The following is a 57,671-nucleotide window of genomic DNA, read 5'->3' on the forward strand; positions in this document are numbered from 1 at the left end:
GGGTGTGCGGACCACCCGGGGATCGTCGTTGTTCGCCGATCATGTGCCGGAGGCCGACGCCACCGCCGTGGCACGGCTGCGGGCCGCGGGCGGCATCCCGTTGGCGAAGACCAACTTGCCGGAGATGTCGTACTGGACCGAGACCGACAACCTCCTCGTCGGCCGGTCACTCAACCCCTACGACCCCGAGCGCACCCCCGGCGGCTCCAGCGGTGGCGAGTCCGCGGCCATCGCGGCGGGTCTGTCACCGCTCGGCCTGGGCAGCGACGTCGCGATCTCCGTGCGCGGACCGGCCCACGACACCGGCATCGCCTCGATCAAACCCACCCACGGCCGGGTGCCGTGCACCGGTCATTTCCCGCACGTACTACGGCGGTGGTGGCACACCGGCCCGATGGCGCGCAGCGTGCGCGACCTGCGCCTGGCGCTGTCGGTGCTGGAAGGCCCCGACAGGCTGGACCCCTACGCGGTCGCCCTGCCCGGCGCCCGGCCCGGCGGGCCCGTCCGGATCGGCTGGACCACCGACGCGTTCGGCCCGATCGACCCCGAGGTGGCCGGCACGGTGACCGCGGCGGCCACGGCGTTGTCGGGCCTCGGTTTCCCGGTCGAGCAGGTCGGCATCCCGTGGCTCGCCGAGCACGACTGCACGCGGATTTCCGCGACGCTGTTCACCGCCGAGATGCTGCCCTACCTGCGCGGCATCACAGCCGGCCGGGAGGCGGAGTTGCACCCGGTGATCGCGCGGACGCTCCAGGCCCCCGACGTCACGATCGCCGACTACCTCGCCGCCGAGCGCGAGGTGGAACAGCTGAGGTCGGTGTTCACGGGCTGGTTCCAGGACTACGACGTGCTCGTCTGCCCGGTCGTGACGATCCCGGCGCCGCCGCATGCGCAATCCAGCTACGTTGTCGGCGGGCAGAAAGTACCGGCCCGCAACGTCATGCGGGCGACGGTGCCCTTCAACCTCACCGGCCTGCCCGCCGTCTCGCTGCCCTTCGGGACGACCGCGAGCGGCCTGCCCATCGGCGTCCAGCTCGTCGGCACCTGGTGGGCCGACCACGACCTCCTCGCACTGGCCGAACGACTCGAATCGGTCAGCCCGGTCCGCGACCGTCGCCCGCCACTCCAGCCCTGATGTGCCAGTCCCGGCTGGCCAGCCCGCCCAACCCAGACCGCTGTCTCCCAGCCGTGTCTTGACCACAAGGGGAACGAGAAGCGCGCCACAGACGCGAAATCCGGCAACCGCGAAGAACGATCTCGGCGTTGAATGGACATCCGCATTCGGCATGAGCAGAAGTCGAGTTGGATCTGTTGACGCGCTCGCTCAGCGGCATGAGAGTGCGCTTGCCGGTCAGATGCCGATGGTGAGAGTTCCCGCGGCCGTGAGCTGGGGGACTCCTGTCGTCGTACACGCGACAGGATTGGGCTGGGCACCCAGCCCCACCGATTTCGCCGGATCCGGGGTGAACGTTCCGGAAATGATCGAACCCTCGGCCACGACCACGATATTGCCGCCGATTCGGCTGACGGTCCTGTTGTAGGAGAACGCGCTCGGCGCGATCGCCGTGTTGGTCCAATGGAAGATCCGGGTTCCGCTACCTGCGCTCAGGACACTGGTACATGTCGCGTTCGACGCCGTGCCTGTTTCCGAGTAGCTGCCCGTCGAGGCCGAGCCGCTGGTGCAGTTGAAGAGTTGACCATTGACGGTGAACGTGACGGTCTGTGGCGTATTGGTCAATGGCGGACTGTAGACGATAACCTCGTTGAGGACGCAAACTTGATCAACCGCCGCATGCGCGGCCGGAACCACACTGGTCAACAACATCACCGTGGCCGCGAGCAATACCTCAAGTGTTCTCCTGATCGTCCTCATGAGACCTCTCTTCTGCTTTGTCGGGCGGATGTCGAATCGGCCGTGCTTTACCAGGTGTTACAGCAACGTCGTAACGGGCCCGGTGTCGACAGCGAAGTCAGTGATTGATCCGCTTTTGTCCGCGCTGCTTGCGGCCGGGGATGACGAAACCTGAAAGGGTGTCGCGATGAACGGAATCAAAACCACGTTCGCAATGGCCGGTGTGTGCTTGGCGGTCGCCGCGGGGGCACTACTGGGGGCGACGCCGGCCGCGCGGGCCGCGGTTGACCAGACCTGTCTCGTCAACGAAGTAGCTACCTTCAGCCAGCCGGTGACCGATACTCCGCAGACTGTGACAGTCACGGTCAACGGCCAGCTCTTCAACTGCACCAACGGGTCGGCCTCCGCCGGGAGCTACACCGAGACGGCCACACTGCCGAACTACACGTGCACGGCCCTGTTCTACCAAGGCAGCGGAACCCGGATCTTCACGTGGACGAACTCCGCCGTGGCGCCAAGTACGCTCTCCTACAACAGGACTTCCAGCAGGGTCGGAGGCAACATCGAAATAGTGTTGCTTGGATCGATTGTTTCCGGCACTTTCACCCCCGAACCGGCCAAAGTGCAGCTCCTGGCGGTACAGCCCAACCCGATCGCCTGCGCGACCACAGGAGTTTCACAACTAACACTCGTGGGCGCCCTCGTCATCGGCATCTGACCACGGCAACCTCGAAATGAAATGTCCACTCGATCCGCGGGTGGCGACTGGAAGAACGCCGTAGGTCCCCACAGCAGCACTCCGCTCATCGGCATGACAGGAGGTCGTCGCGGCCCCGGCCTGGTCCTTGAGCGTGCACGCTGACAGCTGGAACAGTTCCGCGAGCTGTTCGGCGGTGAACAGCTCGTCGGGGTCGGCGGGAAGCCTGCTGGCGATCTCCTTCGGGACAGTGGACAGGATCTGGAGGTGGTCGATGAGCACGATCGACCACTGTGGAAGGTTTGCGGGCGTGTCGGTCATCGTGACCTCCACATCCCACAGACAGTGAAAACGGTTGGTAGAGCGGGCGTTCGCCAGCGATCACCGTCGCAGGCGTCCACGTCGCGCTCTACGTCGACCCGGCTCGATCGACCTCGACGACACCGAGCCGTGGCTTGTCCGCAACGACACGCACAACACCGCGCCCCTCCGGATCTGCGTCCAAAGCGACGTCGTATTCGACGGCTGACAGCCAGCCCTTGCTCTGGCGCTCAAGCAAAGGAAACCGCCAACACGACGGCCGTCGAATCGAATCACCAGAACGGTCCACTTCGGACATAAGTTTTCTTGTTTCTCGTTGATGAAGAGGTGACTCATGCACGCGTCAACACCCAATCGGAGGCGTCACGGGTCCACTTGACCTTGACCCGAGGTCAAGGTGGATGCTGATCGCATGACTGGTTCGGCCACCTCACCATGGACCGGCATGGTGCCCGTCGACGACACGGCCCTGTCGGTCACCGACACCCGCGGCTCCGGTCGTCCCGTTGTCTATCTCAACGCAGTTCTTGTCGTGCGCTGTGGCGCCGAGTAGGAACGCCGTACCTGCATCGTTCGCGCATACGTTGGGCGAGTACAGGTACGCGTTGTGACCGCCTTGCTCGACGGTAACGAGCCGTGCGCGATCGCCGAAGGCTGCACGCAACTCCTGTGCGTTGGCCAGCGGAGTCGACGGGTCGCGGACGTTGTTGATGATCAGGATGTTCTGTGGGCCACGCGGATTGGCCCGGACCCGCTCATCCACCGGGTAAGGCCAGAACGCACAAGGCCACACGTTCGAACCGGCGCCCGCGAACAGCGGGTACCGGACAGCGTCCGCGTGGACCTCCCGCTGATAGACGCTCATCGACCGAGGCCAGTCCCCATCAGAACAGGAAACGCCGAGCATCGCGGCGGCACGGTCAGTGGGACGCCACGCCCCCAATTGCAACGCCATGTCACCAGCAGTCGCCGCGTCACCTGCGGCCACCGCATGTGCCAACGATGCGAGCATCGGAAGCTGGCCGTCGTTGTACATCGCGGCGTAGATCGCCGCACGCAGCACGTTGCCGTCGAGTACGCCCCTGGGCGTCTGTAGCGGGGCACGGTCGAGTTGCTTGGTCAGCGTCACAAGCCTCGGGTACACCTCATCAACTGGCTGACCGACGTGACGGGCGAAATCCGGGAACCGCAGAGCGAACCCTTCGCCGAGCGATCGCTGCCAGTGCCCCCGCCACATCCGGTCCGGCGACGACACGCTGACCAGCAGTACCCGGTCGGTGTGCTCCGGGAACAGGGACGCGTAGGCCGTACCGAGATAGCTCCCGTACGACATCCCAAGGTAGCTGATCTTGCTCTCCCCCAACGCTTTGCGTAGCACCTCCATGTCCCGTGCCACGTAAGCGGTGCCCATGTGCGCGATCACCGGCCCGCCCTGCTCGACGCAGTTCCGCGCGATCTGCTTGGCAACCGATACGTCCTCGGCGAATCCACCCGGCTGGGGCCACGGGATGAGCGTGTCCCGGCTGGCCGGCACCTGGCATCGGACCGGCGCGCTGCGACCAAACCCGCGCTGGTCGAAGCTGATGATGTCGTAGGCGTCGGTCAAGCTACGAGGGAAGATCTCGAAAGTGTCGTTCGCGTGCGGCGCAGGACCGCCTTGGTTGACGATCAGAACCCCACGCCTGGCTGGCGGATTGGTGCTCCGCGTGCGCGAAACCACCATGTCGATGGAGCCGGCATCCGTGTTTTCGTAGTCCAGCGGTACTTTCACCGTCGTACATTCCGCTTTGGACGGAAACGGGCATGCTCCCCAGTCGAGCGTGCTCCCGGCCGCGGCTTGCGGCACAACACAAAGACCGGCTACGGTCGCCGCCATCAGGATCCATTTCTGCACAAGGCCGACCGTATTGGCGGATCGCACCAGAGGGGTAGCGGGAATTACCCTGACGTTGTCCCCCTAGACCTCATCGGGAACAGGTCGGGGGAACCAGTAAGGAACGTTGCTCGTTGAGCTGGATGCCTGGGTTCCCGTGGAACTTGGGCGTTTCCCTTGTGAGGGCTCGTGTTGAGTCCTTCCGCCTAGCCAGACGCAGCGCAGGCCGTGTCGACAAGGGAAGGTGTCCATGGCCCCACCGCGCTCGGACGAGAGATGGCGGACTGTCCGGTCTGCCCTGGAAAGCTGGTCCCGGACGGGCGTCACACACCCCAGGAGGTTGGTTGTCAAGCTACGAGGTTTGTTGGTAGCGGATGACCAGGCAGTTACCGGGGCATAGAGAGTGCCGGTTTGGAGGCAGCTGTGCAGGATGCCGACTAGTGGTACGTCGTTAGCGCGCGCCGACTTGCGCGAACACGGGCGGGTCGAGCTTCGTGCGAGACCAGATGGTCCGGCTTGCACACAGGTCAAGACCGTGGCGCCGAGCGGTGGTCCGCGATCAAGCCCGACTGGGCCGCCGACTCGACAAAGTACTGCTACTAGGCGGTTGTTCACCTGCCGCAGCGGCCTGCATATGCAGCGCGTCAACCAGATGATCGTTGTCGACGAACCGTGCATGCACTGTCTTGGCCTTGCCGGACTGGCGGGTGCTCGGCACTGTGCCAGCGTAGTTCTTGCGGCACTTGGCATCGGCGTAATGGCCTTACGCGTCACCGAATTCTGTGAGCGCCCAGGCATCGGTGGAGGGATTCCTTGGGGCGTCGGATAGTCAGGGTTCGAGCCGCTGCCTGTGCAGCGGTTCCAGTACTTCCAACCGGACGCGCCGCTCGGCACGGACTCGTCCGCCCTGTGGCCGCGTACTGCGTCAAACTCGGCCAGTTTGTGTCACCCGCTACGACGACCGGTCACGGTGGCTGACCGATTATGGTGGCACCATGGGTGTTTCTGCTGCCGAGGTGTTCGACGCACTGGGCAACGACTATGAGAAGGCATACGCGGGACACACGGTCCAGCGCGAGGAGGTCGACTGGCTGCTCACACAATTGCCGGACGCGGCGAGAGTGCTCGACGTCGGGTGCGGTACCGGACGGCCGACGGCCGAACTGCTGGTGGCTGCCGGCCACGACGTCACTGGCTGCGACGTCTCGCCGGCGATGATCGAGATCGCCCGAGCGCAAGTACCCGGTGCCCGGTTCGAGGTCGCGGATCTGCGGACGCTGTCGTATCCGGCTGAAAGTTGGAATGCGGTGGTGGTGTTCTTTTCGTTGCTCCAGTTGACCCGTGCCGAGATCGACGCCACGCTGACGAAGTTCGTCGAGTGGCTGGCGCCGGGCGGATGTTTGCTGTTGGCCACCGTGCCCGCCGATGTCGAAGGCCTCGACGCGTACTTCTTGGGGAGGGCGGTCACGGTCAGCAGCTACCCACCGGAGGAGTTCCAGCGGCGGCTGACCGACGCGGGACTGGAGGTCGTGCGTGAGCGGGTTGTCGAGTTCCTGGCTGATCATCCGGAGGCTCAACCGGAACACGACCTGTTCGTCGCCGCGCGCAAGCCGTAAGGCGCTGATCGCGAGGTTGCGTAGCGACGCCATGACACGAGGGCGCGGACACGGGAGGCATCCTCGCCGTGGCGACATCACGGACCCAATCCAGCTTGTTCTCGATGCGCCAATGGGTTGCGCACAAGAGCACCGATCTGGACAGGAGCGGTGTACTGGGCGGTGAGGCTGGCGACTCCCAGGACAGCGATGGCGCTGGTGTGCCAACTGGCATGGTTGGTGACGTAGCGTTCGATCAGTAACGCTTGGCGCGCATAGGGAAACACGACGTCGGCCAGGGCGCTCAGGACCTGGGTGGTGCGCCTCGATCAGGCCGTGACCGATCTTGCTTGTGGTGTGTCGCGCGGCGGTGTCCCAGACGAGTACGTCCAGCTTGGGCTGGTTATCCGTCACGACCAGCGCTAGGTCGTGTTTCAAATGCCCGATCGCGATAGCCGGGCCGGATGCGGCCCCTGACGCCACCGCGGGACCGCCCAAAGACAACCAGTATTCGCGGCGATCCCGCGGCGACGCCAGGAACCGCCCCACCGAGCCGATTCCGGCCTCCGGCCGGGGCAGACTCTCATCGACCGGGACATTCGAAACACGACCTAGTCGGCACCTTTCCGCTCGACCGGCCAGCGGGCTTAGGCAAGCCCCTACATGACTCTGCCGAGGCCTTGCCTCCATGCGGCATAGCCCTTTGGGCAGTAACAACCGTACATGCTGTCAGGTTTTTCGAATATTTCACGAGATCGCTGAAGTCACGAGTAAGGCTCACTTGAGTGACATATTGGGCAAAAGAATAAGGGGTGCAAATTGGTGCAGTTTGACGCTTTAGGGCAGGCTTACGAGCGTTCTGCGGTTGAATTGCCGTTCCGAGAGCACCTTGAGCACCACTCGTTTCGTCACTCCGTCGGAAACATCGCCAGGCTCCGCGTGCTCGACCTTGGTTGTGGCTCCGGCCTCTACACTCGTCGCCTCGCCGCTTGGCGTGCGGCCAAAGTAACCGGTATAGACGTGTCGGAGGGTATGCTTGACACTGCGCGAGCCCACGCTGGGACTCCGGAGCACGTGGAGTATCTGCGCCGGGATGCGACTCGGCCAGCTCCTGGTGGTGATCCCGATATAGACGGCCGGTTCGATCTGGTCGCCTCGGTCTATGTGCTCTGCTACGCGGCCACGATTGAACAGCTGACCGGGTTCTTCACCACCGCTCGCCGCGCGCTGACTCCCGAAGGCGGCCGATTGGTCGCAATGACTCTCAATCCCGACTACGGGCGTGGTCGCGACTACTATGCCGGTTACGGCTTTACTCTCACTCAGGACGAGGACCGGGAAGGAGCCCCGGTCACCCTCCACTCCGCCCTGCCTGGACAGAGCTTTAGCGTCACCGCCCACTGGTGGTCTCGCGGCACCTATGAACATGCCGCCACTTCGGCCGGGTTCACCAGTCTGTCCTGGACCCTGCCCACCGTTTCCGAAAATGGCGTCGCGAGGTATGGCGACGACTATTGGGCTGCCTACCTGGCAGCACCTCAGGCCGTGATTTTCCAGGCCCATGTTTAATGCCCGATTGGCCAATTGGCCGCATACGAGGTTTTTCTGTCCTGAGGTAGAGCTGAACACTTCACGGCCGGTGTTGATCACGTAATCGGTGGCGAATCTTTGCTGCACATCAACCTTTCTTCGCTATTGTCGCCGGATTCTTGCGGCGCTCTAAATGAACACGTCAGAAAGGTGGCACATCGTGAGCACATTACCGATGCCTGAAACCTCCCCTGAACTGCCATTGCGCTACCCGTTCCCAGCCGGTCGGATGGGCACCCCACCACCGCTGGTGCACTGGGCTCGCGAGCATCAACCTGTCTGCCCAGTCGTGCTGCCTTCGGGGGACTCAGCGTGGATGATCACCAACAAGGACGACATCGCCACCGTGTTCACCGACCGGCGCTTCTCCCGCGAACTCGCCTTCCATGGTGCGCCCCGCATCGTTGGTGACGACACCACTGCGGTCCAGGGTTCAATCTTCAACCTCGACCCGCCCGATCATACTCGGGTACGCCGCGTCGTCGCGCCCTACTACTCTCGTTCGGCCACCGAACGGCACCGCGAGATGGTCACCAAACTGATCCACACCACCCTGGACGAAATAGCCGACGGACCTAATCCGACCGACCTCGTCAAATCGTTCGCCGCTTCGCTTCCCCCCGCCATCGCCTGCGCACTGCTCAAGGTCCGTCCGGACATGGCGGGCGCATTCGTGAACAGCTTCTCTGTCCAGACTGCCTTTCGAAACACCCCTGCCTCCCTGGCCGCCGCATCCACCACTATCGCCAAGTTCAGCCGTCGGATCATCGACTCCCGCCGCCACGACGACGTCGCCGATCGCGACGACCCCATCGGAGCCCTGCTCACCGCCTACGAAAACGGCACCCTCAGCGAAGCCGAACTGCACGGCACCGCCTCCTACCTCGTCGTTGTCGGTGTGGGATCCCTCGTCTCCCCGCTGGCCACCGGCCCGCTCACCCTGTTGCTGCATGGCGACCAACTCCGCCAGTGCCGAGACAATCCGAAACTGTGGGCTCGCGCGGCGGAAGAGGTCCTGCGCTACCACCACAACGGCGTCCTCGGACTGCCGCGTATCGCGGCCGAAGACGTCGATCTGCACGGTGTCACCATTCGGCGCGGCGACGCGGTCTGCGCCACCATGCTCGGCGCCACCTGGGATCCCGCCTACTATCGTGACCCTGCCAAGTTCGACATCCACCGCATGGAAAACGCCGATCCCACCTTCGGTGCCGGACCTCATTTCTGCCTGGGTGTGCATCAGGCCCGAATGATTCTCGCCATTGCTTATCAGGCGCTTTTCGAGCGGTTCGCCGATCTCGAACTCGCGGTCCCCGAACACGAGATCTCTTTCGACCAGGACTCCATGTTCATCCTCCCCAGCTCGCTTCTCGTCACCTGGAACACCTGACAGAGAAGGTGCAGCTCGATCGGAGATAATTGTGACTTCGAACAAGGTGCATGTGCGCAGTGACCTCTCGTGGAGAGGTCAAGAAGATCTCACTGTCAATGAACTGGGTCGGCTCGACGACACGCTTCTAGCCGTACACCAAGGGGGCGAGTCAAATGTACTCCCCGCGCTACGTCGCCACTTTCTTACCGACGATGCCATTGAGCATCCCGTCTCCGGAATCCAGGGCGTGCAGTACATCTCGCTGCAGAACGACAAATCGCCCACTGAAGGGCGCAACGTTCGCCGTCCGGTTTCCCGCGCAGCCAGACGCGTGGCAGGCGTCGCCACTTTCTTCGGCACAGACCTTCTGACCAGGGGTGACCGGGCCCTGTCGGTGCAGACGAGCAGTTACCTCACGGAAGACGTTTTCGTCGAGGCGCGATTCCCGCGTGGCGTACACTACGTGCACCTACGCGGTGCCAAGAACTTGCCCCGCTCATTGGCCGGAGTGGAGGCTGTGTCCATTCACTCTGGCATCTGTTTGTTCAGCGACAAGACGCTGAAGTTCTGGGACGAGAACGGTAATAGCCCACCCCTGCTTCAGCATCTGACCCAACGGCCGCCAACCTGCCGCCTCACTCACATCACTATGGACGACGACTTCTCGCTGTACGAGTACCTCACGGCCGCGCATCTGTCCCGCACGATTGCCGATGTGGCGGCCACATTGCCGATGACGTTGCCGCTGACCATCGTCGTCGAGGTTCCGCGCGTGCAGTACTACGGCTACCTGCTTGACGCTTTCCAGCGGGACCTTGTTGACGGAGAGCTGGCGCTGAAATGGTTTGACCTGGTCGATGCTCGCCACAACCGCGTCAGCCAGCTGTTCCAGCAGCGCCTGTGGGCCGAACTCGCCGCCGTCGGTTGTGAGGATCGCGCTAGGGTGCTGTGCCCGTCACCGGGACTGGATCTGCTTGCTGAGCACATCCGGATGTCCGTGTCCAACAGAAGATCCACACGGCACGAAGACCTCCTTGACATGCTCTCCCGTAGTGGAGATCCCGCGTGGAACCTGCTGTTGCAAGTCGAGTCGCCGTCTACCTCCACGCAACTCAACGATGCGAGTTACATCGTGGAAGTCCTGCGTGGCGCGCGCGTTCGACAGCAGACGGGAAGTGGTCTGTCCATTGTGGTCGACAGCTACGAGGAGTTCCCTCGGCGGGAACACGCCCAACGCGTCTTGGACAAGCTGGGCAACGGACCGCCGCCGGCGCTGGGGATCTACTCGGCCGAACGCCTGCTGACCGTGGACACGCAGGGACGACTGGCCACGCCGTACCTTAACGACCCCGGCCGTTATGCGGTCGATGAGGCAGGCAACATGATCGACTTGTTCACTCTCGTCGATCACCTTTACGGACATTCTCATCACGCATACCAATCGAGCCTGTTGTAGGACCACGTCCGTTTCAAGATTTTTAGGTGGTGATATAACCGGTTCGATCCGGCGTGTCGGCCGCTGAGGAAGCAGCGAAGTTCCGGTAGCAGGAGGAGTCCGTCCGAGGACTTCTCACCACGGGAGCTTCGCTGCGTGGTCAGTTTGCCGTGGCGTGTGCGGGATGCTTCCGCCACCTGACTGTTGCGGGTCCCGGCCTTCCTGTCGGGCGCAACTACCGACGGCTTGTCAAGGTCGTTCGCGAGGAATAGTGCCGCCCGGAGGCCATCGCATGCCACCGGGCGGCTGTCGGTTCACTCGAATGTGCAGGGTGCGCTGTTGAACCCACGCGGCCGGGTGTCGCTGACGACCACGTTCGCATTGCGGGCGCGGATCGTGTGGCACAGCGCGGAAGGCGGTTCGATCGGTGAGGTCGCCGCGGAGGGGGCGTTTCGCGGCATACCGTGCCGAATTTCGCGACTATCCCCGGCGGCGCCATCGCGGGATGCTCAATGCCATTACACGGAGCAGGTCAGGTATTGGGATGCTCCCCGATCATGTGTCCGTTCCGGCTCCCGTCAGCGCTTGGACGCCGATGACCTCCAGCAGCCGCAGCCGGTCGGCGGTCTCACTGCCCTCCGGCGCGGTGAAGGCCATGATCCGCAGGTCGGTTCCGAGTGCCGCGAGGATGTCGCAGTCGAGGGTGATCTCACCGACGCTGGCGTGTCGGACCGTCTTGGTCAGGGGCTCGTGCACGCCCACCACGCCGGAGTCCCACAGCGCCGCGAAGTCACCGCTGCGGGTTCGGAGCTCGTGGATCAGTGCGGCCAGGCCGGCGTCCTTCGGATAGCGAGCCGACGCCGCTCGCAGGTCGGACACGAAGGCCGTGCGGTGTCCCGTCTCCCGGCTCACTGCCTGGGGGTATCCGACGAGGGGTTCGACGAAGGACCACCACACCGCGTTCCTCCTGAAGTCGTGTGGTGTGGGCGGGTCGCCGAACAGCGCGGCCCACAGCGGGTTCCACGTGATGAGGTTCCATGCGGCGTCGTACACGCTCAGTGGGGTGCTCGTCAGCCGGTCCAGCAGGCGCTGGACGCCTGCGGGCACGTGGTCGGAGACCTGCCCGGGGCCGGGCACTGTCTGACCGGCGAGCACGAACAGGTGCTCACGCTCCGCCGTCGTCAGCCGCAACGCCCGAGCCAGCGTGGACAGTACTTGGGGGGACGGATTGGTCGACCTGCCCTGTTCGAGCCGCACGATGTAGTCGACGGACAGGCCGGCGAGCAGGGCGAGCTCCTCACGCCGCAGGCCTGGCGCGCGCCGGTGTCCGTCGCCTGGCAGGCCGACCTCTGCGGGTTTCGTGCGATCCCGCCAAGCATGCAAGGCCCTGCCAAGATCCGTGGTTCCGGTCATCTCCCCAGTATCGGCGGTCGGCCGCGGCCCGTCGTGGTACTCGGGATCCACCGGCTGCGGCGGGTACTGGTCGATTCCCGGGGGCTCGCGGAAGGTGGATCTACCGGCCGGCGGGAGCCACCTGCCGGTCTGCACCGAAGGAGCACGTTGATGAAGTACCGCAAGCTCGGGCGGACCGGGATCGAGGTCAGCCCCTACGCACTCGGCACGTTGATGTTCGCCAGCCAGATGGGCAACGCACCGGACGAGTCGGTCCGGATCATCCACAAGGCGATCGACGCCGGGATCAACCTCATTGACACCGCCGACCGTTACGCCGACTCCGAGGATATCGTCGGAAGGGCACTGAAGGGCCGCCGCGACGAGGTGGTCCTGGCCACCAAGGTCGGCATGCCCATGGGCGCGGGGCCCAACCAGCAGGGCGGCTCCCGCCGCTGGATCACCACCGCCGTCGAGAACTCCCTGCGCAGGCTCGGCACCGACTACATCGACATCTACCAGCTCCAGCGGCCCGACCCGGACACCGACCTGGAGGAGACCCTCTCTGTCCTGACCGACCTCGTCAGGGCGGGCAAGGTGCGCGTGGTCGGTTCCTCGACGACGCCCGCCTCGATGATCGTCCAGGCCCAGTGGGTCGCAGAACGCGCCGGGCTGCAGCGGTTGCGCACCGAGCAACCGCCGTACTCGATCCTGAATCGCGGCATCGAACGGGAGGTCCTGCCGATCGCGCAGGAGTACGGCATGGGCGTCATGGTGTGGGGTCCGTTCGCCCAAGGCATGCTGACCGGCCGGGTGCGCAAAGGCGGTGGCAACGACCTCAAACGCGTCCAGTACTCCCGCCACCTCTCCGACGAACGCCGCATCGACGTCGTCGAACAACTCGTCCCGCTCGCGCAGGAGGCCGGCCTGCCCATGACTCACCTGGCGATGGCGTTCGCCGTCGCCCACCCGGGCGTCACCGCCGCACTCCTCGGCCCGCGCACCATGGCACACCTCGACGACCTTCTGGCCGGGGCTGCCGTCGAACTGTCCGACGAGGTCATGGACCGGATCGACGAGATCGTCCCGCCGGGCACCGACGTCACCGCGCTCGACCAGGAGTACCGACCCCCGGCATTGCTCGAGACCGCTCTCCGGCGTCGCCCCGCTGGGCTCCGGTCGGCGGCCTGAGCCGGGGCCCGCGGATCACCCGCGCTGGTTCGCCAGGTCAGAGCCGCCGCGGGGTCCGTCCGGTGGACCGCATCCCGGTGTGCTCGCCTTCGACTTGGCCGGCGATCTGGCGGCCGATGTCACGCAACTCGGTCACCTGGTCGGGCCTGAGCGCGTCGAACACGTACCGCCGGACCGCGGCCACGTGGCCGGGTGCGGCCTTCTTGACCACCGCCATGCCCGCCTCGGTGAGGGTCGCCTCGATGTAGCGGCCGTTCTCCGCGCTGGGCGCCCGTCGCATCCAGCCGCGCTGCTCAAGGCGTTTGGCCACGTTGGACAGCCGGGTCACCGAACCGTTCACGTGCTGGGCGAGGTCACTCATTCGCAGGCACCGGTCGGGAGACATGGACAGCGAGGCGAGCACGAGGTACTCGAAGAACGAGATGCCGCTGTCACGCTGCAACTGAGCGTCGATCTCACTGGGCAGCTTGATCATCAGCCAGGACAGGGAGATCCAGGCGTCGAGCTCGTCCGGCGACAGCCACTGGGGTTCACTCTGGCCCTTCACGCCGGCGATCCTACTCAAAAGGCCAGGTCGACCACTCGCGCTCGCCAGGCGGGTACCAGGACATTGATTTGGTGGACGCGGCCAGCCGCATCGGTCGTTCCCAGGTCCACAACGAGTCGTAGCCGAGCCGTGGCGCCAAGTCCAGCATCGATTCATGGTTGAAATCAACCTTGAAATGATTGGTGCGGAGGACGACAATCACCCCATGACAACCGTCGGACTCATCGGCAGCACAGTCGCACGACCAGCCATCGCCGCGGGCCACAACGTGGTCCTCGGCAACTCCCTCGGCCCCGAGACGCTCCAGAACCTGGTCGCCGAACTGGGGCCGAACGCTTGCGCCGCCCCCGCCTCCCACCGCCTGCCCCGGATCAAGTGAGAAGAAACGGAAGCGCCGTATCCAGCTCAGGGGCTCCGTCGCGTCCTGAAACCGCTACGCAAGGCCGAATGGGCAGCAGCGCCCAGTAGCAGCAACGGAAGGGTGTCACGATCATTCATGCGGGCTGTTCAGTACGAGCGCGTCGGCGGTCCAGAAGTACTACGTGTCAACAATGTGCCCACTCCTGAACCTGGATCGGGAGAGGTCCTTGTCGAAGTCCGCGCGGCCAGCGTGGATGCTTCGGAGGCGGTCATCCGCGCGGGCAAACTGCGCGGTTTCGTCCGAGGCCGGTTCCCCCGTCGCCTGGGGAGCGACTTCGCCGGCCACGTCGTGGCCCTGGGCCCCGGAGTCCACGCGTGGAGCGTCGGCGACGACGTCTGGGGACTGATGCCGCACTACGCGTTCGGCGCCTTGGCCGACTACGTCGTCGTCCCCGGGCAGCGGCTCGCCAGGGCGCCGGAGAACCTGAGCCTGCTGGATGCCGCGGCACTGCCGGTGTCAGGCACAACCGCCCTCACCGCGCTGACGGACAAGGCCGGCCTGAAAAGTGGGGAACGACTGCTGGTTCGCGGCGCGAGTGGGGCCGTCGGAAGCCTTGTGGTGCAACTGGGTAAGGCGTTCGGCGCCCATGTCACCGGGCTGGCCGGTGCTGCCAACCTTGACCTGGTCACCGAACTCGGCGCCGACGTGGCCCTGGACTACCGAACGACCCGCCCGGAGGAACTCGGCTCCTTCGACGTGATCGTCGACCTCGTGGGCACACACATCAGCGCCTACCTGGCCCGACTTACCCGCGGCGGCCGGATGGTCGCTCTCGCCTTCGACCAGGACCGCATCCTGACCTCCATGGCCACCCTGATACTGCGCTTCGCGGTGGATCGGCGGATCAAGGTCTTCAGCAACAACCCGTCGCCGGAGCGGATCGCCGGGCTGACCACGGCGGTCGAGGCCGGAAGCATCCGCCCCGTGATCGACACCGTCTTCCCGCTGACCGGCATCGCCGAGGTTCACCGACGCCTCGAAGCGGGCGGCGTCCGGGGCAAGCACGTGATCGACATGCGGCTCGACAGAGCATGAGGAGCCGGGCCCACCACTCGTTTCAACCTTGATTTCACGATTGAAACGAGTCTATCCTCGGGGTACCGCACATCCGTCGTACCGCAGGAGAGTGTCTGTGAAGCTCGGCATCATGTTGCCCGTGTCCGGAGTCCACGCGTCGCCGGCGACCATCAGGACCATCGCGCAGGCCGCGGAGAGACTCGGCTACGACTCGTTGTGGACCTACGAACGGCTGCTGCGCCCGATGGCACCGCTGCTGCCCGGCCCGGACGGCAATCTGGAACGCATCCCCGACATCTACCACACCGCCTTCGAGCCACTGGAGACGTTGAGTTACGTTGCCGCGCTCACCAGCCGCATCGCGCTGGGCACCAACATCGTCAACCCGCTGTTCCACGCGCCGGTCGTGCTGGCCCGCAGGTACGCCACGCTCGACCAGTTCAGCGGTGGCCGCGCCATCGCCGGGTTCGGGCAGGGCTGGATGCCCCAGGAGTTCGCGACCGCAGGCGTGTCCATGAAGCGGCGCGGCGCGGGATTCGACGATGTCATCGCGGCGATCCGGGCCTGCTGGGGACCTGACCCTGTCGAGTACGCGGGCCGCTTCTACTCGATCGAGGCCTCCGAGATCAACCCGAAGCCCGTCCGTGGCGACATCCCGGTCATCATCGGCGCCAACACCGACGGCGGCATCGACCGGGCCGCCAGGATCGCCGACGGCATCACGCCGCTGACCTGGGAACTGGACGCGGTGACCGCGCAGGCCCAGCGCTTCCGGACGACCGCGGAACGCCTCGGGCGAAACCCGGCCGCGCTCACCGTGACGGCACAGACCAACCACGTCATGCAGCCCAAGCCGATCAGTGGTGATCGTCCGTTCCTCGCCGGCTCACCGCAGCAACTCGCCGACGACATCGAGCAGTTGCGGCACCGTGGGTTCGACGGGGTGCTGTTCGCGTTCCCGCCCAGCGACGAGATCCCCACGCAGATCGAGATGCTCGACGAACTCCGTTCCCTGGTCCCAGCCGCGTGAGCACGAGTGGACGCGGTCCATGCAGACGCCGGCCCGAGCGCAACCGGTTCCAGGCCGGAGTCATCGAGTCTGCAGGTCATGAATGACACCGACGTTCGCCGCACAGGGCGGGCGCGGCCACGATCGCGAACGATCGCAGCACCTTCCAAGGCGACGACCAGCACGGATACCTCAACTACGCAGTGTTGGAGGCAGGAACCATGGGCCAGTTGGCAGGCAAGGTAGCCGTCATCACCGGCGGATCGGCCGGGATCGGCCTTGCCACCGCACGCCGGTTCGTCGCCGAGGGCGCGCGCGTGTTCCTTACCGGTCGGAGCACGGAGCGGCTTGTCGCCGCGGTCGATGACCTCGGTCCCGCCGCCACCGGTGTGCCCGGCGACGTCACCAGTGCCGAAGACCTCGACCGCCTGCACGATGCGGTAGCGGAGCACCGCCAGGGCCTGGATGTGTTGTTCGCCAACGCGGGCGGCGGCAGCTTCACCCCGTTCGGCGAAGTCACGCCGGACACCTTCGACCAGATCATGGCGAGCAACACGCGTGGGGTCTACTTCACCGTGCAGAGGCTCCTGCCGCTGCTGAATCGGGACGCCTCCGTCATCCTGATGTCCTCCGTCGGCGGAACCGTGGCCGTGCCCGGCCTGAGCGTGTACTCGGCGGCCAAGGCGGCGATCCGGTCCTTCGCCCGCGGTCTGGCCGTCGAACTGGGAGACCGGGGGATTCGCGTGAACGCGATCAGCCCCGGCTACATCCGCACCAGACCAGGGCAAGCCGACGTCGAGGCCTTTCAAGCCGCCGGCGCCGCCGGCACCCCGCTGCGCCGCGTAGGACGACCCGAGGAGGTCGCCGCAGCCACCCTGTTCCTCGCCTCCAGCGACAGCAGCTACATCACAGGCAGCGAACTGTTCGTCGACGGCGGCCGCAAGCAGGTCTGACGCAGGCCTCCCCGCGTTCTCATTTCGACGCCGGGGAGCAGCATGTCGAGCTGCCAGGCGGTGCAACGCGGGCACGAGCAGGACCCGTTCTGCACTGGTCCCAACGTGTCTGGAGAGCGGCGTGTTCGACGTACACACCGCGCGGAACCCGCCGAGGATGCTGGTAGCCGTGCAGCTCGCGCGCTGCCTTCTTCAACGGCGAAATTTTGTACTCGCTGGTGCTTGTCCGCACCTCGGCTGGCTGGGCGCTCGGGGGTGTCATTTCGGCTCCTCCTGCTTGTCAACGGCTCGCGTGAGGGCCGGTGTCCCGAGGTGGACGGCGGGTCGGCGCGGGCGATTTCGGTGGCGTCAGGTCATGCCAACCAGGGTAGGCGGGCGGTGTGTCGGTGGCCCGCGGCCCGACGCCGACCGGACCACTCGCATGGGCAGAACCAGTCCGGCAGGCGGTGGACAACAGAGCCCGCGTCGATGACGATGGGCCGTCAGCACAGCGGGCAGTACCGGAGGGACGGGTTGCTGAGGGCTGCACCACCCTCACCCCTGCCTCCGTCGTGCACTGCGCCGTCCCCGACGTCCGACGGAGGAGACGCCACCATGAGACCCGGTGCCCCGAACAGCTCCTACGGTGGCTACCTGGGCCATCCGACGGGCATGAACATGCCCGGATTGATAAGGGGGGCGCGGGTACTCCTGTTCGTCATGGGTGGCGTGCAACTCACCGTCGGTGTGCTCGTCGCCGGACTCTTAGCCGGCGTCGTCGCTAACGACGGCGGCAGCATCGCCGATGCCGTCGCCATCGTCAGTGTGCTGCTGGGCCTGGGTGCGCTGTCGATCACCCTGGGGACGAAGTTCGCCACCGGCGGCGGAGGTGTCCGGGTCACCACGATCGTGTACGCCTCGCTGATGATCGTGGCCTGCCTGGGCAGCCTGGGCCTCGGGGACGGCTTCGGCCTCATCTTCACGGGCGGGCCGGTCATCGGGCTCGCCTGTGGCGGCATCATCCTGGCGTTGATGGTCACCGCACAGGCCAGCGCCTGGTTCAACCGCCCACGGTAGGTATCGAGCAGCACGACACCCACACACGCGCGGGGGTCCCGCCGTGGTGTGTCATGCAGCGGCGGGCATGAGCGCTTTCGCGTACGGGACGCTCCTCACGGTGCGGCCGCGTTATCGAGGTACCCGCGCGCTTGGTGGCTGATCACGCAAGCGGAGACATGTGTGCTGAAAGCTTTGCGACACAGCAGGTTCGGGCACTCCGGAGATCTGCATCAACGGCGTTGTCAACGACAGTCTGGAACCTGTGTTCGCATCACGAGAGCGTTGGGCGCACTGTCTCCTGGGGTGAGTCGACGCAAAGTCTCGCCGTTGTCCGCCTCACCGCGCACCCGTCCGTAGCCGCAAACCCATGCCAGTGCGCGGAAATCCGGCCCGTTGGGCCGCAGTCACAGGAGCCGACCCGGACGATTACGAGAGATCGAAGGGGGCGGGGGAGTGGCCTTCCCAGATCTGGCGGGATGCCTGTTCGGGATAGGGCAGAGTCTTCGACTCGGTGTCCAGGACGCGGGTGAGGTGCCCGCCGGGCCGGTGAGCGGACCAGCCCGCGTCGCCGGTGGTGACGAAGCGGACCCAGGCCTCCCGGAGTTCGCGGGAGAGCGCGACGGCCTCGGGAGTGCGCTCCTCGCCGATGAGCTGGGTGCCGACGGGGCTGTCCAGCGTGCCGAACGCCAGGGGCACGTCGAGGCTGTGGCAGGCACCCAAGATGCCGCCGAGGGCCGGGGCGACCCAGCACAGTTCGAACAGGTACGAGGTGCCGCCGGCTGCGGCGTTCGCCTCGGCCAGCTTCTGTGACGGCATGCGGAAGAGGGCGTCGGAGTACACCGTCTCCACCAGCTCCTCCGGCCCTGCCTGCGGGAACGCGGCACGGTAGGCCCGCGCACCGTCCGGCTGCGGGGCGTGCAGTTCCAGGGCTGCGTGGGCGTCATCCTCGGTGAAGGTGCCGTACCGTCCGCTCATGACGCTGAAGTACCGGAATTCGTCCCGGGCGTGGCCGACGAGCAGTTCGGTCCCGCTCGCGCGCGCGCCGGTCAGCGCGAGCCAAGGCGTTTCCGGGAGGACCTCGCCGTCGACGACGGGGCACAGCGCGGTGCCGGTCTCCGTGAGGCGTCCCCAGCTCTCCCGGTGCGCGTGGAGGCCGGCGTTGAAGGAGGTGAGCTCAGCGGCCAGGTGCCATGGGTCGATGTCGCGCAGGGCCTCCGCGGTGGGGGCCGTCGCGCCGAGCCGGTCCGCGAACGCGGCGGTGACCTGCCGTGCCAGCGCGGGGGTGCTGTGCAGCCCGGGCACCGAATGGGCGATGGCCCGCCGGAACAGGCCGCGCGCGGACTTCATCGTCAGCAGGGCGGCGACCGAGCCCGCCCCGGCGGACACCCCGCCCACGGTGACCCGGCCGGGGTCGCCTCCGAAGGCGGCGATGTTGCGCTGCACCCACTCCAGCGCCGCGATCTGGTCGAGGAATCCGCGGTTGGGCGGCACGTCGTCGAGGAACGCGAATCCCTCCGCGCCCACGCGGCAGTTGATGGTCACCACGACGACTCCCGCCTCGGCCAGCGCCGCCGGGTCGTACATCGGGTCGCTCGACGCCGCCGAGAGGTAGCCGCCCACGGGGATCCACACCAGCACCGGCAGTCCCGCCGCGCCGGGATCCGGAGTGCCGACGTTGAGCGTCAGCCAGTCGGTGCCCTGCGGGGGCACGTCGATCGGCAGGGACAGCGGCACCACGGGGCCGAACTCGACCGCTTGCCTCGTCCCCTCCCAGCGGTGCGGCGGCACGGGCGCGGCGAAGCGGAGCGCTCCGACCGGGGGCTGGGCGTAGGGGATGCCGCGGAACACCGCGTGCCCCTGCCGCCAGCGCCCCTGCACCACGCCTTCCGTGGTTCGTACCTTTGGTTGTTCGGACATGACGACTCCTCCCTCAAGTGGACCCAGGATTATGGGTCAGATGTATTATGTCAACTGTATTGGAACAGGGTACGAGGGAGGGGCCGGCGATGCCGAAACAGGTGGATCACCGCGGACGCCGCGAAGCGATCGCCCGCGCACTGTGGCGGGTGGTGGAGCAGCGCGGCGTCACACAGCTGACGATGCGCGTGGTGGCGCAGGAGGCGGGCATGTCACTCGGGCAGTTGCAGCACTACTTCGCGTCCCGGACCGCCATGCTCTCCTTCGCCATGGATTTCGCGTCCGAGCAGACCTCGGTGCGCGTACACCAGGGGCTCGAAAAGCTCGGTGACCGTCCGCACCCCCGTGACGTGCTGCGACTGACGCTCGCGGAAATGCTCCCCCTGCATGCCGACTCCCGCGCGACCAGCCGGATGAGCACCGCCTACGTCCTGGAGGCACTGCACGACAAGGCCGTGCACGAGCAGGCGCGCCGCGGCCTCGTCCAAGGGCGGGCTCTCGTCGAGCAGTTGGTCCGCCAGGCGATCGCCGACGGGCACATCGACTCCGGCCGCGACCCGGCGACCGAGACCAACCTGCTCCTCGCCCTCACCGGCTTCACTTCCCTGATCGAACTCGACGTGATCGAGCCCCAGGACGCGCTCGCCGCGATCGACGTGCATCTGGACCGGCTGTTCAGCAGGACGTGACCTACCCCGGACACGGGGCAGGTGGGACACCGCCCGGAGTGGCGAACCTCGGCACGGGTAAGCCGACGCTGGCCACGGGCTACGCCTCTCGCACAGTCAACCACTGCCTCAGCGCCGTGTACGGCTTCTCTGCCTTCCACGCTGGTTCCGGTCGGGGCGGACCGGAGCAGGTGTTCGTGGCGCGTGCGGTGGACGGGTGGTGCCCAAGTCGGAGCGGCGCTGGGGCCGGAAGGGACGGAGCGCGGGCCGATGTGTTGGGGACCGGTCCCTGAATCGCCTGAACACACTGTCAGTGTCCTGGTGGCGGCCATTTCCCCACGGTCGAACGCCAAGGTGCGACGGACTACTTCTACCTCAAGAACGCCGTCTCGAAGATGTGCCTGGACGTGTACACCGAGTTGCTTGCCGCGTACCGGCACTCCGTCGACCCGCCGACGGGCGCGGTTGGCTGGAAACCGCCGCAACCCGCTCGGGTCCCTCCCCACCCCTCTGATCGTGGCGGTGACCGGGGATTTTCACGACCCCGCACCACGCGTCACGCGCCGTCGACGATGTCGAGGATGGCGCCCACCGGGTCGGCGGCCCGGTAGTCCGCGCTCAGCTCCCGTGCACGACGCCGGAACCCCGGCTCGTCGAGCACCCGCCGGACGGCCTGCCTGACAGCCGCGGCCTCGGGGCGGCCGGTTCGCAGGTCGATACCGACGCCGAAGTCCGCGACCCGGGCCGCCACCGCGGGCTTGTCCTCGCCGGCGCCCGCCACGACGAGCGGCACGCCGTGGTGCAAGGCGAGTTGCACACCGCCGTAGCCGCCGTTGGTGACCACGACGTCGACTAGCGGGAAGAGCGCGTCGAACGGAATGAACGGCTCCACCCGTGCATTCGTCGGCACGCGCAGGTCGCCGACCTCCCGCCCACCGAGTCCGGCGACGACGAGCACGTCGTCGCCCGCCAGCGCGTCGAGCGTGGGTTGGACGAGGTCGGTCAGGTCGTTGTTGGCCACTGTGCCCTGGGTGAGCGCGACGACCCGGCGCTGCGACAGCTCTGGCCACCACGAGGGTGGCTCCCACGTCGCAGGCGGTTCAGGCGGCAGGGCCCCGACCAGCCGCAGCGTCGGCGGGGCATCGACCCGTGGGTACTCGAAGGACGGCACGGTGAGCTGGGCGAATACGTCGGGCAGAAGGACCTGTGCGTCGCTGATGACCGGCAGTGCAGCCGTCGCGCCCAGCTCCGCCATGACCTGCTGGGCGTGCGCGGTGGCGCCGGCCAGCTGCGCGGCGAGTTCGGCGTTGAACGCCGCGGCGGCTTCCCGCACGTCGAGCCCGTCGCGCGGGGGTGGAGGACCCATCATGGTCAGCTCGGCGCCGCTGAGAGTCAGGGGGAACACCCCGAGGCCGACGGTGCGCCGCGGCCGGATCCCGGGTGCTCCCAGCAGCTGCGGCCACGTCCCGTAGAAGGCGGCCTCGTGGAGGACGGCGGCATCCGGCTGCTGCGCCAGTACCTGTTGCAGCACGGCGTTCTGCGCGGGCGCCATGTCGGTGAACCAGCCGAACATGGCCTCCAGGAATGCCGGGCCCGGCGCCAGCTCGTGCAGCCACGGCTGGAGCTCACCGAGGCGGCGGTCATCGAAGTCGGCCGGCCCGGACAGCGGGACGAACGCCGCTCCCACCGCCTCGGTCTCCGTCCGGAACCGGCTGCCGGTGACGACTGTGACTCGCCGTCCGGCGGCGACGAGGTGGCGGGCGAGGTTCAGGACCGGCCGGACGTGTCCGGTGAGCGGGGTTGCGGCGAGCACGATGGGTGCGGCTGTCATGGGGGGACGTCCTCAGGATCGACGGAGGTCGGCCTGGGAGGCGGCCGACCCGATGACCTGGAGTCTCGCCACTCCGCTCGCGGCAGACCACCGGACATCGACCGGACGCCGCCGGTACGGATGGCCGCGCTCAGTCCTGCCCGGAGACGGTGTCGGCACGCCGGACCAGCTCCTCGAACCGCTTGTGGAGCTCAGCGGTGTCCAACGGAGCTGTGCCCGATCCCGCCACGCCCTCCCACCACTGCGCCGATGCCACGTCACCGAGGTCGGCCGCCACGGCAGCGGCCACGCCCGCCAGGTGCGCCCGACGCCGGTGCCCGTCCCGCTGGGGGCCCAGCTCGTGGTCGGCGGCGGCGAGCATCACGGCCGCGTCGTCCAGGCGTCCTTCGCTGCGGGCGGCCTCGGCGCACTCCGCGAGGACAGCGGCCACCGAGAATCCGCTGCCCAGCTCCCGCGCCGTGGCTGCGGCCGCCCGCCAGTGCCCCACCGCCGCGGACCGGTCGCCGCGCAGCAGCGCGCCGTCCCCCCGTCCGATGGGCACATGCACGGCCGCCCACACGTCGTTCCTGACGTCGAGCCGCAACGCGACGTGCTCTTCGGCCCGATCCAGCAGAGCCCCCGAAGCGTCGAAGTCCTCCAAGCGCAGCGCCGCCGCCGAAGCGAAGATCGCCGCCTCCGTGGCCAGCGAGGCGTCGTCGACCTGCTCGGCCAGCCGCACCGCCCGCTCCGCGACGGCGAAGAGGTCGGCGGCGACGCGGTTGAACCCGGCGCGCGCCACCAACCAGCGGGCCCGGCCTCGCTCGCTCAGGTCGTCCTCGCGCAGGCGGCCGGTCCAGGCGAAGCCTTCGCGGCTGTGCCCGCTCATCCACAGCGGCAGCCACACCGACCACACCAGCTCGGCGGCGTCGTCGTGCCGGCGGGCGTCGACGAGCTGGTCGAACCCGAGCCGCAGCACGCCGCGATCGACCTCGACCTGCTCCACCGCCGTCATGTCGCCACGGCCCCGGATCCGCGCACTGAGTTCTCGCGCCGTACGGAGTGCCCACTGGCCGACGCTCTGCCGGACCTGCTCCCGCTCGGCCGGTTCGAGCGTCTCGAGCGCGTACCGACGTACCGGTTCCAGCAGCCGGAACCGCGCGATGTGCCCGACATCGCCGCGGGCGACCAGCGAATGCTCGATCAACTCGGTGAGCGCGCTCACCGCGTCCGCGGTGTCCGGCGCAGCGATCGCTTCGACGGTATCGAGGGAGAAGCTGCCCGGGACGATGGCGAGCCTGCGGAACAGCCGATGGGCCGCGGGGCCAAGTATCCGGCAGCTCCACTCGATGGTGGCGGCCATGGTGCGTTGCCGCTCCGGCAGGTCCCGGGGGGCCGGCCACGGGCAGCTTCGCCAGCCGATCGACCCGGTCCAGCAGCGCCTGGGGGCCGAGTCGCGCGGCCGCGGCGGCCAGGAGTTCGATCGCCAGTGGCAGCCCGTCGGCCCGCCGGCAAAGCCGTACGACGGGATCATCGTCCTCCCCGCTCGTGGTCGGCGATGGTGCGCCGGCGGCCGTCAGCCGCTCGGTGAAGAGCCGCACGGCCGCCGCCGGGGCCAGCGGGGCGATGCGGATCTCGCGTTCCCGACGCACCCGCAGCGGAACGCGGCTGGTGGTCAGGACCACCGCGCCGGGACAGGCCGACAGCAGTTCGGCCAGTTGCGGAGCGCAGGCGGCCACACGCTCCAGGTTGTCCAGAACGAGCAGGACCGCCGCCCCGTCGAGGTGCGCGGCGAGGCCGGTCACGGTGTCGGCGTGGGTTCCCGCCGCGCGGGCGACGGCGGCGAGGACGTCGTCGGGGTCAGTGACGTCGGTGAGGTCGGCGAAGAACGCCCCGCCCGGGTAGTCCCCAGCCACCGTCCGCGCCGCCAACAGCGCAACGGTGGTCTTGCCGACCCCGCCGGGGCCGGTGAGCGTCACCAGCCGGCCCGGCGCGGAACGCAGGGCGGCGAGGATCTCGGTGACCTCGTCGTGCCGCCCGACCACCGGGACGGCTGGCGGAGGCGGCGGGTGGGACGTCAACGTGCGGGACGGCATCTCAAGGGCCTCGTTCCCCGCCCGTCCTAGGGCCGACAGCAGCGCCGTGCGGTCGGCGTCGCGGAGTTGCAGCGCCGAGGCCAGCGCCCGCACGGTGTGCGGCTGGGGCCGGGTCCGCCGCCCGCGTTCCAGCGCGCTGACCGCATCGACGGACAGTCCCGCGGCAGCGGCAAGCTCCTGCTGGGTCAGTGACCTGGCCTCCCGCAGCGCACGCAGCACAGCCGCGAAGCTGCGCGCCGATCCCGACGGATCGTTCACGATCTTGATTATGCCCGCCGTTGCCGGGGTGGTGTCCGGGCGTTGTCCGGTTGTCGGGCCCCACCCCCGGCGATCACCATCGACGGTGACAGGCGAACCGGAGAATGAGGAGTCGAAGACATGGTCCCCGAGGCCCTGGAAGCGTTGCGCGTGGCGATCAACTCCCACGTCCCGGAGCGGATCGCCGGCTGTTTCACGGACGACTACGTGGCCGAGCGGCCGCTGAAGCCGCATGAGGGGTTCATCGGCTCCGAGCGCGTCGCCGCGAACTGGAGGAAGATCCTGGCCGGACTGCCGGACCTGCGGGCCGAGATCCTGCGCCACGCCCAGAACGGCGACGAACTGTGGTCGGAGTGGGAAATGCGGGGCACCGCCGCGACCGGGGCGACGGTCGTGCTGCGCGGCCCGGTGGTGCTCACCACCCGCGACGGACGGATCGCCTGGGCCCGGTTCTACCCCGACCCGGTCACCACGAACGGCCCGGCCCACACCACGGTCTCCCGGGTGCTGACCGCTTCGGCCGAACGGATCTTCGCGGTGCTCCGCGACCCCCGCCGCCACCCCGAGCTCGATGCCACCGGCTTCCGGGGCCACGCCGAGACCCCCGGCCCGATCGACGCCGTCGGCGACACCTTCGTCATGGCCATGCACAACGACGAGCAGGGTGACTACCGGGTCGAGAACCGCGTCGTGGCCTTCACCGAGGACCGGGTCATCGGTTGGGAATCCGGCCGATCGGGTCAGCGCCTGGCCGGTCACCGCTTTGTTTGGAAGCTCACCCCGACCGACGACGGCCGCACCGAGGTGACCCTGACCTACGACTGGGCGGCGGTCACCGACCCGGCTGAAGTACCGCGCCTGCCGCTCGTCTCCGCTGCCCAACTCGAAGCGTCCTTGGAGCAACTGGCCGCGGTGGTGGCGTAGACGCCGGGTTCTGTCGCCGATCCGCCGGTAGGGGAACTCGGCGAGCGAGCGATACGGATGCTCGCCTTGATGCAGGTGGTGGTGGCCGATCCGGTGGTGTCGGTGTGGCGAGCACCCGTTCTCGTTCGGTGGCAACGTCATCGCTCACGACGCGTCACCAGGAATCCCCAGGACAGCACCATCCGGTCAGGCCATCGGAGCCGCCGCTTCTGCTTCCAGGTAGCGGTCCGCGTGCCGGGACTCGGCGATCAGCCGGAGGGTCCGGCTGCGTGCGGTCCCGGTGTGTTCGATGGGCACGAGCATGATCTCGTCAACGTCCATAGTGGTCGCCAGGTTGTGGATCTCGTTCAGCACGGTCGTGGGCGCGCCGCGGACGACCTGTCCTTCGTCGAGGACCTGGTCGACCAGGTACCGCAGGCGCGACTCGATGAGGTCGTCGCCTTCACGCCGCCGGACATCCCATTGCGCGACCGCGATGGCGGCCCGCTCGGCTTCCTCGTCTGTCTCCGCGCACACGACGTTGACAGACGCGATCACGTAAGGCCGCTCACCGGTGAACGTCGCCCGATAGCGGTCCACCGCCGCCGGACGAGCCTTGCTTCGCCCAAGGTGGTGGCCGTAGACGAACGGTAGTCCGCGTTCGGCGGCGAGACGAGCGCTGTTCTCCCCGGCTCCGAGGACGAAAACACCGGGCGGTGTCGAGATTCTGGGTGACATCCGCAGCGACTCGAACCGGTGGCCGGCGGGCCACGAGTCGTGCAGGAAACCGAGTAGCTCATCGACCAGATCGGAGAACTCCGCCATCGCCCGCGGATGGCGATACAGCGCGTCATGGAGCACGTTGCTCGTCGTGTTGCCGCCGGAGGACCGGCCGACACCGAGATCAACCCGGCCATCGTGCAGCCCCTGCAGGACGGCGAACTGTTCGGCGACGACCAGCGGTGCGTGGTTGGGCAGCATGACCCCGCCGGAGCCGACCCGCAAAGTCTTTGTGCAGGCGGCGATATAGGCCAGCAGGACGGCGGGGGAGCTGCCTGCGGTCGCGGCCGCCGCATGGTGCTCGGCCACCCAGAACCGGTGGTACCCATGCCGTTCCGCGGTCCGGGCGACCTGTACGACGTCCCGAAGCGCTTGTTCGGGCGAGCTGTCCTGGCCGATCACCGCGAGGTCGAGCACCGACAGGTCAAGCATGGTCGTCTCCTAGTGTGCGGAGTGCTGTGGAGCGGGCAGCAGGACGGCGAGTGCGGCCAGTGCGCTGAGCGTGATGGCGAACAACCCGGCCGTCATGCCGAAACTGGCCTCGGTGAGCAGGATTCCCGCGGCCAATGGTCCCAGGGGCTGCAGGACTTGGGCGGTGAAGCTGCTGGCGGCGGTGACCCGGCCGTAGATCTCTTCCGGGACCGCCTTGGCCAGGATGGTGGCCAGCACAGCCCCGGTCACCGGGGCGAACAGGCACAACGTGGAGAACGCCGCGACGAACGGGATGGTCCCGCCGCCGGACCAGGCGACCACGAGCAGCGCAGCGGCGATCACCGGGCCGGCCGCGAGCACTGTCCGGAGCGACAGCCGTTTGGCGGCAGTGGGCGCGATGAGCGAGCCGGCCAGACCGGCCACCGCGGCCGTGCTCAGCGCCACGCCCACCGCGGCCGCGCCGCCGGGCTGGCCGGCCGTGCCGAGGATCAACGCGAAGGTCAGTGCGGAGAAAGTCACGTTCAGCAGCGCGAAGAACAGCGACGACCACCGCAGGAACCGGTCTCTGACAAGGTATCGCCAACCGGCGGCGACCTGGCGCAGGAAGCGCTCACGAACGGCCGGCTGCCCACTGGACGGGGATCGGGCCAGCAAAGCCACACATGACGCGGAGATCGCGAAGGTGACAGCATCGACCGCGAACGGTGCCCACGCCGCCACGGACAACAGCAACCCGGCCGCAGCCGGTGCCACGATCGTGGCCGCGTAAGTGCGAGCCTGGTTGAGCGACACCGCCTGGCTGAGCTGATCCACCGGGACGACCCGGCGCACCACCTTGCTCTGGCTGGGCCGGAACACCTCCAGCGCGACACCCGACACGATCACCAGCGCGAACGCCGACCACAGCGGCAACGGCCCGACGAACGCGAGCACCGCGACGATCGCCACGGCGACCAGACGCGCCAGGTCACAGACCAACATCAGCGTGCGCTGGTCGTATCGGTCGGCCAGATACCCGCTGGGGACCCGGATGACCAGACCCACCACGAGGACCACGGTCCCGAGCAGACCCGCGGTCGCCGGGGCGTACCCGGCCGCGAGCAGCGTCAGCGGCACCGCCAACGCTGTCATCTCCGACCCGAAGTCCGACAGTGCCTGGCCGACCCAGAGCAACCGGAACTCCCGGTTGCGCCGCAGCGGAGTGACCGTCTCCTGCGTCGCGGTCATCGCCGGTCCACGAGCAGGTCGTCGAGCACGAAGTTCAGGTTCGTCCGGGCACCCGGCGCGGTCCGCCGGAACCGGTCGAGGAACAACGCGACACCAGCCGAGCCGGTGGCGAGGTCGGCACTCTCCCGCAGGGTCTGCTCGCCAGGGAACACCACGCCTTCGGGGCGTTCGACAGCGTTGCACAGGACCGCGGCGGCGACCCGTTCCGCGTCCCCGAGCAGCTCCGGGTCGCCGAGGAACTCGTAGGCGTCCAGCAGGGTGTTGCCGATTCCGCTCGCGCCGTGGAAAAGCTGGGGGAAGGCCACGTACTTGCGTCGTACATCGGGCAGCAGCTTGTCGATCCACGACCGGTACTCGCCGGTCACCTCGTGGTATCGCAGGGTGGTGGTCAGGATGCCCGCGGTGCCCTCGTCCCAGTAGTGCCGCAGCATGGTGGTCGGACTGTCCTCTGTGGCCGCGACCGCCGGGAACGTGAGCACGCCGCTGGAGAGGTACTCGCCCTGGGACAAGTCGTAGTCCAGCGCGGCTCGGCCGAGGTCCAAAGTGGCCGGATCGTTCGTCGCGGCGTGCAGGGCGAGCAGGAACATCGCCACGCCGGACGCGCCGTACCCGTAACCGATGGGCACCTCGTCGTCCGGGCTGGGCCAGTGCGCGTGGCCGCCGTCCCAGACCGCGCGGTCACCGAGACTGGTACCGATGGCGCGGGCGCGGTCGAGGAACTCTGGCAGTCCGGTGTCACGCCACAACCGCAGGCATGCCATGCCATGACCGGCCGCGCCGATGAGCACACCGGGTTCGGTGAGCAGCAACGGGTGGTCGCTGCTGCCGCGCAGGGTCGTTGTCGCGAGCTCCGGGTAGCCCATCGCCGACTGGGCCCACGCGACTCCGGCGGTGCCGTAGTACAGGCCCGGCGGCATGGCCGCCACGGCCGTCGACCGCTGTAGCGTCCAGCCGAGGAAGGTGTCCGGAATCTGTCCTTTGAGGACATGCAACGCGTAGAGGCTCCCGTAGGCGCCGTGTGCCAGCGACAATGGGTTCGTCTCGAACACCAGCAGGTCTGCGGGGAACAGCCGGTCCTCGCGGTGCGGATCGGCCGAGTTGACCAGGTAGTCGGCGACACTGTCCATAGTCGCCTCGATCCGCTTGTGCAGGCGGGCACTCGCGACCGGCTCAGGGGTCACCGGCCTGGCCAGCGGTGGTGATCGTCGCCAGGCGGTGGTGAAGGGAAGGTCCTCGATCCGCTTGCGCACCACCGCCGCGTCCGGCAACGGCGCGTCCTCGGCGTAGAGGTCTCCGATCAGGGACACCAGTTCGGCCGGCAGGTCCAGATCCGCGGCCGCCTCGGCGAACAACTGTCGCGGGATGTCCTGCTCCACGACATCGGCCTGGTGACACATCAGAACGCAGCACAGGATCACGCCACCGAGCGCGTAGTAGTCGGTCCGCCGGTCACCGCATCGTGCGGCTAGTGCCCGTCGGGTCACCATGCCCGGTGTGCTCAACCCGGCGCCCTGATCGACGCCCTCGTGGAACGCGGATTCCAGGTCGATGATCCGCACGTGGTCGTCCGGAGTCACGATGATGTTCGTCGGCGACAGGTCGCCCAGGACGATCCCGCGCTCGTGGCACACGGCGACCGCCTCGGCCACCTGCGCCCACAGCCCGCGGAACCGCGAGTAGTAGTCCGTGAGCCGGGAGGGCGTGGGATCCAGGCTGTAGATCGGGTTCTCGGTGATGCTCAGCCGGCCGATCGGGGTGCCCGGGACGTACTCCTCCACGAGGTAGGCGTGTTCCCACTGGGTGAAGAAGTCGATCGGACGGACGAACAGGCCGGTGTCGGACAGGTCGGTCAGAATGTCGTACTCGTGGCGCAACAACCGCACGGCGTCGATCCCGGCCGGGCCGACCTCGACCCCCGGACGAGCCTCACGCAGGACGATGTCGGCGCCGGTCTCGGTGTCGATGCCGCGGTACACGCCGCCCCGGTTGCTCAGCAGCAGAGCACTGTCCACTACGTACCGGCCACCGGCGAGTGCGGTGGAACCAGGGGTGTCGTCCGCCGTCACGGGAGTCTCGCTTCCGAACGGGTCACGCGCCCAGTCCGGTACTGACCAATAGGGATTGCGGATGTCCGGAACCTTGGAGCCGTCCGGCGCGTCGATCATCAGTTCCCGGATGCCCGAGGACCGTAGCCGGAAGTAGCTCGTGAAGCCGCCGTACCGGTAGTACACGACCCGCGACCCGGGAAACCGGCGGTCGGACAACAGATACGGTCCGTCGAAATCCTTGAGCTCCTGCGTCAATGCTTCTCCGACCGCGTGGAACTCGGCCTCGTCGGCCGGATACACGGTGATGAACTTGCCGCTGGAGCCGCGCGGGTACGACTTCCCGTTCACCTCGCGGACCGCCAACGGATCCATGAGGAACTTGAAGCGGACGCCTGCGTCACGCAGCACCGGCAGTGCCGCGCGCAGCACTTCGGCGGAGTTGCGCGAAGTGGCCGATACGTGCAGTTTCCAGCCCTGCCCGACGAGTGGCACCTCCGGCGGCTCGGCGATGAGCCAGTAACCGCGTCGCCGCAGCTGCCAGTCACCGGGCATCGCGGCGCGGTACTCGCCGACATGCTCGCTGCCCGGCGTTCGCCGCGTGAAGTCCTCGAACCACCGTGGATGGTGCATCATGTAGGACACCACGGTCTCCCAGTCGACCTGCATTCCGCTCACTCCATCCACTTCGGGTTCGGCCAGGGGCACCCGTGGGCTTGAAGGCGCACTGCCTTCAAGCCCACAGACGTCGGGAACTCAGCAGCTGGCCCCGTAGCAGGAGCTGCAGCTCATCCCCGGGCTGCTGTACTGCGGCCCCTTCTCGGTCTTGAGCTTCTGCAGACCGAGAACGTCCGCGCTGTGCGCCTCGACCTCGTCGCTGTCGATCTCCTCGGGCTCCGGCTGGGTCGTGTCGTCGGACATGCGTGTTCCTCCCTGTTGTGAGGTGTGGCAGGTGACGCCGTGCACCACGCTAGGGACGCGATTCGGAAGCCTGGTATGCGCGTGGTGAAGGTGTTGCCGCACAGGGGAAACAGTCATGCCGCGCAGCTCGTTTTTCTGTCTATTGTGGTGTGTCCACCGGCGCTGGCCAGTGCGCATACCGGACGCAAACCGCACGACAGGGGGGCCACCGAGAATAAGAGACCGGCGGCAAGGAGGTGTCAGCGGATGCGACTGGCCGAGATGATGGCGCTTCGCCAGGAGATCTGCGCTGGTCTCCTGGTGACGTTGACCGAACGGTGCCCACTGCACTGTGCGCACTGCTCGGCGTCCGCTGCTCTGAACGGCAGGCACCTTGATGGTGTGGCCCTGCTGCGGTTCGTGCGGACGTTCACCGCACAGTGCCGTCCGGACGTGGTGATGCTGACCGGTGGTGAACCGTTGCTCCGTCCGCGGTTGGTCGTTGAGACCGCGCGGGCGGCCAAGGCCGCGGGCACCCGGACCGCGGTGCTGTCAGGTGCGTTCTTCGCCGGAGACGGCCGGATTCCGGCGTCCATCCGGCCGGCGATCCAGGCGGTGGATCACGTCTCCCTGAGTCTCGACGTGTTCCATGAGCGTGAAGTCGCCCGCCAGGACGTCTTCGCTGTGCTGAGAACCCTTCTGCGCCACGGCATCACGACCAGTCTGCACATCACGGGCACAAGCTCGGATGATCCCTACCTCAGCGAGGTGACCGCCGAGGTCACCCGCATCTTCGGCACGGACGTGCCCATGCTGGTGAGTGAGTTCAAGCCGATCGGCCGCGCGGCCGCCTGGGCGAGAGCGACTCCACAAGCGGACAGCAGTGCCGCACCGTGCGCGATGGCCGCTTGGCCGGTGGTCACCGTCGACGCGGCCGTGGTCGTCTGCTGCAATCAGGACGTGGTGGACGGCCGGACCAGGCCGGACCACCTGCGCCTGGGCGTGCTGGCTACCTCGACCTGGCCCGAGGTTCACGAACGGGCACATTCGTCGCCGGTGCTGCGCATGATCCGCACTGTCGGACCGCTGCACATCGCCCGCTGCGGCGGCACCGACCTGGCGGACTATTGTGGTTCGTGCCAACGACTCGCGCCCGCCGCACTGGACTGGGCCACACAGGCGGGCACCGGGCCCGCGGGCGAACTGCTCCAGGCTGTTGCGGTCCGCAATGGACAGATGGGTGGGCCACGCGCGTTGCTGCGCAGGCACGGCGTCGCTCGCTACGCGCATCTTGTCGGTGATGACGGATGAGCGAGCTTGCGAGCGAATCATCCAATGCAGAGCCCCGCTCATGCGACGTGGGTGGCCACAACGAGGAGAAGGCATGAGCGCCGAGTTGCAGACCGTGCTGGACCTCATCAGCCCGGCCGTGCGGCGGAGCGCCGCCGCAGTGTGGCAGCCCAGCGGACTGCGTGAGCGCTATGCCCGGTACCTCGTCGAGATGCACGCGGTGTTGCGGGCCTCGGTACCTCTCATGGAGCTGGCGGCGCTGCGTTGCGCCCAGCCTGACCCGGTGTGTTCCCGGCTGCGCACCTATTTCCCAGTGCACATCGAGCAGGAGCTCGGCCACGACGAATGGCTGCTCGGCGATATGGCGGCCGTGGGACTCAGGCCGGAGGTCGAGCAGGCTCGCCCGCCGTCGGTGCAGGTCGCCCGTCTCGTCGGCCCGCAGTACTACTGGATCAACCACCACCATCCGGTGGCGCTGCTGGGCTACATCGCCGTGCTGGAGGGCAATTCGCCGTCGCCGGAGCTGACCGGGCTGCTCGCCGACCGGACCGGCCTGCCGCTGCGGGCCTTCCACACGCTGAGTCATCACGCCGAGGCCGATCCCGGGCACAGCGGTGAGGTGTTCGCCCTGCTCGCCGAGTTGGACCTCACCGCGGAGCAACGTCTTGTGGTTCGGACGAGCGCACTGCACACGGCGGCGGCGCTCATCGACCTGTTCGACATCCTGGCCGCACCGCCCCAGAACCGGGAGGACCCGCTGTGACGACCGAGCCCGACGCGACCCTGCGCGCACTGGCCGACGCAGGCTTTCCGATCGACACGTTCACCGAGGAGCAGCGTGCTGTGTTCGCCGGGCTCTCCGCGGCGGAACTGGAGCTGATCCTCGACATCAAACGTCGGCTGGACGCCGTGGAACCCGAGGTCCAGGCGCACGCCGTCGTCGCGGGTGCTGCGCTGTTCTGAGTGGGGGACACGCCATGGAGCAGCGTAAACTCGTGACGGTTTTGTTCTGCGACCTCGTCGGTTCCACCGAACTGGCCGGCGTCCTGGAACCGGAGACGCTCCGGTCGGTCGTCATGAGCTACTTCGACACCGCGCGCAGGCAGATCGAGGCGCACGGCGGAACGGTCGAGAAATTCATCGGGGACGCGGTGATGGCCGTGTTCGGTGTCCCCACCGTGCGCGAGGACGATGCGCGTCGTGGCGCGGCTGCCGCCTTGGACATGATCGCCGCACTGGCCGAGCTCAACGCCGACCTGGAAAGCACGTTCGACTGCAGACTGTCGGTGCGGATCGGCGTCAACACCGGTGAGGTCGTCGCCACCGGCACGCAGGGCGCCACCGAGAACCTGGTCGCCGGTGAGGTGGTCAACGTCGCGGCCCGGCTGGAACAGAACGCGGGCCCGGGCGAGGTCCTGATCGGACCGGTCACCCGTGCGCTGCTCGGCGGCGAGGCGGAGGTCGAGACGGTCGGGGCGTTGGCGTTGAAGGGAAAACGCGACCCGGTGACCACGTTCCGGCTGCTGGGTATCCGGCCCGACCCAGGATGGCTGGACATGGCCGTCGGCACCCCGTTCGTCGGCCGGGAGCGGGAGCTCGACCTGTTGCGCGAATGTTGGGCCAGGACGCTGGACGGGCGGAGCCAGTCGGTGACGCTGTCCGGTGAGGCGGGGATCGGCAAGACCAGACTCGTCCAGCACTGGCTGTCCGGGCTGCCGGACGACAGTGCGATGATCGGGTCGGGACGCTGCCACCCTTATCGCGACCAGGCGAGCCTCACCCCCCTTGCGCAGGCGTTGCGCCAGATCCTCGACACGGCGACCCACATCGGCGTGCCCACCGGAAAGTTGCGGTGCGAGCCTGCCTACCGAGTGCTGCGCTCCGGTCTGCTGCGGGACGGTACCCCGGGCCGCTCGGCGGACAGCACTTACGCCGCGATCGCCACTCTGCTGACCGAAATGGCCACCGTCCGCCCGGTCATCCTCGTGCTCGACGATGTCCAATGGGCAGAGGAGGTTCTGCTCGACGGTGTCGCCCGGCTGGCCGACATGGTGAGCGAGACGCGGGTGCTTCTGGTTCTCGCGGGCCGGAAAACCGGCAGTCCACTCCGGACAGTCGAGGTGCCTGCGCTGCCCGAAGCGGACATGGAGCGGCTTGCCGCCGAACTGGTCGAGGTGCAGGCGCACGTGCCTGCCGTACTCGCCAGGGTGATCGACCGGGCCGAGGGCAACCCGCTGTATCTCGAACAGTTGCTGGCGATGCTCGATGACGGAGCTGATCCCGGGAAGCTGCCGGTGACGGTGACCGCGGTGCTGGCCGCGCGGATCGACTCACTCGGCCCGGCCGAACGCGTGGTGCTGGACGCCGCCTCCGTCGTCGGCCGCCAGTTCGACACAGTCGAGATCGAGGCGCTGGCTGAGACCGGGGTGTCCGCCGGACTGCCCGGACTGACGCGCCGCGGGCTGGTCGAACCCGTGCGCGGCAGCGAGTACCGGTTCCGGAGCGGGTTGCTGCGGGACGTGGCCTACCAGGCGATCAGCAAACGCCGTCGGGCGGACTGGCACGAGGCGCTCGCCGGGCGGTGCACGACTGCGGCCGCCACGGGTCACCACCTCGAGCAGGCGTATCTCCATCGGCACGGACTCGGCCTGCGCGACGACCACACCGGCCGCCTGCGCGAGCAGGCCGCCTGTGCCCTCACCGTCGCGGGCCGCAGCGCACTGGCGCGCGCTGACCTGTCCTGGTCGGCGGACCTGGGCAGGCGGGCCATCGCACACTCCACACAGGACGACCCGTGGTGGGCGCTGGCGGCCGAAGGGCTCGGCGAGACCCTGCTGGCCATGGGTATGACCCGGGACGGCAGCGAACTGCTGCGGGACGTAATGGCCTTGTCGATCACCTCAGGCGATCAGCTCACCTACGCGCACGCGAAGCTGCAACTGGCGGCGCTGGACACCCAGCCGGCCCGGCCCGGGCGGATACCGGCGGCCGACACCGCGCGCGAGGTGCTGCCGGTCTTCGAGGCGTACACCGACCACCTGGGCTTGGCACGCGGTCACATCCGCCTCGCTCAGGAACAGCAACTGATCGGGTCGCACGGCGCCGCGGAAGAACTGCTGGCCGCCGCGCTGCGGCACGCCGTCACGGCCGATGCCGCACCCGAGCAGGCGATGGCGCTCGGCGCGATCGGGATCTCCCTCTGGTACGGACCGGCACCGGCGGCCCAGGCTGTGCGGCGCTGTCGCGAACTGCTCGCCCTGCACGGCCGGAATCACGACGTCGTGTCCGTCACCCTCAACTACCCGCTGGCGAACCTTCTCGCCCTGCAAGGAAAGGATCGTGAGGCGCGGGCTTGTCTCGCCGTCGCGGACAAGTTCGCCAATGACCTCGGCTACGCGGAGGCCGCGATGTTCGGGCCGCTGTTCGCCGCGGGAGTCGACGCGCTCGCCGGCCGGCTCGAGTCAGCCGAACAGTTGCTGGTCGACGCCGTCCGGTCGGCGCGGGCAGCCGGCGACCCGGGACTGATCGCGACCGCATCCTGCCAGCTGGCCAGAGTGCTGCTGCGCCGGGGAAAACCTCCTGGGCCGGAGCTGCTCGACCAGATCTCCGGATCGCCCAGTGGGCAGGACGCCGACCCGCTCGGCGTGCTCGCCCTCGCGGCGGGCGATCCGGCGATGGCGCATCGCGCGGTGGCCGCGGCGGAGCGAACCGACTCGCCGATCACACTTGCCACGGCACACTTGGACCTCGCCGCGGTGAGCCTGGCGACCGGTGACGCCGCGACCGCGGTGACCGCCGCGGACCGCGCGGCGGACTGGTTCGCGGCCAAGGGCCATGTCGTCGGCGGCCATGCCGCCGCCGCCATCCGGGAGGCCGCGCTGTGACTCGTGCGCTCAGCTGGGGCCTGCGTGATCAGAGACCCTCGGACATCAAGGTCGGCGCGACCGGCCTCGATCAGGTGACCCCCGAGTGGGCCTGGGGAGGCTCGACCGGTGCGGGGGTCCGGGTGTGCGTTGTGGACAGTGGGATCGAGGGCGGCCATCCGCTTGTCCGGTCGGTCGCCAGCGCACATGAGGTGGTGCAAGGAGAAAACGGTCCCGAGGTGCGCCCGGCCGACCCCGAGGACACCTGCGGCCACGGCACCGCCTGCGCCGGGATCATCCGCGATGTCGCACCGGACTGCGAACTGCACAGCGTCCGGGTCCTTGGCCGGGGGTTCACCGGCAGCGGCCGCTTCCTGCTCGCCGGGCTGCGCTGGGCCGTCGAGCAAAGGTTCGACGTGATCAACATGAGCCTGTCGACCACGCACACCAAGTTCGCCCACGAACTGCACGAACTGGCCGACGAGGCCTACTTCCGGCGCATCGCCATCGTCGCGTCGGCCCACAACACCCCGGTGGTCAGCTTTCCCTGGCGGTTCTGCTCCGTCCTGTCGGTCGGCAGCCACCAGGAACCCGACCCTGGCCTGTACCTGTACAACCCGGCGCCACCGGTGGAGTTCTTCGCGATGGGCCGTGATGTGGTCGTCGCGTGGCCCGGTGGTGGAACCGTCCGCACCACGGGCAACAGCTTCGCCACGCCGAGGATCACCGGCCTGTGCGCGGCGATCCTCGCCAAACACCCGCAGCTGACCATCTTCCAGCTCAAGACCGTGCTGTACCTGGCCGCGGCGAACGTCCGCACCGAGAAATGAGGTCTGGCCGTGACACTGGACGTCTCACCCGCGCCGAGCGGCACCCGGGAACTGCTTCAGTCCATTGTGGAGGTCGCGATGGCGATCTTCGGCGCCGCCGCCAGCTCGGTCTTCCTGCTCGACGAACCCGAGGGTGAACTGGTCTTCGAGGCCGTCGCCGGTGCCGGGCAGGATTTCCTGATCGGCACCAGGATCCCGGCCGGCCGCGGGATCGCGGGCTGGGTGGTGAGTTCGGGCCAGGCCGTCATCGCCGACGACCTGACCGGCAACCGGACGTTCGCCCGTGATCTGGCGGAGTCCACCGGCTACGTGCCCCAGGCGCTGATGGCCGCGCCGCTGTTGTCCGCCGGCGAGGTGCTCGGTGTGCTGGAGGTGATCGATCCGGCCGTGCAGTCCCGCTCCAGCCTGGGCGACCTGGACTTGCTGTCGCTGTTCGCCAACCAGGCCGCCACGGCGCTGCGGGTGGCCAGAGGATGCTCTCACTGCCGGGACGACAGTGAGCCGCTCGTCCGCCTCGCCGCCGACGAGAGTGAACTCGGCGCGCAACTGGTGGGCGTGTTCAAGGACTTCCTGCGGCACCGGAATGGCTGACCCGGTGGCGCGCAGCGGTTTCCCGGCAGTGCCGGTAGGTCAGGGCGGACATGTCGTAGCTGGCGTAGCACGCGGTGACCTCGGCGTCCGGCGCTGCCAGGACATCACACTCCAGCAGCGATTCCAGCAGCAGGTCGGGCGACGCGGCCAGGTCGGCCAGTGCCGCGATGATCTGGCCGTGCTCGAATGGTGGCGGCGGCAAGTCGGCGAGCCGGCGGTACGCGGCGCGCTGCAGGTCGGACATGGTGCGGTAGAACAGGTCGAGCCGGTCGCGGAAGGCCAGTCCCCCCACCGCCAGCTCGTCCAGCACGCGCGCGGGATCGCCGAGGCGGTCGGCGAACTCGGCGAGGGTGATGTGCCGCAGTGCCGCCAGTCTCGACGCGACGATCTGGATCGCGAGTGGCCGGCCCTCGCAGCTGCCGATGATCCGCCCGACCGCGTCCCGGTCGGCGAGCACCCGGCTGCGGCCGATGACCCGGCCGAGCAGCTCCCGGCTCTCCGCCTCGCCCAGTGCCCCGAGACGGATACGCAGCACCGATTCCAGTCCCCACAGTGGGCTGCGGCCGGTCACGAGCACGCCACTCGTTCCCCAGCCGGGCAGGACCGCCCGGACGGTGTCCTCGTGTGTCGCGTTGTCCAGCACGAGCAGCAGCCTGCGCTGCGCGATCCAGGACCGCCAGCGCGCCGATGCCTGCGCCGCCCCACAGTCGAGGCCGATCATGCCCAGCAGGTGCTCGAACACCCGGCTCGCCGGCTTGGGCGTGCCGTCTTCCTCGGCCAGGTCGAGAAACAGCTGCCCGTCGGGGAAGTTCGCGCGCAGCAGGTGGGCCACGTGAACGGCGAACGAGGACTTGCCGGAGCCGACCGGGCCGTGCACCACGACCACCCGGTGGCCCTTGTGACCGGACAGGGTTTCGGTGGCGCGGTCGGCCTCGGCGGCTCGTCCGACGAAGTCCGGCAGGGCGCGGGGAAGCTGGTTACCCGGCGCGAACCGGCCCGGGCGGTTCGGCGGCCGGGCCTCGCCGTTGAGCAGTTCCCGGTGCACACTGCCCAGCATCGGACTGGGGTCCACGCCCAGTTCGTCGGCCAGCGTCTGCCGGATGAGCTCGTAGTGCGCCAAGGCCTCCTGGACCCGGCCGTCCGCAGCCAGAGCGCGGATCCATGCGCCGCCAAGCCTTTCCCGGAGCACATGCGGCCGGACGTGCTCGGCCAGCCGGTCCAGCACGATCTGGTGGTCCCCGGATTCGACCGCCAGCTCGGCCCAGTCCTCCAGGCTGGCCAGGAAGATCTCGTGCCACCGGCCGAGGTCGGCGGTCAGGCCCGGTTCGTCCGCGAACTCGGCCAGCGGTGCACGCCACAGCGCCACGGCGTGACCGAGCAGGTCCGCGGCCGCGTCGGCATCCCCGTCCCGGCGCAATCGCCGCCCGCCGCGGGCGAGGTGCTCGAACCGCAGCAGGTCACACTCGTCGGGCGTGAGGTTCAGCCGGTAGCCGCGGGCGGTGAACCCGAGCCGGTCGCCGAAAGTCCGGCGCAGTTTGGAAATGTAGACCTGGAGGTTCTTCGGCGCCGTCCGTGGCGGGTGGGCGGCCCAGAGTGTCTCGACGAGGTCCTTGACCGGTACCACCGAGTTGGCCCGGCACAGCAGCTGAGCCAGCAGCAGCCGCTGCTTGGGCCGGCCGAGGTCGGCGGCCCGGCCGTCGACAAGGACCGTCAGCTCGCCAAATGTCCGGCATTCCACGGTGTTGCGTAAGCCCATGTGCTCCCCATCCCTTCGCCCCGGCGAGTATCACCGTGCGGCGTTGGGAGCCGGTTGGACCCGGATAGGGCAGACGTGCGGCTCAGCCGGCACCGAGATCGGCGAGCCTGGCCGCCGAACGCCGGTGCCAGGTGACGCACTCCATTTCGGCGTTGTGGCGTTCGGCCTTGCGCAGCAGGGTGATCGCCCGTTCGGTCTGTCCGGCGGTGGCGGCGGCCGCACCGAGGAAGTAGTCGATGGAGCCCCAGCAGAGGATCGCCGAGCCGGTGGTCACACTCTGGCCGGAGTACCGGAGCAGTTGCCCCAACGCGTACTCGCACGAGGGACCGTCGCCGCACAATGCCCAGGTGTAGGCGCGGATGACCATCTGCGTCAGCCACAACCAGTCCCGTGGCGGTTCTTTGAGCTGCCCGGCGGGCGGGCAGGCCACCCTGGCCTCGGCAAGATTTCCCTGCAAGGCGAGCACCAATCCCCGATGCTCCAGGGTGACCGGACTGTCCGGCTCGTCATGGCCACGCAGCATCTGTTGCGCTTCCTCGTACTTGCCCTGGTCGATCAGCCAGGACACGAGCTGGGCCGTGAGCGCGGGCTCCGAGCCCCACACTGTCTGCCGGTGCAACTCGTACGTCTGCCGGGACAGCCGCGCGGCGGTCTCCGGGTCACCGGCCAGGCCGGCCCGCATCGCTTTCCACCACCGCAGATGCACATCGACCTCGGGAAGCCGGATCCGCAGATTGGCCTCGGTACAGGCGTCGATGTCGGCTTGCGCGGCCGTCATGTCGCCGGCTTCCAGCGAGGTCAACGCCCTGCGCAACAGCACACGCGGCGTCCAGTCCGCGCTGAGCTCGGCGTGCTCGGTCAGCTCGACCTGTTCCTGGACGATCCGCCGGCGCTCGGCGAGCGTGTCGGCATACCGGATCGCTTGGTGGCGCAAGTGAAGCGCGCGCATCAGCAGCGTGGGGTCACCGAGTCGCCGGGCCATGGCGACCGCCTCGGCGGAAGGCTGGCTCGGCCCGTGGACGTCAGGGCCGAACTCGAAGTACTGCTCCGTCGCCAGCGCCGCGAGCGAGAGGCACCGCAAGCGCGAGTCCTCGGCGGGAAGCAACCGCACGGAGTCACGCAGCGCGGCCAGCACAACCGGTTCCAGGGCAAGATATTCACGCATCGACCAGAACGACTCGGTGCTGTACGTGCAGGCGGCCGTGGCCAGTGCGCGCAGATCGCCGAGTTTCTCCGCGAGCCCGATCGCGCGACGCAACGTGGCCGAGGCGAGCTGTTGAAGGCCTGCGCGGCAACTGGTGCGGCCCAGTCTCACCAGCAACTCGAACAGTCTGCGTGTCTGCGTCGCGGACCGGGGAATCGCGTGGCGGTCGATGACGTCGACGACAGCACCGAACAGCGTCGCCGCGTGCTGGTACGCGTGCACTTGTTCGGCGCGCTCCGCTGCGGCGTGCCCAGCGGCGATCGCCTCCTCCGCGTGCCCGGCGCCGGATGCTTCCAGCCAGTGGTATGCCACGGCGTCCAGGACGTCGCTGTCGGGAATGTGTGGCACGCGCCGCGCGAGCGCGCGTGCGGCGTCGGCGTGCAGTTTCGCCAGCCGAAGCCGGGAAACCGAGGAACGGACGGTGTCGCGCACGAGTGCGTGGCTGAACCGGTACCGGCCGGAGCTGGACTCGGTCACCAGCCCCCAGCGCAGCGCGGCGTCCAGCACCTCCGAGAACGTCTCGGCCGTGAGGCCGCTGGTCTCGGCCAGGACGTCCGTCGCGAACTCCTCACCGAGCACGGCCGCTGCCAACAGAACGGATCCGGCCTCGGGCGGCAGCCTGCGCAGCCGGTGCTGGATGAGGTCGCGGGTACCCTGTGGCAGGGCGTCGGCCAGCGAGCCGGACGTCAGCCTGGGGACCAGTCGGGCCAGTTCGACCACGTGGAAGGGGTTTCCGCCGGAGCGCTGGTGGATCACCCGCACGGCGTCCGGGTGCTCGGAGTCCGGCCAGGCGCTGAGCACCTCGCCGACCTCGGCCTCGGTCAGTCGGCGCAGCTGCCACCTGGTCGCCCAGCGCCCGGTCAGCTGGGCGACCAGCCCGGCGGCCGGCTCGACGAGGTCGGCTCCGTCCCGGCTGGTCGCGACCACGAGCAGCGGCAGCTCCGGCAGCATGGTGGTGAGCACCCGCAGCACGAGCACCGAGTCGGGATCGGCCCAGTGCAGGTCGTCCAGGACCACCAGTGCCGGGCGGTGGCCGGCGGCCGCCGCGATCACGTCGACAATGGCTGTGTGCAACCGTTTCTCGTTCGGTTGCGCGGACCGGCCGACGTTGAGCAGGGCACCGAGCCCGGCCTCCCCGGCCAGTTCCCGCAACGCGGAATCGGGCTCGATCAGCGTGCGCAGGACCGAAACCCACGGCCAGAAAGCCGGACTGCCCTCACCGTCCGGGCACCGGCCCAACGCCACCGTGAACCCGAATTTCGTGCCCATGGCGACCGCGGCCTCGGTGACGCGGGTCTTGCCGATCCCGGGTTCGCCGGTGACCAGGAACAGATGTCCGCTGCCGGTACTGGCGCGGGTCATCGCCTGCCGGATGGCGCGCAGCACGTCATCACGACCCGCCAAGCGCTCCACTGGGCGCGGACCGGTCACCTCGACCGGGGCGCTGGTCAGGTCAAGGCTGGGGTCCTGGGTGAGGATGGCCTGTTCCAGCCGGCGCAGCCCGGCGCTCGGCTCGATGCCCAGTTCGGTCACCAGGGTGTGCCTGGCCTCCCGCAACGCTCCGAGCGCGTCGGCCTGCCGGCCGCTGCGGTAGAGCGCGAGCGTGAGCATCTCCCAGCGGCGTTCCCGCAACGGTTCGGCCATGACCAGCAGGCGCAACGCGACGGCCGCTTTGGCGGGCTGTCCCACCGCGAGTTCGGTCTCGGCCCGCTCGTCCTGGGCGGCGAGCCGCAGTTCCTCGAGTTCGGCCGCGGCCGTCGCGGCGAACGCGTCCGCGGCGAACTCACCGAACGCCGGGCCTCGCCACAAGTTGAGCGCCTCGTCGAACAGGTTCAACGCGTCCAGCGGACGTCCTCCCGTCCGCGCGGAGTTCGCCGCCGCGACCAGGTCACGGAACTGGGACGAGTCAAGCTGCCCCGGCTCTATCAACAACCGGTACCCCAAGGGGGAACTGGCCAGCACCGACTCGGTGGCCCGCGGGGCCCGGTGCGGCTCCAGCGCTCGCCGCAGGTTGGCGACATAGGCGCGCAGGGTTCCTACCGCCGAGGCTGGTGCCGCTGATCCCCAGACCGCGTCGACCAGGCTCGCGACCGGAACGGCCGCCCCCGGCTGGACCAACAGCGCGGCCAGCACACGGCGCTGTTTGGCACCACCGAGTTCGACGCTTCTGCCATCCACCAACGCCCCGATCGCACCTAGCACCGTCCAGCGCACGTACAAACGATAACGATCAACCAGGCAGCCAACCAGAGACCGTCGATCCGCAGCCGAGTCCTCAGAAGGCGTACCGATGCGCAGGTACGGAGCGTGTGTTTCGACGAGTGTGAGGAAGGAATCGAGAAGCTCCCGCTTGAGACCGCGCCGCTAGCGGACGTTGATCCCGCCGCCCTCGCTGCGGTTGGCCTCCTGCGGCTCTGGGCGCCACAGGAGGTCTTCGGCCCGTGGGTGCCAGTTGATAACCTTGGCGGACACCGGGACTGAGCCGGTTCACAGCTACGAGTGCGCGACCGGCGATGTCGTCTCGATGCACTGGTGGCGCGATCCCCACTGACCTGCTCGTGAGTGTTTATCAGGGTTAGAACACCGATAAACACTCACGAGGCTTGATCAGCGGCGGAGCCGGCGGACCGCTGGTGCGCCGGATCTTCTTGCGGGACATCACTTAGCCCACTGGATCTGGGGTGCGGCGCGGACAGCGACCGTTCGCGCCCGACACCCAGGCGCGTCGTGGCGAGCAGCGGCAGCACCATGAGAGCCGCCGACGTCCACACCAGCGCGCCGGGAACGGTGTCCAGGACCAGGCCGCCGAGGGCCGCCCCACCGGCCACCGCCCCGTTCCAGGACGCGACGGTCAACGACTGGGCGGCGTCCGCGGTGCGTCCGGCGATCATCGCGGTGACCGCCTGGAAAGCCGTCGGAGCACCGCCGAAGGCCAATCCCCACAAGGCCGTCGCGGGCAGCAGCCAGGACGGCTCGCCGTCCGACACCTGCACCAGGGCCACTGCCGCAGCGGCGGTCACCGCGCACATCGCCGGCACGCCGCGGGGAAACCGGTCGAGCGCGCCACCGACGACGAGGATGCCCGCCACGGCGGCGCCGCCGAACACCAGGAGTGCCGTGCTGAGCAGGGACTGCCGCCCGAACCCTGCCAACACCGGCCCCAGATAGGTGTAGACGGTGTTGTGCGCCAGGGAGAAACCGAGCACCATCGCCAACACGGCGCCCATGCGCGGCACGGTGAGCGCCGCGCGGACGCTCAGGCGTTGGGTGGCCGGTTCCGGCGCGACGGGGGGAACCACGGCCGCCACCCACGCGAACAGCGGGACGGCCACCGCGCCCATGAGGGCGAAAGACCACCGCCACCCGACGAGGTCGCCGAGCGCGGTGCCCGCGGGCACCCCCACGGCGAAGCCGAGCGGCGTGCCCGCCATGGCCACCGCCAGCGCGCGGCCGGACAGGGCAGGCGGCGCGATCCGCATGGCATACACGGCGACCAGCGACCACATCACCCCGGTGATCGCACCGGAGGCGATCCGCGCGACCAGCACGACCGAGTACCACGGGGACAACGCGATGACGAAGTTCGTCACCGCGAAACTCAGCACGAGGGCGAGCAGTACCGCCTTGCGCGGCAGGCGGGAAATCAACGCCGTCAACGGGATCGCGGTCAGCGCCGTTGTGATGGCGTAGCCGGTGACCAGGTGCCCGGCGGTGGACGGGGAGACGTCGAAGTCAGCGGAAATACCGAGCAGCAGCCCGGCGGGAAGCACCTCGGTGAGGCAGCCGAGCAGGACGACGATGGACAGCGGGAGCAGGGACCGCAGGGGGAGCACGGGAATCCTTCCCGACCGGAGGGCGGCCGGCGCCCCGGGCGGGGACGCCGGCCGCACGGTCAGCCCTTGGCGAGCTGGGCGTTGATCCAGGCCCGCAGCGCGGCTTCACCGCGGTACCCGATGTGGCGGGAGTTGGGCAGCTCCGCGCCGTGCCGGATGGGGACCAGCGTGGGCAGGTACCGGATGCGGTACATGGCCGAAAGGTCGCGGCTGACGTCCACGTTGACGACACCGACCAGGAAGCGGCCGTTGTACTCGGCCGCGAGCCGCTCGAGCACCGGCTTCATCTGCCGGCACGGGCCGCACCAGTCGGCGCCGAAGTCCAGGATCACGAGCTTCGTCTTCGAGATCTGGAGGATTTCGTCGTGGTTGGCCGAGGTGACCTTGACGACGTTCTCGTTGGCCAGGGCGGTTTCGGCCGGCGCGGCGGTGGCGGGTGCCACCATCGCGAAGGTGGCCGCGGTGATAGCGACGGCGGTCACACCGGCGCGCAGGAGTCTCTTGAGCAGGGACATGAAGAATCCTCATCGGCAGGGATCGGACATGACGGCGAACCACTCAGTCCGAAGTGGACGTTTGACGGCCGGCGGTCTTCGTGGACGTGGGCAGGCCGGCGGCCACCCAATCCTCAATGCCCTCGCGGTACTTACGCACGTTCTGGTAGCCGAGCCCGACGAGCCGTGCGCCCACGAGTTCGCTGTTTCGGCACGGCACGTTGGCGCAGTACACGACGATGCCAGCGGACTTGTCCGGCAGCACCGAGGGTGCGTACCGGTCCGTGAACTCGGCTGCCTGCTCGTACGGAAAGCCAGGGATGTTCACCGCGCCGGGCAGGTGTTCCTTCTCGTAGTACGCCTCGGGCATGGTGTCGACCACCACGAGGGTGCCCGCGTCGATGCCTTTCTTCAGTTCGTCGCGAGTGATCAGCGGCAGCATGGCTGTTCCCTTTCCGGCGGGGAAGCGTTACGTGGCGGTGAACAGAGTGTGTCCACAGCCGGGGTGCGCCGCCCACTGCCGATGGCCTATGCCATGCGGTTATCCGCTCCCAGCCACCGCCGGTACACCGCGTTGTCCTCGGCCAGCCGTTGATATGCGCGCACCGATGCGGCATGCAGTTCCTCGAACCGGTCGGCGAGCGGGTGGTCGGTGCGCCACAACAGGATGTGCTGCACGGTCATCGGCGTCCCGGCCAGCGGGCGGATCACCATACCGGGCATGTCCGGCGTCGTCGGCTGCACCAGGCAGACGCCGTGCCCGCCCGCCACCAGCCGGAACCGCACCGTGTCCACGTCGTGCGCGATGCGGGGCCGGAAACCGTGCTCCAGGCACATCTCCCGGAAGACGATGCGGCAGCCGTCGCCGCAGCTGGACACGATCCACCGTTCCTCGGCCAGGTCGGCGAGGTCGACGGTCGCCGCGTCGGCGAGTTGGTGCCCCGACGGCAGCGCCACGAACGCGGGCTCGGTCACCAGGTGCGCCACGTGGACGTCGCCGGGCACGGCCAGCGTCCGCCGGCCGCAGATCAACACCAGCGCCAGGTCCACGCACCGGTTGTCCACCTGCTGCACCAAACGGGTGTGCGACATGTCCGCCCTGGTCGTCAGCTCGCGGTCGGGTACGAGTTCCCGCACGCACCGGAACACCTCCGGCGCCAGTGCGCTGTCGTTCCAGCCGACCCGCACGCCGCCCTCGGACTTCTGGTGGCGGCGGAAATCGCGATCCAGTTCATCGAACGCCGGGATGATCGCCTCGGCGCGGGACAACACCAGAGCACCGATGCGCGTGGGCCGCACGCCGCGCGGGTCGCGGTCGAACAGCCGGTCGCCGACCAGTTGCTCGATGCGCCGCAACTGGTGGCTCAGCGCCGGTTGCGGCAGCCGCAGCTCGGCTGCCGCGCGGTTGAGGCTGCCCGCGCGTGCGATGGCGAGCAGCACCCGGAGATGCCGAACCTGAAGTTCCATCGTTCCATTACGCTCTTCCGCCGCCACGCTGTCACCACAGGCGTGCCGATTACGCCGACCGTCGCCGGACAGGCGGGTGCACGCACTAAGTCGGTCGGCTCAGCAGTCGAGCGACCATAAGACGACGGCATGGCGTTTCGGCAGTACCACCCTCCCGGTGTGGTCCGCATAGTGGTCGGACGCGGGTGATCCCCTGCATTTCCCCGCTTCCCTGCGAATTTCTTCTCGGAGCCGACGGTGTTGCTGACAACCCCGCTGACCGAGCACTGCGCTGCCCCGTTGCGAAGCGGACAGCACGTGTGCGTCGGCGTAAGCCCGTTCAACAGCTATTTCTCGGTCGAGCTCATCACCGACGCGGCGCGTTGGGCGATGAGCGAATTCGACAACTTCCACTTCTTCATCCCCGACCGCGCCGCGGTCCACACGTTGGAGGCGTTGGGCTACGAGCCCGGCCGTGCCCGGCTGAAAGCCCGCCGGCAAGGGCAGTACGTGGTCAACAAGGTGTGCCGGGCGCTGGGAGACCTCGGGGTCGCCAACCCGGGGGAGCACGTGCTCGACGGCGCCGCCCTCGCCGACAACGCCTGCTACCAAAAGCTTCTGGCGTACGCCCACGACCTGTTCACCGTCAACGAGGTGTTCACCGCACACTGCCTGGACGCGACCCGGTGGGTGCTGGACCGCAGACTGCCGGAAGGCCAGGTGCCGACGGACGAGCAACTCCGGCGCGCCGTCCGGTACTTCCTGGCCGAACTCCCGCTGTTCGTCGACACCCCCGCCATCACCGGGGTGGAGAGCTCGGTGTTCGCCTACCACCAGCGGGTCAAATTCCTGGAAATGCTTTACGGCCGCGAGCTGCCGTGGCGTCCGAACCCGAGGCAGGGCTTCGTGCTCCTGCGTGCCGAAGAAGACGGGGAGTACTGACCGTGCACGACGACTACTCGCTGCGCCGCCTGCCCGAATCCGCGCGCTGCTCCTGGGTTTCGGTGGCGGTGCAGCGGTTCGGGCAGGTGTCCTCGTTCCACCAGTTCCTGCTGGGCGCCGTGCTCGGGTTCGGCATGACCTTCTGGGACGCCGTCCTCGCGATCACGCTGGGCGCGGTGATGCTGGAGGTCGTCACCGTGCTGATGGGCGTGGCCGGGATGAGGGAGGGCGTCTCCACGTCGGTGCTGGCGCGCTGGGCGGGCTTCGGCGGGCGCGGATCCGCGCTGGTCGGCCTGCTGGTCACGCTCAGCCTCGCCGGGTGGTTCGGCGTGCAGAACGACGTGTTCGCGCACGGTCTGCACGCCCTGATGGGCGGCCTCCCGGTGTGGGGGTGGGCCGTGTTCGGCGGCGTCGCGGTGACCGTCATTGTCGTCGCGGGCTTCCACATGATGGCGTGGACCGCCTACCTGACGGTACCCGCGTTCCTGCTGCTGGCCGGGTACGCCATCAGTCAGGAGCTGCGCCACCACGACCTCGGCGAGCTGGTGTCCATGTCCCCGCCCGGCCCGGCGATGTCCCTCGCACAGGGCACGACCCTGGTGGCGGGCGCGTTCATCATGGGCGCGGTCATGACACCGGACATGACCCGCTTCAACCGCCGCGTCAGCGACGTCGTCAAGCAGACGCTGATCAGCGTCACCCTCGGCGAGTACCTGATCGGGCTGACCGGCGTTCTGCTGGCCCACGCCGCGCGCAGCGCCGACATCGTCGCCGTGATCACCTCGACCTCCGGTGTGCTCGGCACGCTGATCCTGGTCACCGCGATCATGAAGATCAACGACTGGAACCTCTACTCGGCGTCGTTGGGCCTGGTCAACACGGTCGACGTGCTCGCCGGTCGCAAGATGTCGCGCCGCACCGCGACCCTGCTGCTCGGCGCACTGGGCACCCTGCTGTCCGCGCTGGGCATTCTCGACCACTTCACGACGTTCCTGACGTGGATCGGCGTGATCACCCCGCCCGTCGCGGGCATCGTGATCGCCGAGTACTTCGTGGTCCGCACCTGGCGCGCCGCGCTCGACTCGTCGCGGGCGGCCGGGGAACTGCCTGACACCCCGCCGAACTGGGTGCCCGCCTCCTTGCTGTGCTGGGCCGCTGGCGCCGCGGTGGGCGCGTTCGTGCCGGTGGGTATTCCCGCCATCAACTCCGTGGTGACCGCCTTCGCGCTGTATGCTGTGATCGGCAGCACAGTCGGGATCATGCGACCACCGCCGAGGTCCCGGGTCGACACCCACCGGTGAAACGGGGTGTGACGGCATGGAACTCGATGTCCACCATCTCCGCCTCGTGCGGGCGATCGGGGAGACCGGCAGCCTCTCCGAGGCTGCGGTGGCACTCGGCGTCACCCAGCCCGCGGTGAGCGGGACGTTGAAACGCCTGGAGAACGCACTAGGCCAACGACTGTTCGAACGGGGCCGGGCCACGGCGGTGACCCCCACGCCGACCGGCGAGCTGCTGCTCAGCCGGATCGCCGCGGTGCTGCCGCTGATGGAGGGCCTGGTGCGCGACATCGAAACACGCGCGCGCCCGAATGGCTCCACGATGCGGGTGGGTGGGGTCTGCTCGCCGATCGTCGGGCACCTGCCCGGCATCGTGGCCGACCGGCTCCCGTCCGGGGAGGGCGCTTCGCTGTTCGACAGCGACTGCCCCGACCTGGTGATCGACCTGGTCGCGCAGCGCAGGCTGGAGCTGGGGCTGATCAAGGAGTACCCGGGGTTCGAGGCGGCGGTGCCCTCGTCGGTGGAGGCCGCGCTGATCGCGGTGGACCCGACGATGGTGGTGCTGCCCGAGGACCATCCGTTGGCGCGGCAGAAGGTCGTGCGGCTGGAGCAACTCGCCGACGCCGAATGGGTGCTGCCCGTGCCGGACTCGTCCCGGTTCCACGAGTACTTCCGCCACACGTGCCGGGCCGCCGGGTTCGACCCGCGCGCCCGGCACTTCGCGGACAACTACTCGACGACAGTGGCGGCGGTGCGCAGCGGCGCGGTCGGCCTGTCCCAAGCCGTTTGCGAGGGGCACCAGCAGGTGGCGGTACGGCTGCTCGCCGATGAGGCGCTGGTCCGCCGGTTCCTCCTGCTGTGGCACCGGGAAGGCGCCGCCGCGCCGCACGCGCGCGAGGTGTTCGCCGACGTCACCGCGGCCTACCGGGCCGAATGCCGCGCGTCGCCGGTGTTCTCGCGGTACCTCGGATAAGCCGGGCGCCGTCAGCCCAGAAACCCGGTGGGCTTGGCCGTGCCGTCCACCCAGGCGTCGAAGAAGGGCTTGAGCTCCATGTCGGCCACCGCGGCGGTGTAGAGCTCCCAGTCGTACCAGCCCTGGTTCCAGTTGTCGTTGATCTCGGGAAACTCCCGGAGCACGGTGAAGAAGGCCTCGTCACCGATGTGCTTGCGCAGCGCGTGCACCATCAGCACACCCTTGTCGGACACCGAGAACTGCCGCCCCCTGCCGGGGTCGGAAAGCTTGCGCCCCCAGAACGCCGTGTCCGCGCGGGCCACCGCGTCGCGGTAGCGCTGCTCGACCGGCAGCCCGTGGCGCTGCTCGTCCCACAGCCACACCAGGTACCGCGAGAAGGAGTCCACCAGCGGCTGGTCCCTCCACATCTTGATGGCCAGCCGGTTACCCCACCACTGCGCGGCCACCGCCTGGACCAGCGCGGCCTCGCCCGCACCGGCGCCGAACACCGGCCTGCCCTGTGCGGGGTGCGCGAAGCCCAGCCTGTCCGCCACGTACATCCCGCCGGCCGCGTCGTACGGGAACGGACCGAGCTTGCCGCTCAGGAAGTCCACGACAGCGGGCAGTTTGGCGGCGAGCGCACCGGCGTCGGTGCCCGGGGCGAAGGCGTCGAACACCGGTGTGCCGCCGGGGAGTGTCGACTCGCGCGTGGTGAACCGGTCGATGCCGATCATGGTCGCCGAGGGCGCGATCGGCTTGTCCTCCGACCACGCCACGGTGGTCCGCTGTCCAACCTGGACGGACTTGCGGAGGCCGTTGGAGACGGCCGTCCAACCGTTCGGCACCGTCGCCGTGACGCTGAACGTCGCCTTGTCCGCCGTGGTGTCGTTGACCGGGAACCACGTGGTGGCCGAGTGCGGCGCGCCCGCGGCGAACGCCCCGCCGGTCCACGAGGTGCGCCACCCCGTCCAGCCGCGTGGGGTGTACTCAGCCGACGGCCGTCCACAGTAGACGACCGTCACGGTGAACGTCGCGTCTTCGGGCAGGACCGAAGCGGGCGTGATCACCAGTTCGTGCTCCTTGGCCCGGGTGAACGCGGCGGGTGCGCCGTTCACCCGCACTTCGCTCACCGTCAGCCCGCGCAGGTCGAGGTTGAACCGGCTCAACCGCTGGGTCGTCGCTGCCGTGACGACCGTCTTGGCGTTGAGGAACTTGTTCGCCGGGTCGTAGGACAGGGTCACGTCGTAGTCGGTGACGTCGTAGCCGCCATTGCCGTCGGTCGGGTAGTACGGATCGACACCGAGCACGGTGCCGTTCGGCGCGACGTGCACGTAGCCGTCCGTGCCGATGGTGTCGTCCTGCGCGGCCGCGGTCGCCGGGCACAGGGACAGGCCGCACAACAGCAGGGTGACCGACGAACTAACTCGTCGGATGCGCACAGCCATGGGAAAACCTTTCGGTTCGGTGCAGTTCTGGCGGCCAGTCTCAGGGACCGGTCGTCCGCGGCCCACTGCCAATTGCCCATGTCGGCGCGTTATCCGTGGTGCTTGTCTTCCGGTGTCCATGGCCGCAGGCGGGGCAGCCAGGCGGGCAGGGCACGGCGCGCGACGGGCTGGGCGCGGTCACCCTGGAGGTCGTCGCCGCGGCCGCGGACTGCTCACCCACCAGCCTGCACGCCATCTTCGGCAGCCGTGACGGGCTGCTCGCCACCATGTTCGACCGGTACGTCCCCATCCCCGACCTGGAAGCGCTGGCCGCCGATCCCCCCGAGCGGCTCGAAGACACCGTCCACGCCGTCTACGCGGCGCTGGCCGAGGCGTTCGCCAGGGAACCGCGCGTGCTGCCCGCGATCTTCGGCGACCTGTTCACCCGCCCCGACGGCACCGCCGCGCGCATGCTCAAGGCGAACCTGCCCAGGATGTTCGCCAGCCTCGGCGGCCTGCCGAGCACGCTGGTCCACACCGGACGGCTCCGCCCGCTCCCGCTGCCACTGCTCATCCAGCTGATGCTCGGCCCGATGACCGGGCACATGCTGCTGCGCCCGGTACTCCAGGACGCACTGGGAAACACCCTGCCCCCGGTCGACGAGGTCGCCCGCACCTTCGCCGAAGCGTTCCTCCGCGCCTCAGCCCCGGAGGCGCGGGCCTGACCGGGACGTCGGCATGACCGCCAATTCATGGGTCCTCCCCATGCAGGGGCAGGGAAGGCGGCCACAGCCGGAGTACCTAGAAGCGTGCTCCGACGTCCGCGCCGTTGCTGGGACGGAGGAAGGTGGAGGCCGGGATTGAGCCGTCCGCGTTCCTCGGGCCTGTGATGGTGCTGGGGTTGGTGCTCTGGAAGGACCAGGAGCCGCCGAGGTCCCAGGAGTTGCCGCTGCCACTGGAGTTCGAGCCCAGTGACACGTTGGTTCCGTTGGCGACCGCGAGGTTCGCGGTGAGCGTGCTGTCGGAGCGGTCGAAGTCGAAGCCGGTGCCGGGGTTGTCCCAGGCGGTGCAGCGTTCGATCCGGTGCCGGCCGGGATTGTTGTTGTCGATGATGCCGCTGACCGCGTTGTCCCACGCCATGCTGTTGCGCAGGGTGTGGTTGCCGACGACGCCGTTGCCGCCGAGCTTGAACCCGTTGCCGTCACCGACGAAGTCCGGGAGGTTCCAGCGGTTGAATCCGTTGCCCCAGGCGAGGGTGTTCTCCGTCAGGATCGGTGATCCGAACATCCAGTAGTCGAGGCCGTCGTCTGAGTTGTTCCACACCCGGGCGCCGCGCACGACGTTGCCGCTGCCGGAACCCTCTTTGATGGCAAGGCCGTCGGCGCTCTCGCCGTTCTTGCGCGGGTCGCGGTTGCCGTAGCTGTCCAGGTTGAGGATCAGGTTGTTGCTCGTGGCCAGCACGAGATGCAGCCCGGACTCGTAGTTGTCCCGCGTGATGAGACGGTCATAGACGTTGTTGCTGGAATCCAGCCCGAAGATCCCGTACGGGCCGTGGATGATCTCCAGGCCGATCAGCCGCCAGTAGTCACCCTCGATGTGGATGGCGCCACGCTCCGGCCGTGGGATGGTCGAACCCACCGCGCCTGGCGTGTGAGGCATGTTCTCACCGTCGATGATCACCCGCTCACCGTTGTAGTTGCGCATGGTGATCGGCTGGCTTGGCGTGCCGTCCTTGAGGATCTGGATGTTGGTGCTTGGCGCGTACGTGCCGCCCCGGATGTAAATGGTGTATCCGGGCTGCGCCAGATCGACCGCGCGCTGGACAGTGCGCAAGGGAGCGGCCAACGTGCCGGAGTCGCTGTCGTTGCCGTTCGTCGCGACGTACAACGCGTTGCCAGGCTGCTGTTGGCCGTCCATGGTGACGTCGGCCGCCCGGCTGGTCGTACCATCGTTGGCGAACCGGATGGGCACGGTCGCGGAGTCCGAAGTGGACGCGTTGACGGTGAATTGTGCGTAGGCGCCGACAGTGTTGTCGCCGTTGCAGAATCCGGTGCCCGGATAGCCGGGCCAGTTGGTGTCGATCGTGCCGGTGCAGACCGCAGGCGATGCCTCGGCCTCGTAGTGCGCCGTCGCGGCTGTCGCCATGGAAATCGGTAATGTCATGACGGTGCCCGTGACCAGGGCCATGCCCGCGACGAACGGCTTCCATCTCATCATGCTTCTCCTGTGGTGTTGTTCGCGGAGTGGTTCCTGATCACCGTGCGGTTGACAGACAAGGTCGAACCGCGTCAGGAGGCCGTGTCACCGGGCAGGCGTGCCTTGTGCAAGTCGGAAAGCGCTTTCCAGTAAAACTACTCCAGCTGAGGGTCGGCGTCAACGCGTATTCGGCGATGCCGGACAGGAGAGCGGACGTCCGGAGAAGCAAATCGTGACGGCCGCGGGTGAAAGGGGTTTCAGTGACCAGGCGAAGCCGTACGCCTTGCGGAAAGCGCTTTCCGCAAGTAGTGTCCGACGGCAGAGTCGGCTTTGCGCAACGCCGGATCGCCATCCGTCACGACTGGTTCCCTTCACCCGGCCGCGGACATTCCCGCGCTGCTTCGGCAGTACGCCGGACCGCGGAGCGGTATTGGCATGCAGAGAGGTCACACCATGAACTCTGACGGGCACCCTCCTGGAGGTAGATGATGAGATCTCAGTTCTTCGTGGCCGGCGTGGCACTGCTGGTGGGCGCGGCGGGCTTACTGGCCCCTGGCTCGGCGGCCGCCGCGACCACCAGGTACGAGGCCGAGACGTCCCCGGCGGTCTGTTCCGGCTCGATCGACAGCGACCACTCCGGGTACTCCGGTTCCGGGTTCTGCAACGGCACCAACGCCACGACCGGTTATGCCCAGCTCACGGTGAACGCCGCGGCGGGCCCGGCGACGGTCGCGGTGCGGTTCGCCAGCGGGAGCAGCTCGGCTCGGCCTGCCGACCTGGTCGTGAACGGGTCCACGGTGCAGTCGGTGTCGTTCGAAGGCACGGGTGCGTGGAACACTTGGGTCACCAAGACGCTCACCGTCACCATGACCGCGGGCAACAACACGATCCGGCTCAACCCCACCAGCAGCAGCGGGCTGCCGAACATCGACTACTTCGACTTCACCTCGGACGGCGCGCCGCCGGATCCGGACCCGCCGGCCGACACGCTATACGTGGCGCCGGGCGGCAGCGACAACGCGGCCGGCACGATATCGAACCCGACGACGCTCGCTTCGGCCCTTACCCGCGTCGCCGTCGGCGGCACGATCTTCATGCGCGGCGGGACCTACCGTTACTCCGAAACGATCACCATCGCGCAGGACAACAACGGCACCGCCAGCGCCCGCAAGAAGCTGTACGCCTACCAGAGTGAGACCCCCGTGCTGAACTTCTCGGCACAGAGCGAGGACCCGGCGAACCGGGGGTTCGCCATAGGCGGGTCGTACTGGCACATCCGGGGCATCGTGGTCGAGCGCGCCGGGGACAACGGGATACTGCTGGCCGGCAACAACAACATCATCGAGCGCACGGTGACGCGCTTCAACCGCGACTCCGGGCTGCAGCTCTCACGGCTGATCGCCGGCGCCCCACCGAGCCAGTGGCCGTCCAACAACCTCGTCGTGAGCGCCGAGTCGCACGACAACGCCGACTCTGACGGTGAGGACGCCGATGGTTTCGCTCCGAAGCTGACCGTCGGCCCTGGCAACGTCTTCCGCTACACCGTGTCCCATCACAACATCGATGACGGCTATGACCTGTTCACCAAGTCGGACACGGGGCCCATTGGTGCGGTGACCATTGAGGACTCGTTGGCCTACGGCAACGGTACCTTGAGTGACGGCTCCCAGGCCGGGAACGGTGACCGCAATGGGTACAAGCTCGGTGGCGAGGACATCGGGGTCGACCACGTCGTCCGGCGCAACATCGCCTACGACAACGGCAAGCATGGGTTCACATACAACCGCAACCTCGGCACGATGACGATTTCGGACAACGTCAGCATCGGCAACGAGCAGCGCAACTTCAACTTCGATGGCGGCTCCTCGGTGTTCCGGAACAACACCTCGTGCGACAGCGGATCCAACGACCGGATCATCGGCAGCTCCGACAGCTCGAACCAGTTCTGGTCGGGCACCAACGGGTCTCGATGCTCCTCCTACACCGGCACCCCGAGGTGGTCCTTCGCCGCGGACGGCCGCCTCGTGGTGACCTTCGGCTGACCGGTCCCAGCTTGTCGAAGGTGTCTCTCCCGCCGGAGGTTTCCGTGCGGGAGAGTCCGGTCTCGGCGCAGCGGCACGAACAGCGCCGCGGAGTTCGACTGGTTCCTGGTGCGGTCAGGCAGCTGAGCCGATCATCCGTGGACAAGAACTGGAGGCCCACCATGAGACGATTTCCGGCTCTCACCGCGTTGATCACCGCCTGCGGTGCACTCATGGCACCAGGAGCCGTCGCCGCCGCGGCGGCGCCTGCGTTCCCCGGAGCAGCAGGATTCGGTGCGCAGGCCACCGGTGGCCGCGGCGGCGAGGTGTACCACGTCACCAACCTCAACGACTCCGGCCCGGGTTCGCTGCGTGACGCGGTAAGCACCGGCCCTCGGATCGTCGTCTTCGAGGTCGGTGGGTACATCGAGCTGGAGTCGCCGCTGAGCATCAAGAGCAACATCACCATCGCGGGACAGACGGCACCGGGCGACGGCATCGCGACGCGCGGCTACCAAGTGTCGACGTCGAACGCGACCAACGTCGTCATCCGGTACATGCGCTTCCGGAACGGCCTGACACCGAACCAGAACCGCGACGGCGTGACGATCAACGAGGGGCGTGACCAGATCTTCGACCACGTATCCGTGTCCTGGGGACGTGACGAGAACTTCTCCATCAACAACAGCACAGGCATCACAGTGCAGAACTCCATCATCGCCGAGGGCCTGGACCCGCACTCCTGCGGTGGTCTGGTCCAGAGCGACGGCGTCACGATCTACCGCAGCCTGTACGCGCACAACAAGACCCGCAACCCGAAAGTCAAGGGCCGCAACCAGTTTGTCAGCAATGTCGTCTACAACTGGGGCTCCGACGCCTACATCGAGGGCGACTCCGCCGGGCGCAGCGACGCGAACGTGGTGGACAACTACTTCGTCAAAGGGCCGTCCACCGGTTCCGGCAGTCCTTTCACGCGGGGAAACCTCAACTTCCACATCTACGCGGCGGGCAACTACCACGACGGCAACAAGAACAAGGTGCTCGACGGTGTGCCGGTGACCAGAGCGGAACTCGGCAACGTCGTGGTGGAGCAGAACCCGTTCCCCTATCCGGCGGTTCCGTCCACGCCCGCCGCGGAGGCGTACCGCACGGTACTCGCGCAGGCCGGGGCGTCACTGCGTCGTGACTCCATCGACCGGCGTATCACGGCGAATGTCGCCGACCAGAGCGGTGCGATCATCACCGATCCGGCGAGCGTCGGTGGTTTCGGCAGTCTCGCCGGTGGCACGGCGCCGACCGACACCGATCGCGACGGCATGCCGGATATGTGGGAACGGGCGAACGGCCTCAACCCCGGCGACGCCGGAGACGGCGACGACATCGGCTCGGACGGCTACTCCAATGTGGAGAGATATCTCAACAGCCTTGTTCGATGACCATGTTTCGTGGTCGGACTGTCCGCGGAGCAAGTCGCCGAACGCAGCCCAGGCCAGGCCCGCCTTCCGCAGTGCCTGAACCAGGCGTGGGAAACGCTTAACGGATCAGGCCTGCGGCGCGTAGGTCGGTCCAGACCTGCGCGGGCACCTGCACGGCGAACGACTCCACGTTGCGTCGTGCCTCCTGTGCGGAGCGCATCCCGACCGCGATACCGGCGACAGCGGGGTGCTGGAGCGGGAAAGCCATGGCCACCTGGGGAAGTGTCACGCCGTGTGCCTCGCAGACGTCGGCGATCTTGTTCGCCCTGTCCAGGACATCCGGTGTCGCGGTCTCGTAGTCGAAGTGTGCTCCTTCGCTGGGCCGTGGCACGGCGAGCAACCCGGAGTTGAAGATCGACGCCGCGATCACCGAGACACCGCGTTCCTCACACGCGGGCAGGAACGTGTCGAGCGCGCTGTGATCGAGCAGCGTGTAGCGGCCTGACTGCATGACCACGTCGACATCCGTTTCCTGCACCAGAGTGGTCAGCATGGCCGTGTCGTACATGCCCGCGCCGATCGCGCCGACGACCCCTTCCGACCGCAGCTCCGCCAGGGCCGGGTAGCCGTCACGCAACGCGTCGTCGAAGAACTCCTCAGCGTCATGCAGGTACAGCACGTCGATCCGATCGAGGCCCATCCGTTCCAGGGAATCCTCGACACTGCGCCGGACCCCGTCGCGAGTGAAATCACGCACGCGGTAATGCGTTGCGGGCACGTGGAAACCGGCCGGATCCA

At 68.2% G+C, this 57,671-nt stretch carries 49 protein-coding genes and 1 pseudogene (1 of these 50 running past the window's edge); 27 read left to right on the plus strand and 23 right to left on the minus strand.

What is annotated here, in order from left to right; translation table 11 throughout:
* The coding region (locus GC106_RS27045) for an amidase (protein ID WP_173136343.1) at positions 1–1,135 on the plus strand (1,135 nt) is incomplete at its 5' end.
* 216 nt (positions 1,136–1,351) lie between these two features.
* Here the strand turns inward: GC106_RS27045 and GC106_RS27050 are convergent.
* The gene (locus GC106_RS27050) at positions 1,352–1,873 is read right to left on the minus strand and encodes a hypothetical protein (RefSeq protein ID WP_173136345.1); all 522 of its coding nucleotides are present in this window, start codon (positions 1,871–1,873) and stop codon (positions 1,352–1,354) included.
* Positions 1,874–2,039: 166 nt separating this feature from the next.
* On the opposite strand from GC106_RS27050, the gene GC106_RS27055 reads away from it, so the two are divergent.
* Positions 2,040–2,570: a hypothetical protein gene (locus GC106_RS27055; protein ID WP_173136347.1), complete on the plus strand. Its 531-nt coding sequence runs from the start codon at positions 2,040–2,042 to the stop codon at positions 2,568–2,570.
* Here the strand turns inward: GC106_RS27055 and GC106_RS27060 are convergent.
* Positions 2,535–2,870: a hypothetical protein gene (locus GC106_RS27060; protein WP_173136349.1), complete on the minus strand. Its 336-nt coding sequence runs from the start codon at positions 2,868–2,870 to the stop codon at positions 2,535–2,537. The genes GC106_RS27055 and GC106_RS27060 overlap by 36 nt on opposite strands.
* Positions 2,871–3,300: 430 nt before the next feature.
* Positions 3,301–4,746, minus strand: coding sequence for an alpha/beta hydrolase (locus GC106_RS27065; protein WP_312872896.1), 1,446 nt, complete (start codon positions 4,744–4,746; stop codon positions 3,301–3,303).
* A 992-nt stretch (positions 4,747–5,738) separates the two neighbouring features.
* Here GC106_RS27065 and GC106_RS27070 point away from each other — a divergent pair.
* The 4 genes from GC106_RS27070 (at position 5,739) to GC106_RS27085 (ending at position 10,756) form a co-directional block, all read left to right on the plus strand.
* Positions 5,739–6,359, plus strand: coding sequence for a class I SAM-dependent methyltransferase (locus GC106_RS27070; RefSeq protein WP_173136353.1), 621 nt, complete (start codon positions 5,739–5,741; stop codon positions 6,357–6,359).
* An 801-nt stretch (positions 6,360–7,160) separates the two neighbouring features.
* The gene (locus tag GC106_RS27075) at positions 7,161–7,907 is read left to right on the plus strand and encodes a class I SAM-dependent methyltransferase (RefSeq protein ID WP_173136355.1); all 747 of its coding nucleotides are present in this window, start codon (positions 7,161–7,163) and stop codon (positions 7,905–7,907) included.
* A 337-nt stretch (positions 7,908–8,244) separates the two neighbouring features.
* The gene (locus tag GC106_RS27080; protein ID WP_173136357.1) at positions 8,245–9,318 is read left to right on the plus strand and encodes a cytochrome P450; all 1,074 of its coding nucleotides are present in this window, start codon (positions 8,245–8,247) and stop codon (positions 9,316–9,318) included.
* A gap of 31 nt (positions 9,319–9,349) precedes the next feature.
* On the plus strand, positions 9,350–10,756 hold the full coding sequence (locus tag GC106_RS27085; protein WP_173136360.1) for a hypothetical protein: 1,407 nt from the start codon (positions 9,350–9,352) through the stop codon (positions 10,754–10,756).
* A gap of 534 nt (positions 10,757–11,290) precedes the next feature.
* Here GC106_RS27085 and GC106_RS27090 read toward each other — a convergent pair.
* Complete coding sequence (locus tag GC106_RS27090; RefSeq protein WP_173136362.1) at positions 11,291–12,148, minus strand: helix-turn-helix domain-containing protein; 858 nt, start codon at positions 12,146–12,148, stop codon at positions 11,291–11,293.
* Between the two features lie 150 nt (positions 12,149–12,298).
* On the opposite strand from GC106_RS27090, the gene GC106_RS27095 reads away from it, so the two are divergent.
* Positions 12,299–13,318, plus strand: coding sequence for an aldo/keto reductase (locus GC106_RS27095; protein ID WP_173136364.1), 1,020 nt, complete (start codon positions 12,299–12,301; stop codon positions 13,316–13,318).
* 37 nt (positions 13,319–13,355) lie between these two features.
* Here GC106_RS27095 and GC106_RS27100 read toward each other — a convergent pair whose 3' ends face one another.
* Both GC106_RS27100 and GC106_RS27105 read right to left on the minus strand, forming a co-directional pair.
* Positions 13,356–13,865, minus strand: a complete 510-nt coding sequence (locus GC106_RS27100; protein WP_312872881.1) for a MarR family winged helix-turn-helix transcriptional regulator — start codon at positions 13,863–13,865, stop codon at positions 13,356–13,358.
* 10 nt (positions 13,866–13,875) lie between these two features.
* Positions 13,876–14,013: a hypothetical protein gene (locus GC106_RS27105; protein WP_173136366.1), complete on the minus strand. Its 138-nt coding sequence runs from the start codon at positions 14,011–14,013 to the stop codon at positions 13,876–13,878.
* A gap of 57 nt (positions 14,014–14,070) precedes the next feature.
* Between GC106_RS27105 and GC106_RS27110 the strand changes: the two genes are divergently transcribed.
* The 5 genes from GC106_RS27110 to GC106_RS27130 all read left to right on the plus strand — a co-directional run bounded on the left by GC106_RS27110 (position 14,071) and on the right by GC106_RS27130 (position 18,321).
* Positions 14,071–14,244, plus strand: a complete 174-nt coding sequence (locus tag GC106_RS27110) for an NAD(P)-binding domain-containing protein (RefSeq protein ID WP_217281025.1) — start codon at positions 14,071–14,073, stop codon at positions 14,242–14,244.
* 174 nt (positions 14,245–14,418) lie between these two features.
* Complete coding sequence (locus GC106_RS27115; RefSeq protein WP_312872882.1) at positions 14,419–15,321, plus strand: NAD(P)-dependent alcohol dehydrogenase; 903 nt, start codon at positions 14,419–14,421, stop codon at positions 15,319–15,321.
* Between the two features lie 97 nt (positions 15,322–15,418).
* Positions 15,419–16,333: an LLM class flavin-dependent oxidoreductase gene (locus tag GC106_RS27120; RefSeq protein ID WP_173136370.1), complete on the plus strand. Its 915-nt coding sequence runs from the start codon at positions 15,419–15,421 to the stop codon at positions 16,331–16,333.
* A 200-nt stretch (positions 16,334–16,533) separates the two neighbouring features.
* Positions 16,534–17,265, plus strand: coding sequence for an SDR family NAD(P)-dependent oxidoreductase (locus GC106_RS27125; protein ID WP_173136372.1), 732 nt, complete (start codon positions 16,534–16,536; stop codon positions 17,263–17,265).
* Between the two features lie 594 nt (positions 17,266–17,859).
* On the plus strand, positions 17,860–18,321 hold the full coding sequence (locus GC106_RS27130) for a hypothetical protein (protein WP_246366788.1): 462 nt from the start codon (positions 17,860–17,862) through the stop codon (positions 18,319–18,321).
* A 408-nt stretch (positions 18,322–18,729) separates the two neighbouring features.
* On the opposite strand, the gene GC106_RS27135 is transcribed toward GC106_RS27130, so the two are convergent.
* Positions 18,730–20,220 carry a carboxylesterase/lipase family protein gene (locus GC106_RS27135; RefSeq protein WP_173136374.1) on the minus strand — a complete coding sequence of 497 codons (1,491 nt, stop codon included), beginning with the start codon at positions 20,218–20,220 and terminating at the stop codon, positions 18,730–18,732.
* An 89-nt stretch (positions 20,221–20,309) separates the two neighbouring features.
* Here GC106_RS27135 and GC106_RS27140 point away from each other — a divergent pair, with 89 nt between their 5' ends.
* Entirely contained in the window at positions 20,310–20,909 is a 600-nt protein-coding gene (locus tag GC106_RS27140; protein WP_173136376.1) for a TetR/AcrR family transcriptional regulator, read from the plus strand.
* A 535-nt stretch (positions 20,910–21,444) separates the two neighbouring features.
* Here GC106_RS27140 and GC106_RS27145 read toward each other — a convergent pair.
* A complete protein-coding gene (locus tag GC106_RS27145) occupies positions 21,445–22,719 on the minus strand; it encodes a nucleotide disphospho-sugar-binding domain-containing protein (RefSeq protein ID WP_173136378.1) in 1,275 nt (424 codons plus the stop codon).
* Between the two features lie 130 nt (positions 22,720–22,849).
* On the minus strand, positions 22,850–24,058 hold the full coding sequence (locus GC106_RS48105; protein WP_246366789.1) for a winged helix-turn-helix domain-containing protein: 1,209 nt from the start codon (positions 24,056–24,058) through the stop codon (positions 22,850–22,852).
* Here GC106_RS48105 and GC106_RS48110 point away from each other — a divergent pair.
* Positions 24,057–24,821 (plus strand): hypothetical protein, encoded by a 765-nt coding sequence (locus tag GC106_RS48110; protein ID WP_246366790.1) that lies wholly within the window; start codon positions 24,057–24,059, stop codon positions 24,819–24,821. The genes GC106_RS48105 and GC106_RS48110 overlap by 2 nt on opposite strands.
* Positions 24,822–24,842: 21 nt before the next feature.
* On the opposite strand, the pseudogene GC106_RS49760 reads toward GC106_RS48110, so the two are convergent.
* Positions 24,843–25,283 (minus strand): annotated as a pseudogene (locus GC106_RS49760) (helix-turn-helix domain-containing protein); the annotation flags it as partial.
* Here GC106_RS49760 and GC106_RS27155 point away from each other — a divergent pair.
* A complete protein-coding gene (locus tag GC106_RS27155) occupies positions 25,170–25,973 on the plus strand; it encodes a nuclear transport factor 2 family protein (protein WP_173136379.1) in 804 nt (267 codons plus the stop codon). The pseudogene GC106_RS49760 and the gene GC106_RS27155 sit on opposite strands and share 114 nt — an antisense overlap.
* 186 nt (positions 25,974–26,159) lie before the next feature.
* On the opposite strand, the gene GC106_RS27160 is transcribed toward GC106_RS27155, so the two are convergent.
* The 4 genes from GC106_RS27160 to GC106_RS27175 form a co-directional block, all read right to left on the minus strand.
* Positions 26,160–27,164, minus strand: a complete 1,005-nt coding sequence (locus GC106_RS27160) for an MsnO8 family LLM class oxidoreductase (protein WP_173136381.1) — start codon at positions 27,162–27,164, stop codon at positions 26,160–26,162.
* Positions 27,165–27,173: 9 nt separating this feature from the next.
* Complete coding sequence (locus GC106_RS27165) at positions 27,174–28,391, minus strand: MFS transporter (protein ID WP_173136382.1); 1,218 nt, start codon at positions 28,389–28,391, stop codon at positions 27,174–27,176.
* Positions 28,388–31,105, minus strand: coding sequence for a class III lanthionine synthetase LanKC (gene lanKC / locus GC106_RS27170; protein WP_173136384.1), 2,718 nt, complete (start codon positions 31,103–31,105; stop codon positions 28,388–28,390). Before lanKC ends, GC106_RS27165 begins: the two co-directional genes overlap by 4 nt.
* Before the next feature lie 87 nt (positions 31,106–31,192).
* A complete protein-coding gene (locus tag GC106_RS27175; protein WP_173136387.1) occupies positions 31,193–31,357 on the minus strand; it encodes a hypothetical protein in 165 nt (54 codons plus the stop codon).
* A 246-nt stretch (positions 31,358–31,603) separates the two neighbouring features.
* Between GC106_RS27175 and GC106_RS27180 the strand changes: the two genes are divergently transcribed.
* From GC106_RS27180 to GC106_RS27205, 6 genes are all read left to right on the plus strand, one after another.
* Complete coding sequence (locus GC106_RS27180; RefSeq protein ID WP_173136389.1) at positions 31,604–32,647, plus strand: radical SAM protein; 1,044 nt, start codon at positions 31,604–31,606, stop codon at positions 32,645–32,647.
* Positions 32,648–32,720: 73 nt separating this feature from the next.
* Positions 32,721–33,389, plus strand: coding sequence for an iron-containing redox enzyme family protein (locus tag GC106_RS27185; RefSeq protein WP_173136406.1), 669 nt, complete (start codon positions 32,721–32,723; stop codon positions 33,387–33,389).
* Positions 33,386–33,589 (plus strand): aroma-sacti cluster domain-containing protein, encoded by a 204-nt coding sequence (locus GC106_RS27190; protein ID WP_173136408.1) that lies wholly within the window; start codon positions 33,386–33,388, stop codon positions 33,587–33,589. Before GC106_RS27185 ends, GC106_RS27190 begins: the two co-directional genes overlap by 4 nt.
* Positions 33,590–33,603: 14 nt before the next feature.
* Positions 33,604–36,510, plus strand: coding sequence for an ATP-binding protein (locus GC106_RS27195; RefSeq protein ID WP_281368631.1), 2,907 nt, complete (start codon positions 33,604–33,606; stop codon positions 36,508–36,510).
* A complete protein-coding gene (locus GC106_RS27200) occupies positions 36,507–37,319 on the plus strand; it encodes a S8 family peptidase (protein ID WP_173136412.1) in 813 nt (270 codons plus the stop codon). The genes GC106_RS27195 and GC106_RS27200 overlap by 4 nt, the downstream gene beginning before the upstream one ends.
* A gap of 9 nt (positions 37,320–37,328) precedes the next feature.
* Positions 37,329–37,910, plus strand: a complete 582-nt coding sequence (locus GC106_RS27205; RefSeq protein ID WP_173136414.1) for a GAF domain-containing protein — start codon at positions 37,329–37,331, stop codon at positions 37,908–37,910.
* On the opposite strand, the gene GC106_RS27210 is transcribed toward GC106_RS27205, so the two are convergent.
* From GC106_RS27210 to GC106_RS27235, 6 genes are all read right to left on the minus strand, one after another.
* Positions 37,879–39,666: an AfsR/SARP family transcriptional regulator gene (locus GC106_RS27210; protein WP_173136416.1), complete on the minus strand. Its 1,788-nt coding sequence runs from the start codon at positions 39,664–39,666 to the stop codon at positions 37,879–37,881. The two genes, GC106_RS27205 and GC106_RS27210, sit on opposite strands and share 32 nt — an antisense overlap.
* 82 nt (positions 39,667–39,748) lie before the next feature.
* Positions 39,749–43,084 (minus strand): ATP-binding protein, encoded by a 3,336-nt coding sequence (locus GC106_RS27215; RefSeq protein ID WP_173136418.1) that lies wholly within the window; start codon positions 43,082–43,084, stop codon positions 39,749–39,751.
* A gap of 380 nt (positions 43,085–43,464) precedes the next feature.
* Positions 43,465–44,703, minus strand: a complete 1,239-nt coding sequence (locus tag GC106_RS27220; protein ID WP_173136420.1) for an MFS transporter — start codon at positions 44,701–44,703, stop codon at positions 43,465–43,467.
* Between the two features lie 59 nt (positions 44,704–44,762).
* Positions 44,763–45,218, minus strand: a complete 456-nt coding sequence (locus GC106_RS27225; protein ID WP_173136422.1) for a thioredoxin family protein — start codon at positions 45,216–45,218, stop codon at positions 44,763–44,765.
* Between the two features lie 43 nt (positions 45,219–45,261).
* On the minus strand, positions 45,262–45,639 hold the full coding sequence (locus GC106_RS27230; RefSeq protein WP_173136424.1) for a rhodanese-like domain-containing protein: 378 nt from the start codon (positions 45,637–45,639) through the stop codon (positions 45,262–45,264).
* An 86-nt stretch (positions 45,640–45,725) separates the two neighbouring features.
* On the minus strand, positions 45,726–46,664 hold the full coding sequence (locus GC106_RS27235; protein WP_173136426.1) for a LysR family transcriptional regulator: 939 nt from the start codon (positions 46,662–46,664) through the stop codon (positions 45,726–45,728).
* Positions 46,665–46,901: 237 nt separating this feature from the next.
* Between GC106_RS27235 and GC106_RS27240 the strand changes: the two genes are divergently transcribed.
* The 3 genes from GC106_RS27240 to GC106_RS27250 are packed head-to-tail and all read left to right on the plus strand — an operon-like array spanning position 46,902 to position 49,838.
* On the plus strand, positions 46,902–47,585 hold the full coding sequence (locus GC106_RS27240) for a tRNA-dependent cyclodipeptide synthase (RefSeq protein ID WP_173136437.1): 684 nt from the start codon (positions 46,902–46,904) through the stop codon (positions 47,583–47,585).
* Complete coding sequence (locus GC106_RS27245; protein WP_173136735.1) at positions 47,582–48,886, plus strand: purine-cytosine permease family protein; 1,305 nt, start codon at positions 47,582–47,584, stop codon at positions 48,884–48,886. Before GC106_RS27240 ends, GC106_RS27245 begins: the two co-directional genes overlap by 4 nt.
* Before the next feature lie 16 nt (positions 48,887–48,902).
* On the plus strand, positions 48,903–49,838 hold the full coding sequence (locus GC106_RS27250) for a LysR family transcriptional regulator (RefSeq protein WP_173136439.1): 936 nt from the start codon (positions 48,903–48,905) through the stop codon (positions 49,836–49,838).
* A gap of 11 nt (positions 49,839–49,849) precedes the next feature.
* Here GC106_RS27250 and GC106_RS27255 read toward each other — a convergent pair whose 3' ends face one another.
* Positions 49,850–51,262 carry a M1 family metallopeptidase gene (locus GC106_RS27255; protein WP_173136441.1) on the minus strand — a complete coding sequence of 471 codons (1,413 nt, stop codon included), beginning with the start codon at positions 51,260–51,262 and terminating at the stop codon, positions 49,850–49,852.
* Between the two features lie 98 nt (positions 51,263–51,360).
* Between GC106_RS27255 and GC106_RS27260 the strand changes: the two genes are divergently transcribed.
* The gene (locus GC106_RS27260; protein ID WP_173136443.1) at positions 51,361–51,966 is read left to right on the plus strand and encodes a TetR/AcrR family transcriptional regulator; all 606 of its coding nucleotides are present in this window, start codon (positions 51,361–51,363) and stop codon (positions 51,964–51,966) included.
* A gap of 76 nt (positions 51,967–52,042) precedes the next feature.
* Here the strand turns inward: GC106_RS27260 and GC106_RS27265 are convergent, their stop codons facing one another.
* The gene (locus GC106_RS27265; protein WP_246366791.1) at positions 52,043–53,455 is read right to left on the minus strand and encodes a right-handed parallel beta-helix repeat-containing protein; all 1,413 of its coding nucleotides are present in this window, start codon (positions 53,453–53,455) and stop codon (positions 52,043–52,045) included.
* A gap of 470 nt (positions 53,456–53,925) precedes the next feature.
* Here GC106_RS27265 and GC106_RS27270 point away from each other — a divergent pair, with 470 nt between their 5' ends.
* Entirely contained in the window at positions 53,926–55,479 is a 1,554-nt protein-coding gene (locus GC106_RS27270; protein WP_173136446.1) for a right-handed parallel beta-helix repeat-containing protein, read from the plus strand.
* 161 nt (positions 55,480–55,640) lie between these two features.
* Positions 55,641–56,894, plus strand: a complete 1,254-nt coding sequence (locus GC106_RS27275; protein WP_217281026.1) for a pectate lyase family protein — start codon at positions 55,641–55,643, stop codon at positions 56,892–56,894.
* Positions 56,895–56,991: 97 nt separating this feature from the next.
* On the opposite strand, the gene GC106_RS27280 is transcribed toward GC106_RS27275, so the two are convergent.
* On the minus strand, positions 56,992–57,671 hold the 3' portion of the coding sequence (locus GC106_RS27280; protein ID WP_173136448.1) for an aldo/keto reductase. 286 nt of this gene lie beyond the right edge of the window; only the last 680 of its 966 coding nucleotides appear in the window; its start codon lies off the right edge, out of view — the gene reads right to left on this strand; its stop codon occupies positions 56,992–56,994.

Source organism: Kibdelosporangium persicum (genome assembly GCF_013280595.1).
GTDB lineage: Bacteria > Actinomycetota > Actinomycetes > Mycobacteriales > Pseudonocardiaceae > Kibdelosporangium > Kibdelosporangium persicum.

Bases quoted from the DNA above. Each gene is read 5' to 3' on its own strand.
- GC106_RS27050 (WP_173136345.1), bottom strand. From the start codon at position 1,873: ATGAGGACGATCAGGAGAACACTTGAGGTATTGCTCGCGGCCACGGTG.
- GC106_RS27055 (WP_173136347.1), top strand. From the start codon at position 2,040: ATGAACGGAATCAAAACCACGTTCGCAATGGCCGGTGTGTGCTTGGCG.
- GC106_RS27060 (WP_173136349.1), bottom strand. From the start codon at position 2,870: ATGACCGACACGCCCGCAAACCTTCCACAGTGGTCGATCGTGCTCATC.
- GC106_RS27065 (WP_312872896.1), bottom strand. From the start codon at position 4,746: ATGGCGGCGACCGTAGCCGGTCTTTGTGTTGTGCCGCAAGCCGCGGCC.
- GC106_RS27070 (WP_173136353.1), top strand. From the start codon at position 5,739: ATGGGTGTTTCTGCTGCCGAGGTGTTCGACGCACTGGGCAACGACTAT.
- GC106_RS27080 (WP_173136357.1), top strand. From the start codon at position 8,245: ATGATCACCAACAAGGACGACATCGCCACCGTGTTCACCGACCGGCGC.
- GC106_RS27090 (WP_173136362.1), bottom strand. From the start codon at position 12,148: ATGACCGGAACCACGGATCTTGGCAGGGCCTTGCATGCTTGGCGGGAT.
- GC106_RS27095 (WP_173136364.1), top strand. From the start codon at position 12,299: ATGAAGTACCGCAAGCTCGGGCGGACCGGGATCGAGGTCAGCCCCTAC.
- GC106_RS27105 (WP_173136366.1), bottom strand. From the start codon at position 14,013: ATGCTGGACTTGGCGCCACGGCTCGGCTACGACTCGTTGTGGACCTGG.
- GC106_RS27110 (WP_217281025.1), top strand. From the start codon at position 14,071: ATGACAACCGTCGGACTCATCGGCAGCACAGTCGCACGACCAGCCATC.
- GC106_RS27125 (WP_173136372.1), top strand. From the start codon at position 16,534: ATGGGCCAGTTGGCAGGCAAGGTAGCCGTCATCACCGGCGGATCGGCC.
- GC106_RS27130 (WP_246366788.1), top strand. From the start codon at position 17,860: ATGAGACCCGGTGCCCCGAACAGCTCCTACGGTGGCTACCTGGGCCAT.
- GC106_RS27135 (WP_173136374.1), bottom strand. From the start codon at position 20,220: ATGTCCGAACAACCAAAGGTACGAACCACGGAAGGCGTGGTGCAGGGG.
- GC106_RS27140 (WP_173136376.1), top strand. From the start codon at position 20,310: ATGCCGAAACAGGTGGATCACCGCGGACGCCGCGAAGCGATCGCCCGC.
- GC106_RS27145 (WP_173136378.1), bottom strand. From the start codon at position 22,719: ATGACAGCCGCACCCATCGTGCTCGCCGCAACCCCGCTCACCGGACAC.
- GC106_RS48110 (WP_246366790.1), top strand. From the start codon at position 24,057: ATGGTGCGTTGCCGCTCCGGCAGGTCCCGGGGGGCCGGCCACGGGCAG.
- GC106_RS48105 (WP_246366789.1), bottom strand. From the start codon at position 24,058: ATGGCCGCCACCATCGAGTGGAGCTGCCGGATACTTGGCCCCGCGGCC.
- GC106_RS27155 (WP_173136379.1), top strand. From the start codon at position 25,170: ATGGTCCCCGAGGCCCTGGAAGCGTTGCGCGTGGCGATCAACTCCCAC.
- GC106_RS27160 (WP_173136381.1), bottom strand. From the start codon at position 27,164: ATGCTTGACCTGTCGGTGCTCGACCTCGCGGTGATCGGCCAGGACAGC.
- GC106_RS27165 (WP_173136382.1), bottom strand. From the start codon at position 28,391: ATGACCGCGACGCAGGAGACGGTCACTCCGCTGCGGCGCAACCGGGAG.
- lanKC (WP_173136384.1), bottom strand. From the start codon at position 31,105: ATGCAGGTCGACTGGGAGACCGTGGTGTCCTACATGATGCACCATCCA.
- GC106_RS27175 (WP_173136387.1), bottom strand. From the start codon at position 31,357: ATGTCCGACGACACGACCCAGCCGGAGCCCGAGGAGATCGACAGCGAC.
- GC106_RS27180 (WP_173136389.1), top strand. From the start codon at position 31,604: ATGCGACTGGCCGAGATGATGGCGCTTCGCCAGGAGATCTGCGCTGGT.
- GC106_RS27185 (WP_173136406.1), top strand. From the start codon at position 32,721: ATGAGCGCCGAGTTGCAGACCGTGCTGGACCTCATCAGCCCGGCCGTG.
- GC106_RS27195 (WP_281368631.1), top strand. From the start codon at position 33,604: ATGGAGCAGCGTAAACTCGTGACGGTTTTGTTCTGCGACCTCGTCGGT.
- GC106_RS27210 (WP_173136416.1), bottom strand. From the start codon at position 39,666: ATGGGCTTACGCAACACCGTGGAATGCCGGACATTTGGCGAGCTGACG.
- GC106_RS27225 (WP_173136422.1), bottom strand. From the start codon at position 45,218: ATGTCCCTGCTCAAGAGACTCCTGCGCGCCGGTGTGACCGCCGTCGCT.
- GC106_RS27230 (WP_173136424.1), bottom strand. From the start codon at position 45,639: ATGCTGCCGCTGATCACTCGCGACGAACTGAAGAAAGGCATCGACGCG.
- GC106_RS27235 (WP_173136426.1), bottom strand. From the start codon at position 46,664: ATGGAACTTCAGGTTCGGCATCTCCGGGTGCTGCTCGCCATCGCACGC.
- GC106_RS27250 (WP_173136439.1), top strand. From the start codon at position 48,903: ATGGAACTCGATGTCCACCATCTCCGCCTCGTGCGGGCGATCGGGGAG.
- GC106_RS27255 (WP_173136441.1), bottom strand. From the start codon at position 51,262: ATGGCTGTGCGCATCCGACGAGTTAGTTCGTCGGTCACCCTGCTGTTG.
- GC106_RS27265 (WP_246366791.1), bottom strand. From the start codon at position 53,455: ATGAGATGGAAGCCGTTCGTCGCGGGCATGGCCCTGGTCACGGGCACC.
- GC106_RS27270 (WP_173136446.1), top strand. From the start codon at position 53,926: ATGAGATCTCAGTTCTTCGTGGCCGGCGTGGCACTGCTGGTGGGCGCG.
- GC106_RS27275 (WP_217281026.1), top strand. From the start codon at position 55,641: ATGAGACGATTTCCGGCTCTCACCGCGTTGATCACCGCCTGCGGTGCA.